Annotated in this window: 54 protein-coding genes and 2 pseudogenes (2 of these 56 running past the window's edge); 27 read left to right on the top strand and 29 right to left on the bottom strand. The window is 66.9% G+C overall.

Features of this window, described 5'->3' with window-relative positions:
- On the bottom strand, window positions 1-1810 hold the 5' portion of the coding sequence (car, locus tag A5740_RS09075; RefSeq protein ID WP_076193305.1) for a carboxylic acid reductase. It extends 1676 nt beyond the left edge of the window; only the first 1810 of its 3486 coding nucleotides appear in the window; it begins with the start codon at window positions 1808-1810; its stop codon lies beyond the left edge, outside the window.
- Between the two features lie 229 nt (window positions 1811-2039).
- Here car and A5740_RS09070 point away from each other — a divergent pair, with 229 nt between their 5' ends.
- The gene (locus tag A5740_RS09070; protein ID WP_076193303.1) at window positions 2040-2663 is read left to right on the top strand and encodes a hypothetical protein; all 624 of its coding nucleotides are present in this window, start codon (window positions 2040-2042) and stop codon (window positions 2661-2663) included.
- A 4-nt stretch (window positions 2664-2667) separates the two neighbouring features.
- Here A5740_RS09070 and gabT read toward each other — a convergent pair whose 3' ends face one another.
- On the bottom strand, window positions 2668-4008 hold the full coding sequence (gene gabT / locus A5740_RS09065) for a 4-aminobutyrate--2-oxoglutarate transaminase (protein WP_076193301.1): 1341 nt from the start codon (window positions 4006-4008) through the stop codon (window positions 2668-2670).
- A 171-nt stretch (window positions 4009-4179) separates the two neighbouring features.
- Here gabT and yajC point away from each other — a divergent pair, with 171 nt between their 5' ends.
- The 6 genes from yajC (at window position 4180) to A5740_RS09035 (ending at window position 12298) form a co-directional block, all read left to right on the top strand.
- Window positions 4180-4521, top strand: coding sequence for a preprotein translocase subunit YajC (gene yajC / locus A5740_RS09060; RefSeq protein WP_076193299.1), 342 nt, complete (start codon window positions 4180-4182; stop codon window positions 4519-4521).
- Between the two features lie 72 nt (window positions 4522-4593).
- Window positions 4594-6378, top strand: coding sequence for a protein translocase subunit SecD (gene secD, locus A5740_RS09055; protein ID WP_076193297.1), 1785 nt, complete (start codon window positions 4594-4596; stop codon window positions 6376-6378).
- A 3-nt stretch (window positions 6379-6381) separates the two neighbouring features.
- Entirely contained in the window at window positions 6382-7686 is a 1305-nt protein-coding gene (gene secF, locus A5740_RS09050) for a protein translocase subunit SecF (RefSeq protein WP_076193296.1), read from the top strand.
- A gap of 5 nt (window positions 7687-7691) precedes the next feature.
- Window positions 7692-9353, top strand: a complete 1662-nt coding sequence (locus A5740_RS09045) for an ABC transporter substrate-binding protein (RefSeq protein ID WP_076193294.1) — start codon at window positions 7692-7694, stop codon at window positions 9351-9353.
- Window positions 9350-9883 carry an adenine phosphoribosyltransferase gene (locus tag A5740_RS09040; protein ID WP_076193292.1) on the top strand — a complete coding sequence of 178 codons (534 nt, stop codon included), beginning with the start codon at window positions 9350-9352 and terminating at the stop codon, window positions 9881-9883. Before A5740_RS09045 ends, A5740_RS09040 begins: the two co-directional genes overlap by 4 nt.
- Window positions 9884-9922: 39 nt before the next feature.
- Window positions 9923-12298: a bifunctional (p)ppGpp synthetase/guanosine-3',5'-bis(diphosphate) 3'-pyrophosphohydrolase gene (locus tag A5740_RS09035; protein WP_076193291.1), complete on the top strand. Its 2376-nt coding sequence runs from the start codon at window positions 9923-9925 to the stop codon at window positions 12296-12298.
- 12 nt (window positions 12299-12310) lie between these two features.
- Here A5740_RS09035 and A5740_RS09030 read toward each other — a convergent pair whose 3' ends face one another.
- The gene (locus A5740_RS09030) at window positions 12311-13195 is read right to left on the bottom strand and encodes a peptidylprolyl isomerase (RefSeq protein ID WP_083653983.1); all 885 of its coding nucleotides are present in this window, start codon (window positions 13193-13195) and stop codon (window positions 12311-12313) included.
- A gap of 66 nt (window positions 13196-13261) precedes the next feature.
- The gene (locus A5740_RS09025; protein ID WP_076193288.1) at window positions 13262-14137 is read right to left on the bottom strand and encodes a peptidylprolyl isomerase; all 876 of its coding nucleotides are present in this window, start codon (window positions 14135-14137) and stop codon (window positions 13262-13264) included.
- Between the two features lie 97 nt (window positions 14138-14234).
- On the opposite strand from A5740_RS09025, the gene A5740_RS09020 reads away from it, so the two are divergent.
- Both A5740_RS09020 and hisS read left to right on the top strand, forming a co-directional pair.
- The gene (locus tag A5740_RS09020) at window positions 14235-14915 is read left to right on the top strand and encodes an MBL fold metallo-hydrolase (protein ID WP_076193286.1); all 681 of its coding nucleotides are present in this window, start codon (window positions 14235-14237) and stop codon (window positions 14913-14915) included.
- The gene (gene hisS, locus A5740_RS09015) at window positions 14912-16177 is read left to right on the top strand and encodes a histidine--tRNA ligase (RefSeq protein ID WP_076193284.1); all 1266 of its coding nucleotides are present in this window, start codon (window positions 14912-14914) and stop codon (window positions 16175-16177) included. Before A5740_RS09020 ends, hisS begins: the two co-directional genes overlap by 4 nt.
- Here the strand turns inward: hisS and A5740_RS09010 are convergent.
- Window positions 16174-17838 (bottom strand): cytosine permease, encoded by a 1665-nt coding sequence (locus A5740_RS09010; protein WP_076193282.1) that lies wholly within the window; start codon window positions 17836-17838, stop codon window positions 16174-16176. The two genes, hisS and A5740_RS09010, sit on opposite strands and share 4 nt — an antisense overlap.
- A 148-nt stretch (window positions 17839-17986) precedes the next feature.
- Here A5740_RS09010 and A5740_RS09005 point away from each other — a divergent pair, with 148 nt between their 5' ends.
- On the top strand, window positions 17987-18421 hold the full coding sequence (locus A5740_RS09005) for a hypothetical protein (RefSeq protein ID WP_076193281.1): 435 nt from the start codon (window positions 17987-17989) through the stop codon (window positions 18419-18421).
- 190 nt (window positions 18422-18611) lie between these two features.
- Here A5740_RS09005 and A5740_RS09000 read toward each other — a convergent pair whose 3' ends face one another.
- The gene (locus A5740_RS09000; RefSeq protein WP_076193279.1) at window positions 18612-19427 is read right to left on the bottom strand and encodes an alpha/beta fold hydrolase; all 816 of its coding nucleotides are present in this window, start codon (window positions 19425-19427) and stop codon (window positions 18612-18614) included.
- 166 nt (window positions 19428-19593) lie between these two features.
- Here A5740_RS09000 and A5740_RS08995 point away from each other — a divergent pair, with 166 nt between their 5' ends.
- The gene (locus A5740_RS08995; protein WP_076193277.1) at window positions 19594-20604 is read left to right on the top strand and encodes an Rv2578c family radical SAM protein; all 1011 of its coding nucleotides are present in this window, start codon (window positions 19594-19596) and stop codon (window positions 20602-20604) included.
- Window positions 20605-20624: 20 nt separating this feature from the next.
- On the opposite strand, the gene A5740_RS08990 is transcribed toward A5740_RS08995, so the two are convergent.
- From A5740_RS08990 to A5740_RS08970, 5 genes are all read right to left on the bottom strand, one after another.
- Window positions 20625-21059 carry an SRPBCC family protein gene (locus tag A5740_RS08990; RefSeq protein ID WP_076193276.1) on the bottom strand — a complete coding sequence of 145 codons (435 nt, stop codon included), beginning with the start codon at window positions 21057-21059 and terminating at the stop codon, window positions 20625-20627.
- 79 nt (window positions 21060-21138) lie between these two features.
- Entirely contained in the window at window positions 21139-22404 is a 1266-nt protein-coding gene (locus A5740_RS08985) for an acyl-CoA dehydrogenase family protein (protein WP_076193274.1), read from the bottom strand.
- A complete protein-coding gene (locus tag A5740_RS08980; RefSeq protein ID WP_076193272.1) occupies window positions 22401-23549 on the bottom strand; it encodes an acyl-CoA dehydrogenase family protein in 1149 nt (382 codons plus the stop codon). The genes A5740_RS08985 and A5740_RS08980 overlap by 4 nt, the downstream gene beginning before the upstream one ends.
- A 37-nt stretch (window positions 23550-23586) precedes the next feature.
- The gene (locus A5740_RS08975; protein WP_076193271.1) at window positions 23587-24816 is read right to left on the bottom strand and encodes an amidohydrolase family protein; all 1230 of its coding nucleotides are present in this window, start codon (window positions 24814-24816) and stop codon (window positions 23587-23589) included.
- Between the two features lie 124 nt (window positions 24817-24940).
- A complete protein-coding gene (locus A5740_RS08970) occupies window positions 24941-25564 on the bottom strand; it encodes a TetR/AcrR family transcriptional regulator (RefSeq protein ID WP_076193332.1) in 624 nt (207 codons plus the stop codon).
- Between the two features lie 93 nt (window positions 25565-25657).
- Here A5740_RS08970 and A5740_RS08965 point away from each other — a divergent pair, with 93 nt between their 5' ends.
- Window positions 25658-26491 (top strand): LLM class flavin-dependent oxidoreductase, encoded by an 834-nt coding sequence (locus A5740_RS08965; RefSeq protein WP_076193269.1) that lies wholly within the window; start codon window positions 25658-25660, stop codon window positions 26489-26491.
- 14 nt (window positions 26492-26505) lie between these two features.
- Window positions 26506-27399, top strand: coding sequence for an acyl-CoA thioesterase II (locus tag A5740_RS08960; protein WP_076193267.1), 894 nt, complete (start codon window positions 26506-26508; stop codon window positions 27397-27399).
- Here A5740_RS08960 and A5740_RS08955 read toward each other — a convergent pair.
- The 4 genes from A5740_RS08955 to A5740_RS08940 all read right to left on the bottom strand — a co-directional run bounded on the left by A5740_RS08955 (window position 27329) and on the right by A5740_RS08940 (window position 31344).
- Complete coding sequence (locus tag A5740_RS08955) at window positions 27329-27841, bottom strand: SRPBCC family protein (RefSeq protein ID WP_076193266.1); 513 nt, start codon at window positions 27839-27841, stop codon at window positions 27329-27331. The two genes, A5740_RS08960 and A5740_RS08955, sit on opposite strands and share 71 nt — an antisense overlap.
- Window positions 27841-28722, bottom strand: a complete 882-nt coding sequence (locus A5740_RS08950; RefSeq protein ID WP_076193264.1) for an RNA polymerase sigma-70 factor — start codon at window positions 28720-28722, stop codon at window positions 27841-27843. The genes A5740_RS08955 and A5740_RS08950 overlap by 1 nt, the downstream gene beginning before the upstream one ends.
- Before the next feature lie 101 nt (window positions 28723-28823).
- Window positions 28824-30458: a DUF885 domain-containing protein gene (locus A5740_RS08945; protein WP_076193262.1), complete on the bottom strand. Its 1635-nt coding sequence runs from the start codon at window positions 30456-30458 to the stop codon at window positions 28824-28826.
- The gene (locus tag A5740_RS08940) at window positions 30451-31344 is read right to left on the bottom strand and encodes a neutral zinc metallopeptidase (protein ID WP_076193261.1); all 894 of its coding nucleotides are present in this window, start codon (window positions 31342-31344) and stop codon (window positions 30451-30453) included. Before A5740_RS08940 ends, A5740_RS08945 begins: the two co-directional genes overlap by 8 nt.
- Before the next feature lie 74 nt (window positions 31345-31418).
- Here A5740_RS08940 and A5740_RS08935 point away from each other — a divergent pair, with 74 nt between their 5' ends.
- Window positions 31419-32894, top strand: a complete 1476-nt coding sequence (locus A5740_RS08935; protein ID WP_076193330.1) for a carboxylesterase/lipase family protein — start codon at window positions 31419-31421, stop codon at window positions 32892-32894.
- Here A5740_RS08935 and A5740_RS08930 read toward each other — a convergent pair.
- A complete protein-coding gene (locus tag A5740_RS08930) occupies window positions 32891-33394 on the bottom strand; it encodes an SRPBCC family protein (RefSeq protein WP_076193259.1) in 504 nt (167 codons plus the stop codon). The genes A5740_RS08935 and A5740_RS08930 overlap by 4 nt on opposite strands.
- A gap of 139 nt (window positions 33395-33533) precedes the next feature.
- On the opposite strand from A5740_RS08930, the gene aspS reads away from it, so the two are divergent.
- The 3 genes from aspS to A5740_RS08915 all read left to right on the top strand — a co-directional run bounded on the left by aspS (window position 33534) and on the right by A5740_RS08915 (window position 37484).
- Window positions 33534-35309 carry an aspartate--tRNA ligase gene (gene aspS, locus A5740_RS08925; protein WP_076193257.1) on the top strand — a complete coding sequence of 592 codons (1776 nt, stop codon included), beginning with the start codon at window positions 33534-33536 and terminating at the stop codon, window positions 35307-35309.
- Window positions 35306-35767, top strand: a complete 462-nt coding sequence (locus A5740_RS08920; protein WP_076193255.1) for a nitroreductase family deazaflavin-dependent oxidoreductase — start codon at window positions 35306-35308, stop codon at window positions 35765-35767. The genes aspS and A5740_RS08920 overlap by 4 nt, the downstream gene beginning before the upstream one ends.
- Window positions 35768-35855: 88 nt before the next feature.
- Window positions 35856-37484, top strand: coding sequence for an HNH endonuclease signature motif containing protein (locus A5740_RS08915; protein WP_076193254.1), 1629 nt, complete (start codon window positions 35856-35858; stop codon window positions 37482-37484).
- Window positions 37485-37547: 63 nt separating this feature from the next.
- Here A5740_RS08915 and A5740_RS08910 read toward each other — a convergent pair whose 3' ends face one another.
- The 10 genes and pseudogenes from A5740_RS08910 to A5740_RS08870 form a co-directional block, all read right to left on the bottom strand.
- Complete coding sequence (locus tag A5740_RS08910) at window positions 37548-38891, bottom strand: esterase family protein (RefSeq protein WP_076193253.1); 1344 nt, start codon at window positions 38889-38891, stop codon at window positions 37548-37550.
- A gap of 89 nt (window positions 38892-38980) precedes the next feature.
- Window positions 38981-40960, bottom strand: coding sequence for a CocE/NonD family hydrolase (locus tag A5740_RS08905; RefSeq protein ID WP_083653980.1), 1980 nt, complete (start codon window positions 40958-40960; stop codon window positions 38981-38983).
- Window positions 40961-41068: 108 nt separating this feature from the next.
- On the bottom strand, window positions 41069-41467 hold the full coding sequence (locus A5740_RS08900; RefSeq protein ID WP_076193327.1) for a heme-binding protein: 399 nt from the start codon (window positions 41465-41467) through the stop codon (window positions 41069-41071).
- A gap of 296 nt (window positions 41468-41763) precedes the next feature.
- Window positions 41764-42201: a DUF4383 domain-containing protein gene (locus tag A5740_RS08895; protein WP_076193252.1), complete on the bottom strand. Its 438-nt coding sequence runs from the start codon at window positions 42199-42201 to the stop codon at window positions 41764-41766.
- A 60-nt stretch (window positions 42202-42261) separates the two neighbouring features.
- Window positions 42262-42711: pseudogene (locus A5740_RS08890) on the bottom strand (carboxyl transferase domain-containing protein); the annotation flags it as partial.
- The gene (locus A5740_RS28260; protein WP_139335019.1) at window positions 42645-42800 is read right to left on the bottom strand and encodes a DUF3379 domain-containing protein; all 156 of its coding nucleotides are present in this window, start codon (window positions 42798-42800) and stop codon (window positions 42645-42647) included. The pseudogene A5740_RS08890 and the gene A5740_RS28260, both read right to left, overlap by 67 nt.
- Window positions 42801-42809: 9 nt before the next feature.
- Entirely contained in the window at window positions 42810-44054 is a 1245-nt protein-coding gene (gene lipE, locus A5740_RS08885; RefSeq protein ID WP_076193249.1) for a lipase LipE, read from the bottom strand.
- Window positions 44051-44536 (bottom strand): peroxynitrite isomerase, encoded by a 486-nt coding sequence (locus A5740_RS08880; protein ID WP_076193248.1) that lies wholly within the window; start codon window positions 44534-44536, stop codon window positions 44051-44053. The genes lipE and A5740_RS08880 overlap by 4 nt, the downstream gene beginning before the upstream one ends.
- Window positions 44537-44563: 27 nt before the next feature.
- Window positions 44564-44791: pseudogene (locus tag A5740_RS08875) on the bottom strand (polyketide cyclase); the annotation flags it as partial.
- Window positions 44719-45426, bottom strand: coding sequence for a class I SAM-dependent methyltransferase (locus tag A5740_RS08870; RefSeq protein ID WP_076193247.1), 708 nt, complete (start codon window positions 45424-45426; stop codon window positions 44719-44721). The pseudogene A5740_RS08875 and the gene A5740_RS08870, both read right to left, overlap by 73 nt.
- Before the next feature lie 34 nt (window positions 45427-45460).
- Here A5740_RS08870 and A5740_RS08865 point away from each other — a divergent pair, with 34 nt between their 5' ends.
- From A5740_RS08865 to A5740_RS08855, 3 genes are all read left to right on the top strand, one after another.
- A complete protein-coding gene (locus A5740_RS08865; RefSeq protein WP_076193246.1) occupies window positions 45461-46000 on the top strand; it encodes a hypothetical protein in 540 nt (179 codons plus the stop codon).
- A gap of 93 nt (window positions 46001-46093) precedes the next feature.
- Window positions 46094-47488, top strand: a complete 1395-nt coding sequence (locus A5740_RS08860; protein ID WP_076193245.1) for a PepSY domain-containing protein — start codon at window positions 46094-46096, stop codon at window positions 47486-47488.
- Window positions 47489-47503: 15 nt separating this feature from the next.
- A complete protein-coding gene (locus A5740_RS08855) occupies window positions 47504-48172 on the top strand; it encodes a GNAT family N-acetyltransferase (RefSeq protein WP_076193244.1) in 669 nt (222 codons plus the stop codon).
- Between the two features lie 6 nt (window positions 48173-48178).
- On the opposite strand, the gene A5740_RS08850 is transcribed toward A5740_RS08855, so the two are convergent.
- Window positions 48179-48772, bottom strand: a complete 594-nt coding sequence (locus A5740_RS08850; protein ID WP_083653979.1) for a TetR/AcrR family transcriptional regulator — start codon at window positions 48770-48772, stop codon at window positions 48179-48181.
- Between the two features lie 112 nt (window positions 48773-48884).
- Here A5740_RS08850 and A5740_RS08845 point away from each other — a divergent pair, with 112 nt between their 5' ends.
- Genes A5740_RS08845 through A5740_RS08820 form a run of 6 tightly spaced genes read left to right on the top strand, consistent with a single transcriptional unit; the run spans window position 48885 to window position 55018 of the window.
- Window positions 48885-49892: an NAD-dependent epimerase/dehydratase family protein gene (locus tag A5740_RS08845; RefSeq protein WP_076193243.1), complete on the top strand. Its 1008-nt coding sequence runs from the start codon at window positions 48885-48887 to the stop codon at window positions 49890-49892.
- Window positions 49889-52129, top strand: a complete 2241-nt coding sequence (locus A5740_RS08840; RefSeq protein WP_076193242.1) for an acyl-CoA dehydrogenase — start codon at window positions 49889-49891, stop codon at window positions 52127-52129. Before A5740_RS08845 ends, A5740_RS08840 begins: the two co-directional genes overlap by 4 nt.
- A gap of 9 nt (window positions 52130-52138) precedes the next feature.
- A complete protein-coding gene (locus A5740_RS08835) occupies window positions 52139-53359 on the top strand; it encodes a thiolase family protein (RefSeq protein ID WP_076193241.1) in 1221 nt (406 codons plus the stop codon).
- A gap of 5 nt (window positions 53360-53364) precedes the next feature.
- Window positions 53365-53787, top strand: a complete 423-nt coding sequence (locus A5740_RS08830) for a Zn-ribbon domain-containing OB-fold protein (RefSeq protein WP_076193240.1) — start codon at window positions 53365-53367, stop codon at window positions 53785-53787.
- A gap of 44 nt (window positions 53788-53831) precedes the next feature.
- The gene (locus tag A5740_RS08825; RefSeq protein ID WP_076193238.1) at window positions 53832-54116 is read left to right on the top strand and encodes a hypothetical protein; all 285 of its coding nucleotides are present in this window, start codon (window positions 53832-53834) and stop codon (window positions 54114-54116) included.
- Window positions 54116-55018, top strand: a complete 903-nt coding sequence (locus tag A5740_RS08820) for an SDR family NAD(P)-dependent oxidoreductase (protein WP_076193237.1) — start codon at window positions 54116-54118, stop codon at window positions 55016-55018. Before A5740_RS08825 ends, A5740_RS08820 begins: the two co-directional genes overlap by 1 nt.
- Here A5740_RS08820 and A5740_RS08815 read toward each other — a convergent pair.
- A complete protein-coding gene (locus A5740_RS08815; protein ID WP_076193235.1) occupies window positions 55015-55689 on the bottom strand; it encodes an enoyl-CoA hydratase/isomerase family protein in 675 nt (224 codons plus the stop codon). The two genes, A5740_RS08820 and A5740_RS08815, sit on opposite strands and share 4 nt — an antisense overlap.
- Window positions 55686-56303, bottom strand: coding sequence for a TetR/AcrR family transcriptional regulator (locus A5740_RS08810; protein ID WP_076193323.1), 618 nt, complete (start codon window positions 56301-56303; stop codon window positions 55686-55688). Before A5740_RS08810 ends, A5740_RS08815 begins: the two co-directional genes overlap by 4 nt.
- Before the next feature lie 102 nt (window positions 56304-56405).
- Here A5740_RS08810 and A5740_RS08805 point away from each other — a divergent pair, with 102 nt between their 5' ends.
- Window positions 56406-56697, top strand: partial view of a TetR family transcriptional regulator gene (locus tag A5740_RS08805; RefSeq protein ID WP_076193233.1) — the 5' end (the start) only. The gene runs 422 nt beyond the window's last position; the window shows 292 of its 714 coding nt (coding positions 1-292); its start codon is at window positions 56406-56408; the stop codon falls past the right edge of the window.

The raw sequence follows: 56697 nt of genomic DNA, 5'->3' as shown, positions 1-56697 counted from the left end.
GTTTGCGGATGCCGGTCAGCAGACCGTTCTCCAGGGTGAAAGGTGTTGTCTCCACGAGGAAATCACGCGGGATCTCATACGACTGCAGATCGGCTTCGCGAGCGACCTGTTGCAGGGACTCGGCGATCGCCTCCTTCGACACGTCTGCGTCGGTCGGCACCACCACGGCCAGCAGGTAGGGCTGTGCGCTGTTGCCGTACACGTAGATCTGTTGCACCAGCGGGCTGTTGCCGAAGACAGCTTCCAGCTTGGCCAGCGTGACGAACTCACCCTGGGCGAGCTTGAGCACGTTGTTGCGCCGGTCGACGTAGCGCAGCTGATCCGGGCCGATCTCCGCGACGACGTCGCCGGTGCGGTAGAAACCGTCTTCGTCGAACACCGACGCGGTGACCTCGGGACGCTTGTAGTAGCCCGGGAACAGGTTCTCGGTCTTGAGCAGCAGCTCGCCGCGCGGGTGCGGCTGGTCGGTGCTGAAGTAGCCGAGGTCTGGGACGTCGACGAGCTTGTAGTCGATCACCGGCGGACGCTGGACCGCACCGTCGAACAGGGCCATTCCGGCCTCGGTGGAGCCGTATCCCTCGAGCAGGTGGATGCCCAGCATTTCCTGGGTCCAGGCCTTGAGCTCGGGGGAGATGGGCGCCGAGCCGGTCATCGCGGCGATGAAGCGGCCGCCGAGAACCTTGTCGCGCACCTCGGCCAGTACCTCGGCTTCGACTGCGTCACGGTCCTGGTCTGCCTCGGCCAGGCGCTGATCGACACGACTCTGGTACTCGCTGTGGATCATTTCCCACACGCGCGGAACGAAATTCAGCTCGGTGGGTCGCACCAGGGCGAGGTCCTCCAACAGCGTCGACAGATCGCTGCGTGCGGCGAAGTAGCAGGTGCCGCCCGCGGCCAACGACGCGTACAGGATGCCGCGGCCCATCACGTGGCTCATCGGCATGAAGCTGAGGTTGATCGACGCGGTGGTCGGGGCCAACCAGGCGCCACTGTTACGCCGCCAGAATTTTGCCACCGCGCTTTGCAGATACATCGCACCCTTGGGTGCGCCGGTGCTGCCGGAGGTGTAGATCAGCAATGCGAGCGGGTCGGTGTCGTCGGCCTCGGGAGCAGGCGCGGCGGGCAGGTCGGCGCCGCGGGCGATCAGGTCGGCCAGGGTTTCAACGGCAGTGCCGGCCGACTTCAGCCGTTCGGCGGCGGACGCCACGGCGTCGCGATGATCGTCGACCTCGACGTGGTGGTCGAAGACGACCACTGTGGTGAGAGCGCGGGCGGTCGACGCCAGTTCGACGGCATCGGAGAGGTGGTCGACGCTCGCGGCGATCACCGTGGGTTCGGTTTCGGCCACGATCGGCGCGAGCGCCTCGGGCGAAGAACTGGTCTGCAATGGAACCGACACCGCACCGATCTGACCCAGGGCGGTGTCGATCACGGTGTAGTCGGCGCTGGTGAACCCGAGGATCGCGACGCGGTCGCCGGCAGCCACGCCGGAGGCGTGCAGGGCGGCGGCCAGGGCACGCACGCGTTCGAAGAGTTCGCCGTAGCTGATGGTGTCGAACCGGGGGAGCAGACGGGCGGTGGTGCGGCCGGTGGCGGGGTCGACGACGAAGTCGAGCGCGCGTTCGCCGAGCGCCGGCCGCTCGGTGTAGCCCTGCAGGAGGGTCTGGACGATCTCGGGCAGCCGCATCCCGGGGACGTCGACGGCAGCGGTAACGGCGTCGCTGGGTATCGCGGCGGCAAACTGGGGGTCATCGGCGGTCAGGCTGGCGATACGGCTCGCCAGGTGCTCATCGTGGGTATCAAATGGCATCAAAAATTCCCTCTTCGCAAATAGCTGAATAATCACCCGCGCGACGTTGCGCTACCGAACTACTACGTTAGTGAAGCTAAACTTATTTCCGAAAAACCAGCTCTGGAGCTGTCAATGTGCTGTGAGTTCGATCGTTCCGGTCCGCGGGCAGCGGCGTGAAGCTAAGCGCCGGCCGATGCGTTACGTCTGCTGTCGGCGGGGTACCCACCGGGGTGTCAAAGGAGGCATCATGACCGAAATCGATACCCGCGGCTCGCGCCTACGGATGCGGCGCAGTCGCGGCGCCGCCAGCGGCCTTTTGCTGGTCCTGCTGGGACTCTGGGGTGCATTGATCCCGTTCATCGGGCCATACTTCGACTTCGCCTTCACCCCGGACCAAGCCTGGGTGTGGACGTCGGCGCGTGGCTGGTTGGAGGTGCTTCCGGGCGCTGTGACGGCGCTGGGTGGCCTGCTCCTGCTGGTTTCGGGTAACCGGGCCACGGCGCATTTCGGCGCATGGCTGGCCGTCTTGGGCGGAGCGTGGTTCGTGATCGGCCGCGCGCTCGCCGGACCGTTGGGCATCGGCGACGCCGGGATGCCGATCGCCGTGACCGACGCCAAGCGGGTGTCGTTGGAACTGGCCTACTTCTCCGGCCTCGGCGCGCTCATCGTGTTGCTGGGTGCCATGGCGGTCGGTCGGTTGTCGGTCCGCAGTCTGCGTGACGTCGAGTACGCGCGTCGCCCCGTCGCCACGACGACGTCGACCGAGCCCGTCGCGGTTGCCGATGCACAGCCGACGGAGGTCGTCCCCGCAGGGCGTGAGCGCCGGCACTGGGGCGGAATGTTCGGCCGTCGGCACACCCACGCGCACTAGCGCTTCACAGGTCGCGCAGGATCAGCTCGAGCACATCGAGCCCCTCGATGAGCAACTCGTCGCTGATCGTCAACGGCGGCAGGAAGCGCAGCACGTTGCCGTACGTGCCGCAGGACAGCACTATCACCCCCGCCTCGTGGGCACCGGCGCACAGTGCTTTGGTCAGCTCCGGGGCGGGGGTGATAGTGCCGGACGTGACCAGTTCGACGGCGATCATCGCGCCTCGGCCCCGTACGTCGCCGATCCGGTCGTCCTCGGCCTGCAGACGGCCCAGGCGATCCTTCATCAACGCTTCGATCTGCCGAGCACGGGAGATCAGACCCTCGGCCTCGATCGTCTCGATGGTGGCCAGCGCCGCCGCGCACGCGATCGGATTGCCGCCGTAGGTCCCGCCGAGGCCCGAGACATGCGGAGCGTCCATGATCTCGGCGCGCCCGGTCACCGCGGACAGCGGCAGGCCGTCGGCGATGCCCTTCGCGGTGACGATCAGATCGGGGTCGATGCCCTCGTGTTCGCACGCGAACATGGCGCCGGTGCGGGCGAACCCGGTCTGCACTTCGTCGGCGATGAACACCACGTTGTTGTCGCGGCACCAGTCCAGCAGGGCGGGTAGAAAGCCCTCGGCCGGCACGATGAACCCGCCCTCGCCCTGGATCGGCTCGATGATGACTGCGGCCAGGTTGTCCGCACCGATCTGTTTCTCCATCACGTCGATGGCCCGCCTGGCGGCCAGCGCACCATCGGTGGCCAGGTCCTTGCCGAACTCGGCGTCACGGAACGGATAGGACAGCGGCGCCCGGTAGATGTCGGGTGCGAACGGGCCGAACCCGTGCTTGTAGGGCATGGCTTTGGCCGTCAGCGCCATCGTGAGGTTCGTGCGGCCGTGATAGGCGTGGTCGAAAGCGACGACTGCGGAGCGGTGGGTGTGGGAGCGGGCGATCTTGACGGCATTCTCGACGGCTTCCGACCCGGAGTTGAACAATGCCGACCGCTTGTCGCCGCGGACCGGGGTCAGCCGGTTGAGGTGTTCGCAGACCGCCACATATCCCTCGTAGGGCGTCACCATGAAGCAGGTGTGGGTGAACTCGGCCGTCTGCGCGGTGACCGCCCCGACCACCCGCGGCGCGGAATTGCCGACGGTGGTGACCGCGATGCCGGAGCCCAGGTCGATGAGTCGGTTGCCGTCGACGTCCTCGACGATGCCGCCGCCGGCCCGGGCGGCATAGACCGGCATGGTGGTGCCCACGCCGCGAGCCACGGCGGTGTTCTTGCGATCGATCAGTGCCTGGGATTTGGGGCCGGGAATCGCTGTCGCGAGGTGGCGGCTCTGCTCGGGGTGGCTCAACTCGGCCTCCTGATACTCATCGGCATACTCATCGACGATGCCGGAAGGAGTGCGGTACGAGCCTAGTCGTCAGGCCTGCCAATCGGCGGCGAATGGGGTGGCGCGGGTCGACGGCGGTATCGTGGCCTCGGTCGCCCTGACTTCTGACCCGACACGAAAGACATTGTTGACATGGATCTCGTCATTTTCCTGCCCCTGCTGATCGTCATGGGCGCATTTATGTTCTTTGCGTCGCGTCGTCAGCGCAAGGCCATGCAGGCGACGATCGACCTGCACAATTCGCTGCAGATCGGGGACCGCATCCACACCACCTCGGGTCTGCAGGGCACGATCACCGGTATCACCGACGACAATGTCGACCTGGAGATCGCCCCCGGTGTCATCACCACCTGGATGAAGCTCGCCGTGCGCGACCGCATCGAGGAGGACACCGAGGATGAAAGCGAATCCGGCGCGACCGAATTGACCGAGAGCACCGGTGTCACCGACACCGACGGTCTCAAGAAAGACTGACAGCTGAGCACCCAGGCCAAGCACGTACCCTTTGCGGTGCTGACGAACTGATCTCGAGGAGACCCTAGCAACGTGGCATCGTCTTCGGCGCCGGTGCATCCTGCCCGCTACCTGACGCTTTTCCTGGTCCTTCTGATCGGCGTTTATCTGCTGGTGTTCCTCACCGGCGACAAGCAGGCCAAGCCCAAACTGGGCATCGACCTGCAGGGCGGTACCCGGGTGACGCTGACAGCGCGCACCCCGGACGGCTCTACGCCCACCAGAGAGGCCCTCAACCAGGCCCAACAGATCATCAGTGCCCGCGTCGACGGTCTCGGCGTTTCGGGCTCCGAGGTCGTCATCGACGGCGACAACCTGGTGATCACCGTGCCCGGCAACGACGGCAACGAGGCCCGCAACCTGGGCCAGACCGCCCGGCTGTACATCCGGCCCGTTGCCCGCGCAATACCCGTCCAGCAGCTCAAGCAGCTCACCGCCCAGGGCGGACCAGCGGCACCCGGAGCGCCGGCAGCACCCGGAGCACCGGGCGCGCTGCCAGGGCTTCCCGGTGCGCCGGCCGGTGAGCCCGTCGCACCGCCAGTCGGAGAGCCTGCTCCCGGTGAGCCTGCTCCCGCACCGCAGCCCCGGCCCTATCCGCAGGAACCGGCACCGACGCCGGGGGAGCCCACCCCAGCTCCGGCTCCGGCGCCCCCGGCTCCCGGCGCCCCGGGTCCCGGCGCCCCGGCACAGCCTGACGAAGCGCAGACCCGCGCTGCGTTGATCACGCTTGCGAAGACGATTCGCCAGAGCACCAACCCCATGATGCAGATCCAGGCGATCATGGAGCGCGCCCAGAACTGCGACAAGGACGACGTGCTGGCCGGCAACGACGATCCGAAGTTGCCTCTCGTGACGTGCTCCACCGACGGGCAGACGGTCTACTTGCTGAGCCCCTCGATCATGAGCGGCGAGGAGATCGCCGACGCCACCTCTGGCCTGAACCAGCAGCAGGGCCAGTACGTCGTCGATGTCACGTTCAAGAGCGGCGGAGCCAAGACCTGGTCGGACTTCACCGCGGCGAACGTGGGCACGCAGACCGCGTTCACGCTCGACTCGCAGGTGGTCAGCGCACCGGAGATCCGCGAGGCCATCCCTGGCGGGAACACCCAGATCACGGGCCAGTTCAATTCGGACACCGCCAAGGAACTGGCCAACGTGCTCAAGTACGGCTCGCTGCCGTTGTCCTTCGAATCGTCGGAGGCCGAGACAGTGTCGGCGACCCTCGGTCTGTCCTCGTTGCGAGCCGGCCTGATCGCCGGTGCCGTCGGTCTGGCCGCGGTCCTGCTGTACTCGCTGCTGTACTACCGCGTGCTGGGCCTGTTGGTGGCGTTGTCGCTGGTTGCCGCCGGCGCAATGGTTTTCGCGATCCTCGTGTTGCTCGGCAGGTATATCGGCTACACGCTTGACCTGGCCGGTATCGCCGGTCTGATCATCGGTATCGGCACCACCGCAGACTCTTTTGTGGTGTTCTTCGAACGCATCAAGGACGAGATTCGTGAAGGCCGGTCCTTCCGGTCGGCGGTGCCCCGAGGCTGGGCACGCGCCCGTAAGACGATCGTGTCCGGCAACGCTGTGACGTTCTTGGCTGCCGCGGTGCTCTACGCGCTGGCCATCGGCCAGGTCAAGGGCTTCGCCTTCACCTTGGGGTTGACCACGATCCTCGACGTCGTGGTGGTGTTCCTGGTGACCTGGCCGCTGGTCTACCTGGCGTCCAAGTCCCCGACGATGGCCAAACCTGCCCTCAACGGTCTCGGCGCGGTCCAGCAGATCGCGCGGGAACGCCGGGCGGCTTCGCATGCGACTGCGGGACGGGGATAACACATGGCTACAGAGAACAAGACCTCCGACGAGAACAAAATCTCCGAGGACACCAAGATCTCCGAAGACACTGCCGCCGAGGACGTCACGACCAGCGCGGTGGAGGCATCCAGCCTCGAATCCACGTCGGCTGCCCTGCCCAAGCACGGGTTCTTCGTCCGGCTCTACACCGGTACCGGGGCCTTCGAGGTCATCGGTCGCCGCAAACTGTGGTACCTGGTCAGCGGCGTCATCGTGGCGATCGCGCTCGCCAGCATGGTGTTGCGCGGATTCACCTTCGGCATCGACTTCGAAGGCGGGACCAAGGTCTCGATGCCGTCGGCCGGTTCCGCGGGAACCGTCACGGTCCAACAGGTCGAAGACGTCTTCAACAAGACCATCAACCGGGCGCCCGAGTCCGTCGTGCTGGTCGGCAGCGGCGACTCGGCGACCGTGCAGATCCGCTCGGAAACGTTGACCAACGACGAGACCGAGAAGCTGCGCACTGCGCTGTTCGAGGCGTTCCACCCCAAGGGCAGTGACGGCCAGCCGAGCAAGCAGGTGATCAGCGACTCGGCAGTGTCGGAGACCTGGGGCGGCCAGATCACCCAGAAGGCCTTGATCGCGCTGGTGATCTTCCTGGTGTTGGCTTCCATCTACATCGCGTGGCGCTATGAGCGGTACATGGCGATGGCCGCGATGGCCACCCTGGTCTTCGACCTCGTCGTGACCGCCGGTGTCTACTCGCTGGTCGGGTTCGAGGTCACCCCGGCCACTGTCATCGGCCTGCTGACGATCCTGGGCTTCTCGCTGTACGACACCGTCATCGTGTTCGACAAGGTCGAGGAGAACACCCACGGCTTCGAGCACACCACCCGGCGGACCTTCGCCGAACAGGCCAACCTCGCGGTGAACCAGACCTTCATGCGCTCGATCAACACCAGCCTCATCTCGGTGCTGCCGATCATCGCGCTGATGGTGGTCGCGGTGTGGCTGCTCGGCGTGGGCACCCTGATGGACCTGGCGCTGGTCCAGCTGGTCGGCGTCATCGTCGGCACGTACTCGTCGATCTACTTCGCCACGCCGCTGCTGGTGTCGTTGCGTGAGCGGACCGAACTGGTGCGCAAGCACACCCAGAAGGTGCTCAACCGTCGGGAAAAGGGCGCCAAGGCGTCGACAGGCAAGGACGCCGCTGATGCGGAGTCCACCGAGACCGAGACCGTATCGGCCTCGGTGGCGGCCGAACCGGCACCGGACAAGCCGGCGCCCGGCGCACGTCCGGCCTCGCGGACCGGCCGTCCGTCGGGTAAGCGGAACACCCGGCGGTAAACCCGATGGTGCAGTGGCGGGTCCGGGCCCGGACGGTCGCGGCGGCGGTGACGCTGGCCCTGGTCGGCGGTTCGGGGCTGGTGGCATGCTCGGGCAGTTCGGCTGACGAGATCGACTACGCCGTCGACGGCACACTGACGACCTACAACACCAACACGGTGGCCGGTGCTGCCTCGGCGGGCCCCCAGGCGTTCGCCCGCGCCCTCACCGGTTTCGCCTATCACGGCCCGGAGGGCCAGGTCGTCGCCGACAACGATTTCGGCGCGGTGTCGGTCGTGGGCCGGGCTCCGCTGGTGCTCGATTACGTGATCAGCGACAAGGCGGTCTATTCCGACGGCAAGCCGATCACCTGTGACGACATGGTGCTGGCCTGGGGCGCGCAATCGGGTCGGTTCCCGGGATTCGACGCCGCCAGCCGAGCGGGCTACCGCGACATCGGGTCGGTGGAATGCGCGCCCGGCCAGAAACGGGCCAGGGTGTCCTTCGCCCAGGACCGCGGCTTCCTCGATTACGGCCACCTGTTCGCGGCGACCTCCCTGATGCCCGCCCACGTCATCGCCGACGAGCTGGGGCTGGGCGACGGGGGAGTGACGAGCGCGCTGCAGACCGGCGACCAGCCCACCATCGCCAAGATCGCCGACGCGTGGAACACCATCTGGGACCTCAAACCCGACCTGGATCTCAAACGGTTCCCGTCCTCGGGGCCCTACCGGATCGACTCGGTCACGCAGGACGGTGCGGTGGTTCTGGTGGCCAACGACAAGTGGTGGGGCACTCCGCCGATCACCAAGCGGATCGAGGTGTGGCCGCGCGGAGCCGACATCCAAGATCGGGTCAACGAAGGCGCCTACGACGTCGTCGACATCGAGTCCGGGTCGTCGGGCCTGCTCAACCTGCCCGACGACTACGTCAGCATGGAGAGTCCCTCGGCCGGGGTCGAACAGTTGATCTTCGCGCCGTCCGGTCCGTTGGCGGGGCCGCCGGCCCGCCGCGCGGTGGCCCTGTGCACGCCCCGTGACGTGATCGCTCGCAACGCCGGTGCCCCGATCATCAACTCGCGCCTGAGCCCGGTCGCCGACGACGCGTTCAGCGCGGCCGAAAACACCGGTGAGGCCGGTCAATTCGCCGTGGCCAATCCCGATGCAGCGCGTGCCGCGCTCAACAACAAGCCGTTGACCGTGCGCATCGGCTACCAGACACCCAACGCCAGGCTGGCGGCCACGGTCGGTGCGATCGCGAAATCGTGCGCCGCGGCCGGCATCAAGGTAGAGGACGCCGCGTCGCCCACGGCCGGCCCGGTGGCCCTGCGCAACAACGAGTTCGATGCGTTGTTGGCCGGCACCGGGGGCGCCGCGGGCAGTGGATCGTCGGGCTCCTCGGCGATCGACGCCTACGCGTTCCACACCGGCAACGGCAACAACCTGCCCAACTACTCCAACGAACGGATCGACGGCATCATCGACGCGCAGGCCGTCACCACCGATCCGAAGGAGTTGGCCCGGCTGGTGGGAGAGGGTGCGCCGATCCTGTGGGGCGACATGCCGACGCTGCCGCTGTACCGCCAGCAGCGCACCGTGCTGACGTCGAACAAGATGTACGCCGTGAGCAACAACCCGACCAGATGGGGCGCAGGCTGGAACATGGACCGCTGGAAACTGTCGACATGACCACGGCCGGCGACATCTCGCAGCTGATCGAGACCCTGATCCGCGAAGTTCCCGACTTCCCGGAACCCGGCGTGCAGTTCAAGGATCTGACCCCGTTGCTGGCCGATGCCGAGGGTCTGGCCGCGGTCACCGATGCGCTGGCGGCCACGGCCGCCGACGCCGATCTGATCGCCGGTTTGGATGCCCGGGGCTTCCTGTTGGGCGCGGCGGTGGCCACCAGGCTGGGCACCGGGGTGCTGGCGGTGCGCAAGGGGGGCAAGTTGCCGCCGCCGGTGCACAGTGCGACGTATCAGCTGGAGTACGGCACGGCGACGCTGGAGATTCCGGCCGACGGAATCGACATCACCGGACGCAACGTTGTGATCATCGACGATGTCCTGGCCACCGGTGGGACCCTGGCTGCGGCGACGCGGCTGTTGTCCGACGGCGGGGCCAACGTCCTGAGCGCGGCCGTAGTGTTGGAACTCACGGCTCTGGACGGCCGGGCGACCGTGGCGCCCCTGCGGGTCAGCAGTCTGCACACGGTGTGAGGGATATCCTCGAATTCTGAATGCTTGCGGGAGGTGACGATGGCCGGCGATACGGGTACGGACGCGGGTACGGGCCAGGCGGTGCAATCGCCTCCTCCTCTGCCGGCGCCCACTGTGCCGGCGCCCGCTGCGCCGGCATCGCCGGAGGCCGCCAAGACCAGCGCCTCGCGTCGAGTGCGGGCGCGCTTGGCCCGCCGCATGACCGCGCAGCGCAGTGCGGTCAACCCGGTCCTCGAGCCGCTCGTCGCGGTCCATCGCGAGATCTACCCCAAAGCCGATCTGCAGTTGCTGCAGCGTGCCTACGACGTCGCCGAGCAGCGTCACTCCGACCAACTGCGCAAGTCCGGTGATCCCTACATCACCCATCCGCTGGCCGTGGCCAACATCTTGGCCGAACTCGGCATGGACACCACCACGCTCGTGGCGGCCCTGCTGCACGACACCGTGGAGGACACCGGATACACCCTGGAGGCTCTGACCGCCGAGTTCGGCGCCGAGGTGGGCCACCTCGTCGACGGCGTCACCAAGCTGGACAAGGTGGTGCTCGGCTCGGCGGCCGAGGGCGAGACGATCCGCAAGATGATCATCGCCATGGCCCGCGACCCCCGGGTGCTGGTGATCAAGGTGGCCGACCGGCTGCACAACATGCGCACCATGCGGTTCCTGCCACCGGAGAAGCAGGCCCGCAAGGCCCGCGAGACATTGGAAGTCATTGCGCCGCTGGCGCATCGGCTCGGTATGGCCACGGTCAAGTGGGAGCTTGAGGACCTGTCGTTCGCGATCCTGCATCCCAAGAAGTACGAAGAGATCGTGCGGCTGGTCGCCGACCGGGCGCCCTCACGCGACACCTATCTGGCCAAGGTGCGCGCCGAGATCGGTGTGGCGCTCAGTGCCATGAAGATCAACGCCGTCGTCGAGGGTAGGCCCAAGCACTATTGGTCGATCTACCAGAAGATGATCGTCAAGGGCCGCGACTTCGACGACATCCACGACCTGGTGGGCGTGCGGATCCTCTGTGACGAGATCCGCGACTGCTATGCCGCCGTCGGCGTCGTGCACTCGCTGTGGCAGCCCATGGCGGGCCGGTTCAAGGACTACATCGCCCAGCCGCGCTACGGCGTGTACCAGTCGCTGCACACCACGGTCGTCGGCCCCGAGGGCAAGCCGCTGGAGGTGCAGATCCGTACCCGCGACATGCACCGCACCGCCGAGTACGGCATCGCCGCGCACTGGCGCTACAAGGAAGCCAAGGGCCGCAACGGGGTTCCACACAGTCACGCCGCCGCCGAGATCGACGACATGGCGTGGATGCGGCAACTGCTCGACTGGCAGCGGGAGGCCGCCGATCCCGGCGAATTCCTCGAGTCCCTGCGGTACGACCTTGCGGTCAAAGAGATTTTCGTGTTCACCCCCAAGGGTGACGTGATAAACCTGCCGACTGGGTCGACGCCGGTCGACTTCGCCTACGCGGTGCACACCGAGGTCGGGCACCGCTGTATCGGGGCCCGGGTCAACGGCCGGTTGGTCGCCCTGGAACGCAAGCTCGAAAACGGTGAAGTCGTCGAGGTTTTCACCTCGAAGGCACCCAATGCCGGACCATCGCGCGACTGGCAGACCTTCGTGGTGTCGCCGCGGGCCAAGACCAAGATCCGCCAGTGGTTCGCCAAGGAGCGCCGTGAGGAGGCGCTGGAATCCGGCAAGGACGCCATCGCCCGCGAGGTTCGCCGGGGTGGACTTCCGTTGCAGCGCTTGATCAATGCCGATTCGGTGGCGGCGCTGGCCCGCGAGCTGCGCTACACCGACGTCTCGGCGCTTTACACCGCGGTCGGTGAGGGGCATGTCTCGGCGCGCCATGTCGTGCAGCGTCTGCTCGCACAGTTCGGTGGCGACGACGCGGCCGAGGACGAACTCGCCGAACGGTCCACCCCGTTGACCATGCCGGTGCGGCAACGCAGCACCGACGACACCGGTGTCGCGGTACCCGGGGCGCCGGGCACCCTGACCAAACTGGCCAAGTGCTGCACGCCGGTACCCGGCGACACCATCATGGGTTTCGTGACCCGCGGCGGCGGCGTCAGCGTGCACCGCACCGACTGCACGAATGCGGCGTCGCTGCAACAACAGTCGGAACGCATCATCGAGGTCAACTGGGCGCCGTCGCCGTCGTCGGTGTTCCTGGTGGCCATCCAGGTCGAGGCCCTGGACCGGCACCGGCTGCTCTCCGACGTGACGCGGGTGCTGGCCGACGAGAAGGTCAACATCCTCTCGGCCTCGGTGACCACCTCCAACGACCGGGTGGCGATCAGCCGGTTCACCTTCGAGATGGGCGACCCCAAACATCTGGGGCATCTGCTGGGCGTGGTGCGCAACGTCGAAGGCGTCTACGACGTCTACCGGATCACGTCGGCGGCCTGATCGGCGCGGGCGTCAGTCCGCGGTCACCGACACCAACTCGACCTCCATGGCAGGCCTACCGTCCGTGCCGCCGCCGGCGACACCCGCCGCCGCGATCTTGTCGAGGGTGGCCAGCCCGGTCCTGTCGACCGTGCCGAACACCGTGTACGTCGGGGGCAACCACGAATCCTGGTACACGAGGAAGAACTGGCTGCCGTTGGTGCCGGACCCGGAGTTCGCCATCGCGACGGTGCCGCGCGGATAGACCACGGGCTGCCGCAACGCGGGATCGGAGAGCCGGTACTGGTTGGTCGGGTACTCGTTGGGGAACCGGTAACCGGGCCCACCGCTACCGTGGCCTGACGGGTCACCACAGTGCAGTGCCGCGAGGTCTCCGGTGGTCAGCCGGTGACACCGGGTGCCGTCGAAGAATCCTTGCGACGCAAGGCTGGCGAAGTTGTTCACCGTGCACGGCGCTTTGCCGTTGGCCAGCTTGAGGCCGATGGTGCCGCGGTCGGTGACGATCCCGGCTTCGACGCTGGCCGGTGCGGTCGGGACGGTGCCGGTGCGTGGCAGCTTGACCGGCGTGGTGGCCGGTTCGGTGGTCGGCGGGTACTGGCAGTTCGCACCGAGGTTCGGCGGCGGTGCGAACGGCGGCAGTTCGGACGCGGCGGAGGCGGTGCTGCGGTCCCGCGTCGACACACTTTCTGCGGTGCGTGCCATGAACGCGGCGAACACCACCAGCAACACCGCCAGCAGGATCGACAGCGCGGTCATCACATAGCCGATCACCAGGCCTGCGATCGCCAGACCACGGCCCTGTTCACCGCTGCGTTTGACCTGCGACAGCGAGATGTGACCGAAGACGATGCCCAGCGGTGCGATCACGAAGGCGCACACCAGTGCCGCGACCGCCATGCCGTTGGTGCGGGCCGGCGGCGGGTAACCGCCGTACGGAGGCAGGACGGTCAACGGCTCGGTGACCTAGTCGAGGGCCACGGACTTCAGCTCAACGTCCAGCGCCGGCTTGCCGTCCGGTCCACCGCCGGCCACACCGGCTGCCGCGATCTTGTCGAGGGTGGCCAGACCGGTCTCGTCGATCTTGCCGAACACGGTGTAGTTCGGGGGCAGCTGCGAGTCCTGATACACCAGGAAGAACTGGCTTCCGTTGGTGTTCGGCCCGGCGTTGGCCATGGCAAGCGTGCCGCGCGGGTAGGTCACCGGCTGCTGCAGCGCCGGGTTGTCCGGCTGGTACTGGTTGGTCGGGTACTCATTGGCGAACTGGTAGCCGGGGCCGCCGGTGCCCTGCCCGGTCGGGTCACCGCACTGCAGCACCGACAGACCACCCGTGGTCAGGCGGTGGCACGGGGTGTCGTTGAAGTAGTTCTGTCCGGCCAAGCTGGCGAAGCTGTTCACCGTGCAGGGCGCCTGGCCGTTGTTGAGCAGCAGGCCGATGTTGCCCTGGGTGGTGACCATGCTGACGCTCACCGTGGCCGGATCGGTGGGAACCTTGCCGGTGCGGGGCGGGGTGTTCGGCTTGCTCGCCGGTGCCGCGGCCGGGTACTGGCAGTTGGCGCCGAGGTCCGCGGGTGCGACGAAGGCCGGTAGCTGGCCATCGGCGGCCGGTTGGGCGGGAGCGCCCGACGTCGCGGTGGTGGTGTCCGCCGAGGCGGTGGTACTGCCGGAATCCTTACCGGTGAACACGAACGTCGCCACGACGGCACCGATCACGACGATGGCTGCCACCACGGACCCCGCGATGGTCACGATGCGTCGTTTGCGTTCCTGGGCGGCATGGCGCTCCAGCTGTTGCTCCAGCTTGCGCTTGGCCGTCGCACGCCGTTCTTCGTTGGTCGGCACCGCGGCAGTCCTCCTTGTGTGCGGTTGGGTCGTCACGAGTCTGCCAGGCGTTCGGCGGTCCGGGCTTCTCGACCCGCGGCCATGGGAAACTGGCAACGTGTTCATCACCGGATTTCCGGCCGGAATGCTGGCTTGCAACTGCTACGTCCTGGCGCAGCGGCCAGGATCCGACGCGATCGTCGTCGACCCGGGCCAGCGGGCCATGGACCGGCTGCGCCGCATCCTGGACGAGAACCGTCTCACCCCGGCCGCGGTCCTGCTCACGCACGGTCACGTCGATCACGTCTGGTCGGCGCAAAAGGTGGCCGATACCTACGGCTGCCCCGCTTACATCCACCCCGAGGACCGGTTCATGTTGACCGATCCGATCAAAGGGTTCGGGCCCCGATTGGCACAGCTCGCGTTCGGTGCGCTGTTCTCCGAGCCCAAACAGCTCATCGAGTTGGACCGCGACGGCGCAATCCTCGATTTCGGCGGCCTCGCCGTCTCCGTCGACCACACTCCGGGGCACACCCGCGGCTCGGTGGTGTTCCGGGTCTCCGGCGGGCCGGAGCAAGCATCGGCCGCTGGGAACGTGTTCACGGGCGATACGCTGTTCCGGTCCTCGGTGGGCCGCACGGACCTGCCCGGTGGCAGCGGACGTGACCTGCTCACCTCCATCGTGACAAAGCTGTTGGTGCTCGACGACGACACCGTGGTATTACCAGGGCACGGCCCGAGCTCGACCATCGGGCACGAACGCCGCACCAACCCGTTTCTCGAAGGTTTGACTCTGTGACTTCTGCATTCCAGGCGCCCAAGGGCGTGCCCGACTACCTCCCGCCGGAGTCGGCGCAGTTCGTCGCGGTCCGCGACGGTCTGCTGGCCTCGGCGCGTCGAGCCGGCTACGGCGACGTCGAGTTGCCGATCTTCGAGGACACCGCGTTGTTCGCCCGCGGGGTGGGGGAGTCCACCGATGTGGTGTCCAAGGAGATGTACACGTTCGCCGACCGCGGTGATCGCTCGGTGACGCTGCGACCCGAGGGCACCGCCGGCGTCATCCGCGCGGTGATCCAGCATCGCCTGGACCGCGGCGCGCTGCCGGTCAAGCTCTGCTACTCCGGCCCGTTCTTCCGCTACGAACGTCCGCAGGCCGGCCGCTACCGCCAGCTACAGCAGGTCGGGGTGGAGGCGATCGGCGTCGACGATCCCGCGTTGGACGCCGAGGTGATCGCGGTGGCCGACGCCGGTTTCCGGTCGTTGGGGCTGGACGGTTTCCGGCTCGAGATCACCTCGCTGGGCGACGACACCTGCCGCCCGGCCTACCGGGAGCTGCTGCAGGAGTTCCTGTTCAAGCTGGACCTCGACGAAGAGACGCGCCGCCGCGCCGAGATCAATCCGTTGCGGGTGCTCGACGACAAGCGGCCCCAGGTGCGGGAGATGACTGCTCACGCGCCGCTGATGCTCGACCACCTGTCCGACAGTGCCAAGGCCCACTTCGAGGTGGTGCAGGCCCACCTGGACGCGCTCGGTGTGCCGTACGTGATCAATCCGCGCATGGTTCGCGGCTTGGACTACTACACCAAGACAACCTTCGAGTTCGTCCACGATGGTTTGGGCGCCCAGTCCGGTATCGGCGGTGGTGGCCGCTATGACGGGTTGATGGCGCAGCTCGGCGGGCAGGACGTGTCAGGTATCGGTTTCGGGCTCGGGGTGGACCGCACCCTGCTGGCGCTGCAGGCCGAGGGCAAGTCCGTGGCCGGCGTCGGTGGCGTCGAGGTGTTCGGGGTTCCGCTGGGCGACGCAGCCAAGCTGGAGCTGGCGAAGCTGGCCGCACGGCTGCGGGCCGACGGGGTGCGCGTGGACCTGGCCTACGGCGACCGTGGCCTCAAGGGCGCGATGAAGGCGGCCGACCGCTCGGGTGCCAAGTACGCCCTGGTGGCGGGAGACCGCGACATCGAGGCCGGCACGGTCGGGTTGAAGGACCTGGCGACCGGCGAGCAGGTCGATGTCTCCGCCGATTCCGTTGTCGTCGAGGTCCTTTCCCGTCTCGCCCGCTAGCGTCTCCCGGCGGGCAGTACGTGGTCGGCGACCTTGTCTGTGCTGACGCACAGTGAGCACACGAACGCATCGTGCGTCTCGCACTTGAGCATGTCCGGACGCTCGTAATCGTGGTGGCAGACATGGCATTTGAGGTGCGCGCCGGACGGGTTGCCGAATTCGTCGAACATCGGCAGGTCGATACCGTCGTCGGTACGGCGTAGGTAGTACCTGCCCTTGGTCGCGACGGCGATGACCGGCGGCAGCACCATCGCCAGGCCGATGGCGACCAGCGGAGAGTAGGGCCGGATGGCCTCGCCGAGTCCGCCGAAGAACGCGATCACCGACAGCCCGGCCGCGATCAGCATCGAACCGAAACCGACGGGGTTGAACGCGTACAGCATGCCGCGCCGGAATTCGGGCTCCTTCGGTGAGAGCTTGAGCAGGTACTTGTTGAACACGATGTCGCTGGCGACCACGACCACCCACGCCATGCCGCAGTTGGCGTAGAAGCCCAGGATCGTGTTGAGGAAGTCGAACATGTTGGCTTCCATCAGGATCAGCGCGATCAACAGGTTCAGGCCGAGGAACACCAGACGTCCGGGGTAGTGCTTCGTCACGCGGGTGAATGCATTCGTCCAGGCCAGTGAACCGGAGTACGCATTGGTGACATTGATTTTGATCTGGCTGATCACCACGAGAACCACTGCGAGTGTCATCGCGAGCCAGCCGGGCAGGAAGTTCTCGTAGATCTCCAGGAACTGGTGCACGGGCTGGTTGGCGATCCCGGCACTGTCGGCGACGTTGGCGATGAGGTAGACGGCGAGGAAAAGCCCGACGATCTGCTTGACGGCGCCGAAGAGTACCCAGCCCGGCCCGGCCAGGATCATCCAGGTCCACCAGCTGCGCTTGTTCTCCGGTGTCAGCGGCGGCATGAAGCGCAGGTAGTCATTCTGTTCGGCGATCTGTGCGATGAGGGACAGGCACACACCTGCGGCCAGTAGGGTCGAGCCGAGATCGAAGCCCTTGACCCCGTTTTCGCCCTGATAGGCGAAGAATTGACCGACCGATTCCGGATGGCTCACGACGAGATAGACAAACGGGGCCACCATCAGGATCAACCACAGCGGGGTCGTCCAGACCTGGAGTGTGGAAAGCGCTTTCATGCCATAGATGACCAGCGGGAAGATGACCAGGGTGGACACCGCGTAGCCCAGCGACAGCGGGATGTGGAGGCCCAGTTGGAGCCCCTGGGCCATGATCGAGCCTTCGAGCGCGAAGAAGATGAACGTGAACGTCGCGAAGATGACGTTGGTGACAACGGAGCCGTAGTAGCCGAATCCGCTGCCGCGCGTGACGAGATCGAGGTCGATGTTGTAGCGCGCGGAGTAATAGGCAACCGGAAATCCGGTGAGGACGACGACGACCGCGAAGATCAGGATGCCCCACAGCGCGTTGGTGGTGCCGTACGAGATGCCGATGTTGGCCCCGATCGCGAAGTCGGCCAGGTAGGCGATGCCGCCGAGGGCGGAGATCCCCACCACCCCGGTCGACCACTTCCGGTAGCTGCGCGGCGCGAACCGCAAGGTGTAGTCCTCCAGGGTTTCCCTGGTGGCATTCATGGTGTCGAGGCCAGGCTCGACCGTGTCGTCCGCCGGCTTACTGCCGAGGTCTTGTGTCATGCGGGAAAAATTAAGAGCGGCTTGTTACCTCCCGATGACGGTCATGTTCCCAGCGTGAACAGATTTCGGACGTTGTCCGCGCATCGGTGTGCACCACTGGTCCTGTCACACGTGTAACAAGGCGGTAGCGTGCTGGGATATGACGGGTATGACGAATATGCGAAAAGCGACAACCACGGTCGGAGCGGCGCTGGTCCTGGCAGCCGCAGGGATGGCGGTCTCCAACGCAACGTCGTATGCGGAGCCCGACGGCCAGGGGCATCAGGTCAAGTACACGCTCACTTCGGGCGCTCCCTACGAATTCGACCTCTACTACCTGACGACCCAGCCACCGAGTAAAGACGCCTACAACGCCGACGCGTACAAGTACCTGCAGAAGGCGACCGTCAACGTCGGGCCGGACGCCCCATGGGTGTTCGAAACGACCCTGGCCGACCCGCAGTGGGCGATTTTCACCGTCGCCAGCACCACCCACGGTGGCCGGGCTCAGCCCAACGCGCACTGCGAGATTTCCGTCGACGGCCAGGTCGCCGTGCAGAATGATCATCCGTACAGCCCGCGGTGCCAGCTCGGCCAGTGGTGAGCTGAAGCTCCCGGGATTCGCCGGCTCCCACGATCTGAGATCCGCCTTGACGGACATACTCGAACTGGTGTTCGATGATCATGTGCACGACGGACCGGTTCCGCTTCCGGTCTGAACTGCGATTGACTGGGCAAGCGCCCACGGCGCGCGCCGATGCCGTACCCGAAACCGCGGCATCGGCGCACCAGTCTCAGCTCGGCTCAGCGGCATGCACCGCAACCGTGATGGCGCGCGCAAGGGTGGCCGGTGCCTCGACATGTGCCAAGTGGCCTTGCCCTGGCAGTCGGACGAGGTTCGCCTGCGGTAATGCATCCGCGAACGGGGCAAAGGCGCTGCCGTAAGGGATCCGGTCTTGGTTCAGGGCGCCGAGGATGAGGGTGACGGGTATGTCGATGTGTCGGTAGCCACCGAATGCTGGTCGGTGCGAATTGATCGCGGCCAATTCGTCGGCCAGTGGGGTCGCGAGTGTTCGGAGTACCGGCCAAGCCGGACTGCGCCGTAGCTCGGCGACATACTCGTCGGAAAATCCTGAGACCTCGGTATTGACCAGCGTGACCGCCTGGTCGAGGTCGCCGGCGGTGACGGCGTGGCGAAGCTGAGGTACGACGTTCGGGGCGAAGGGCCGGCCGACCGGTTCGTAGGCGATCACCGACCGGATATGAGTGGTGTCGAGCGCAGTCTCCAATGCGACGAGCGCGCCATAGCTCCAGCCGAACAGGTGGACGGGGCCGAATCGACCCAGGGCGTGGCGGAGGTCGGCGATCTCGACACCCACCGAATAATCGGTACCCAGGGCGCCGCTGGGGAAGCGGCCCCGGCGGTTGAGGGTGATCACCGGGTTGGGTAGCTCGATGGCGTCCACCACCGGCTGCCACGTCGCCGCGTCGGCCATGACTCCGGGGACGAGTACCAGGGGAGTGCCGATGCCGGGACGGACCCGATGGCTCAGCGTGGTACCGGCGCGGTTGTACTCGACCGTGCCGGTCAGTGGTGGCGTGAATGTCATTCTGGCCCAGGTCCAATCGTGAGTCGTCGGAATACGTGCAGTGGCCGGTCGTCGGCCGGCTCACTGCTACGAACCCGGCGCACGCGCACGGTGTTCCGCGGACGCGGCCCAATCGACACGTGTGGAATTACCTTGACATCGTGATCGAACTGATGTTCGATGAGGTGTGCGTTGGGACGGGCAGGCGATCGGAGTCGACGATGGCGCACTGCCGGGCCTGCAACGGGTTGGCTTCGTCCGGAGTGTCCGCTCGCCGCAGTTCGAGGGAATGACCTTCCATGAGGTGCTCTGCAAGTCGGCCCTCAACAAGGTGCCGGCAGCTTCGGCACTACCGTTTCGGTTCACGGTCAACGGCTATCGCGGGTGCAGCCATGCCTGTCGGTACTGCTTCGCCCGCCCGACGCATGAATATCTCGACTTCGACAGCGGCGCAGATTTCGACAGCCAGGTGGTGGTGAAGACCAATGTCGCCGAAGTGCTGGGGCGCGAGGTGCGACGCCGGTCCTGGACGCGTGAGACGGTGGCGCTCGGTACGAACACCGATCCTTATCAGCGTGCCGAGGGCAGGTATGCCTTGATGCCGGGAATCATTGCCGCGCTGGCCGATTCGGGTACACCGTTTTCCATCCTCACCAAGGGCACGTTGCTGCGACGGGACCTGCCGTTGATCGCCGAGGCGGCGCATCACGTCGATGTCAGCGTGGCCGTGTCACTGGCGGTCGGCGACGCGGAACTGCACCGTCAGGTCGAGCCGGGAACTCCCTCACCTGATGCCCGGCTCGGCCTGATCGCGGCCATTCGCGAGGCAGGACTGCGCTGTCATGTGATGGTGGCGCCGGTGTTGCCGTATCTCACCGATTCCGCCGAGCAACTCGATGATCTGCTCGGGCGTATCGCCGCGGCCGGGGCCACCGGCGTGACGGTGTTCGGCCTGCATCTGCGGGGGACGACGCGCGGCTGGTTCATGTCCTGGCTGCAGCGCGAACATCCTGAACTGCTCAACGATTACCAGCGGCTGTACCGGCGCGGAGCCTATCTGCCGCCGGACTATCGCGACATGCTTCGTACCCGGGTGGCACCGATGGTGGCCCGGTACGGATTGACCGGGCGAGCGCCCGCGGCGCGCGCCGGTGCCGTACGTGAAGCCGCGGCACCGGCGCACCCGGTCCTGTTCTAGCTCGAGAGCCTGCGCACGGGTCAGGCTTGCAGCGCCTTGGCGCAGTTGGTCAAGATGGCGCGGAAGTTCCACGGCAGCAGCCGTGAACTGAGGGCCTCCAATGCCTTACCGCCGGCGCGCAGGGGATGGGTATAGCTCGTTGTCCAGTCGACATGCGTACCGTCGCCGTCTGGTGTGAAAGTCAGTGTGCCGCCGTCATGATCGAACGGTGGAAAAGAGTCGATGATCAGATACGAGTAACTGTTCGGACGGTCGTAGGCGGTGATCTCCTCGCGAAACCACATGCCGGCTCCGGTCACCGCGCGTACGGCCCCGACTGCGGGTTTTGAAGTCCCGGCCACCCAGCCGGCTCGCAGCACCAAGGGGGCGGTGGTCAGCGCCGACGGGTCGGCCATCCAGTCGAAGACCTGCTCGGGCGGTGCTGCGATCACCCGTTCCAGATGAATGGTGGGCATGGAATCCCCCCTACGTCGGCTGACACCTACCGTACGCGGCACACCTGTCGATGCGTCCGCTTCACGGCCGAGATGACAATCAGCTCTTGTTGCGCTTCACCTGATTGAACGGCACGCCACGGTCGGCGGCGTGCTCGCGCGGGAAGCCCAAGATCCGCTCGCCGATGACGTTGCGGGCCATCTCGGAGCTACCGCCGCCCAACGAGCCGGTCTGGCGGGACAGATAGCGCACCCCGATGTCCAGCAGGCCGGGTACATCCGGCGAGCCCTCGTCGACGACGCCGGCGGTGCCGGCGATGGCCAACGCGGTGTCGACCTCGAGCTCGGTGGTCTCGGCGTGGAACAGCCGGATCAACGTACCCGCATTCGGTGGTAGTGAACCGTTTCCGATCGCCCTGCCGACGTGATCGATGAGCTGCTTCTTGACGATTCGACGCACCAGGGCCCGGCCGGCCAGGTCCTGTACGCGGGCGTCGTCACCCTGCCCGGTGGCCTCGGCCAGCCCGACATGGTCGGGCGGCATCTCGTTGGCGTTTTCTGCGCCGGTCCCGCTGGCGAACTCGGATCCGCCGCCGACGGCACGACGTTCGTGGTGGAGCTGACGCGAGGCGACTGTCCAGCCGTCGTTGACCTCACCCACCACAGCACCCGCGGGGAGTTCCAGGTTGTCGAAGAATTCCTCGCAGAATTCCTCGTTACCGTTCACCTCGGTGATGCGGCGCATGGTGATGCCAGGCGCATTGAGTGGCACCAGGAACATGGTCAGGCCCTCGTGTTTGGGCACCGTCCAATCCGTGCGGGCCAGCATCAGTCCGTAGTCGGCGGCGAAAGCGCTCGTGCTCCAGGTCTTGGCGCCGTTGATGATCCACGTATCGCCGCGGAGCTCGGCCCGGGTGATCACACCGGCCAGATCCGAGCCGCCGCTGGGTTCGGACAACAACTGGCAGAGCACCTCGTCACCGCGGATGGCGGCCGAGATGCGTTCGCGTTTCTGCTCAACGCTACCCATGTCGAGGATCGTCGCGGCGCAGATGGTGAACGAGGGGGTGTTGAGGATCAACGGCATCTCGTAGTTCACGCACTCGTCGTTGAATGCCTTCTGGTACGCGTAGTCCAGGCCGAGGCCGCCGTACTCGCTCGGGAAGCAGATTCCGGCGAACCCGCCCTCATAGAGTCGTTTCTGGAGTTCCTTTGCCCGCTCCCAGGATTCGGTTTCGGCGCGCACGGCGAACGGCGGGTTGTCCGGGTCGATGGAGGGCATGTTCTCGGCCAGCCAGGTCCGGGCGCGCAGCGCGAACTCCTCGACAGATTCTGTGGTGGCGGTGGTGCTCACGGTGTCGGTCATACCCCAACTTCCTCGGCTGCGCGGTTCTTGCGGCTCAGCGCGTACACGGCGCGGTGGTGGTCCTCAGGCGAGCCGTACATCGCCCGGTACAGGGCGACCCGCCGCAGATACAGATGCAGATCGTGTTCCCACGTCACCCCGATGCCGCCGTGTAACTGCACGCAGTCCTGAAGCATCACCGGCGCGCGTTCGGCCACATACGCTTTCGCCACACTCACGAGCTTGGCCGCCTCGGGGGAGCGGCCGGCCACCGCTGCCACGGCCCCTGCGGTGGTGGCGCGGGCGGCTTCGAACCACATCTTCATGTCGGCGGCCCGATGCTTGAGGGCCTGGTAGGAGGCCAGCGGCCGGCCGAAGCTGTGCCGGTCGGTGAGCCACTGGTTGGTCATCGTCAGGACGGCGTCGAGGATTCCGACGATCTCGGCGCACTGCAGCACCAGGGCCACCTGGCGCTGCCGTTCGAGGATGGCCGGTGTCTGCTCGGCGGTGCCCACCGCGGCGTCCTCGCCGACCTCGACTCCGTCGAACTGCACCCTGGCGTAACGCTTGACCAGGTCGACCGAGTTCTGGGTGGTGACGGTGACTCCGGGAGCATCGGTCGGAACCACGAACTGGCGGATCTGACCGTCGCACACCGCAACCACCAACACCGTGTCGCTGCGGTCTCCGGCTTCGACCCGGTCCTTGGCGCCGTCGATGCGGTAGCCCGAATCGGTGCGGGTCGCGGTGGTCTGCGCCAGTGCCGGGGCGAACGGACGGTTGGGCTCGTAGACCGCCCAGGCGGAGACGGTTTCGCCGGACACCAGCGATTCGATCAATTCCTCATGTCCGCCGGGTGCTTCGACCAGGCCGGCCAGCACGGTGCTCACCGGATGCAGCGGCCCGGGAGTGACGGCATGGCCCAGCTGTTCGGCGAGCAGGGCGAGGTCGGTGACACCGTCGCCGGACGGGCTGCCGCCGCCGAGCTCCTCGGGGACCACCAGGCTGGCCCACCCCAACTCTGCTGCGCGGCCCCACCATTGGGTGTCGAAGGAGTTGCCTTCGTCGTGCAACCCACGCACCCGGCTGAGCGGCACCTCCTTTTCCAGGAAGGCTTGCGCGGTGGAGGTGAACAGCATCTGTTCGGGATTTGCCACATCGGTCATGTAGTCGGCCCAGCTTCTTGGTTGAGTGGAGGACGGATCAGGTCAGGACGAGCGCCGGGACATCGGGCCGGTAGACCTTCTTGTTCTCGACCTTGAAAAGGTCGACGAGGTTGCCTCCCATGACCTTTCGCACACCTTCCTCGTCCAGGCCGTGGGCCTGGAGGTCATCGACGAGGTTGATCGGATCGGCCAGGCCCTCGGGGTGCGGCCAGTCGGACCCGAAGATGATGCGGTCGATGCCGCACAGGTCGGCCATCTTCTTGAAGTCGTCCTCCCAGAACGGGGCAACGTAGACGCCACGCTTGAACGCCTGGATCGGGTCCTCGGGGAACTCCTGCGGCATCTTCGAGTACACGTCTTCGAATTGGTAGAACAGATACGGCACCCACGAGGCGCCGTTCTCCACCGACAGGATGCGCAGATCTGGATTGCGGGTCAGCGCCCCGTGGCAGACCAACGCGGCCATGGTGTCTTCGATCGGCCGCTTGCCCATCGCGACCATCCGGAACGATGTCGGCTTGAACGGCAGGAACTCGTCGGCCGGTTCCCAATCGTTGAGGTACTGCGCATATCCGCTGTCGGAGGCGTGCATGCACACCGGGATACCGGCTTTGACGCACGCATCCCAGAACGGGTCGAACTCCTCCAAACCCATGGAACGGGTGCCGCGGTAACCGGGTACCGGCGCCGGGCGGACCAAGACGGTCTTGGCGCCGCGCTCCAGACACCACTCGAGCTCTTCGAGGGCTCGGTCGACGACGCCGAGATTGATGACCGGGGTGGAGAAGATGCGGTCGGCGTAATTGAACTGCCAGGTCTCGTACATCCACTCGTTGAGGGCGTGGATGATGTCGAGGATCAGGTCCGGGTCATCCTTGAGGCGTTCCTCGACGAGGCTCGCCAGCGTCGGGAACATGATCGTGTAATCCAGGCCCAGGCCGTCGAGAACCTCAAGGCGCGCTTCAGGATTGCGGAAGGCGGGGATGGCCTTCATGGGCTTGCCCATCACCTCGCGGTAGCTTTTGCCGCCGCTGCCGTGGCGGAAGTACTCCTCCTGGGCGCCGGGTCGGGCGACCACCTCGAACGTGGGGTTCGGGATGTAGTCGCTGATCTGGTTGCGCACCACGATCTTCGTGCGGCCGCGGACATCGATGTAGTCGATGACGCCTTTGCGGTGCTCGGGCAGGAACTTGGTGAGCGCTTCTTTGGGCTCATAGAAGTGGTTGTCGGCGTCGAACACCGGATAGGGAAGCTCGCGTGAGGGCATGTTCGCCTCCTGGAAGAGTCACGTTTCCAAAACTGGTAATGACGTTACCATGGGAGCGCGGGCAGGGAAGATCGGATTCGGGCGATCGCTCAGCGGCCGGGAAAAGCGCTGGCCACACCGTGGATCAGGGGGTCAGGCCGCGGAGGCAGAACTGCGAGATCTGCGCACCGTCGATGGGTGTGCCGTTGAGCTCCACTCCGAGGGAGCGCAGGCGCATCGCGCCCAACACCGATTGCATGACGAGCGTCGCGGTGGTCTGCACGTCGACGTCCGAGCGGAACCCGCCGGCATTGATTCCGCGTCGCAGAATGTCGCCGATGAGCTGGTGCAATGGCGCCAGCACCCGGGCATATTCCGTCGGCAGCGATTCGGCCAGGTGGTCGTTGTAGAAGGTCAGGCCGCGGTTGATGCTGTCCTGGATACTCGAGGAGGCCGGCGTCGTGATGCGCTCGATGAGGGTCTCCAGCGCCTCGGGGCCGGCCAACCCGTCGGTGTCGGCGCGCCAGCGCTGGGTGGACTCGGCCATGATCTTGTCGATGAGCGCCAGGAGCAGCTCGTCTTTGGTCGAGAAATGCTGGTAGAACGACCGCAACGAGGTCTTTGAGCGCTCGACCACCTCGAGCACGGTGAAGTCGGTCCGTCCGGTCTCGCCCAGGATGGCCAGCGCCGACTTCATGAAGCGTCGGGCCCGGTCCGCCTGCGCCTCGGCGCGTGTCGTCTCCGACGCTCGTTCGGCCGACCTAGCCATTGCGCCCATCACCTCCGTCATGCTGCACTTGCGAGAATGACGTTACCGGTTCGGTAGAAGCAATTAGGCGGCTTGTGATTATGTGTTGCAGCGATGAGTGAGTGGTTCCTTTTCCTGCCGCAGGTGCGGCTGGATGTCGGCGACATCGTCGAACGAGCGAAGGTGGCCGAGGCCGGCGGGTTTGACGGCATCGCGTTCATCGATCATCTGGAGGCGCCCGGCGCCACTCATCAAAGCATCTGGGAGGCAATGACTGTCGGCACCTGGGTGGCGGCATGCACCGAACGCCTGCGGATCGGCCACCTCGTTCTGTGCGACGCGTTCCGGCATCCGGCAGTGCTGGCGAAACAGGCCGTCACGCTGTCGGAGGCCAGTGGCGGCCGGTTCGAGCTCGGCCTCGGTTCGGGTTCCTGGCCCCACGAATTCGAGCGTTTCGGAATCGAGACCGGGGACGCGGCGGCGCGGGTTGGCAGGCTGGGAGAGACCCTACAGCGCCTGCGCCAGTACTGGGGTGATGACGAGCGTGGGCAGGTGCCCGGGCCCAGCCACTCGATTCCGTTGGTACTCGGCGGAACCGGAAAACGCATGATGGAGCTGGTGCGGACGCACGCCGACTGGTGGAACATTCCGTCCCATCAGCTCGATCGCCTGCCCGCGTTGCTGCCGACCGTCGGTGCGGCCCGCGTGTCGCTGCAACAGATGGTCGGTTTCGTGGGCCGCGAGGCCGACCGGGCAGCGGTGACGGAACGCAGCACACGACTGTTCGGGCACCTCGGTGACGGGCTGGTGTGCGGCGACGCCGCAGAACTCACCGAACACTTCGCCGGGTTGAGTGCTCAGGGCGTCGAACGCTTCTACGTCTGGTTCGCGGATTTCGCCGCACCACAGACCATTTCAGAATTCGCCGAGACAGTCATCAACTCGTGACAGAGAGGAAGAACATGACCACAGAACCCGAGGCTGCCGTGGCGCCGACGCAGTGGACGCTGCAGATGCTGCTCGACCTGTTCGACGCAGAACCCGCCGGAGAGAACCGCTTCACCGTGCCGAGCGGCATCGCCGGGGTGGACGAGCGCCAGGTGGTGGAGGGTACGCAGATCCTGGGCGCGGCGATCGTCGCGGCGGCAAAACGCTTCCCGGAGAAGTCGATTCGCACCGCTCATGCGGTGTTCGCCCGGGCCGTCCTGGTGGGCCCTCCGGTAGCTCTCGACATCGACGTAATCAGTGAGGGGCGTTCCACGGCCACCGCTGTGATCACTGCCTCGCAGAACGGCAAGCGCTGCATCACCATCACGGTCTTGGCCGATGTGCCCTCCGGTGACGTCATCCGCCATCACCTGCCACGGCCTCAGGTGGCCGGGCCGGCCGATGCCAACGTCTCGCGCATGCCGATGACCGGACGGGAGCTGCGACTGGTCGACGTCGTCGACGTCAACAGCCCCGACGAGGTCGGGCCGCCGGAGCTCTATGCCTGGCTGCATTACGACCCCGTCCCGGCGCGTGACGATCTGGCCAAGGCGCTGATCGCGTACTTCACCGGGCACCTGGGCATTTCGACCACCATGCGGGCCCACGAGGGCATCGGCACCGCCCAGGCGCATCTCACGGTGTCGACCGCGCCGATGACCGTCACGGTGAGTTTCCACGAGCCGGTCCGCTGGGACGGCTGGTTGCTGTACAGCCACGAGAGCACCCAGGTGGGCGCGGGCATGTCGTATGTGCGCGGCGCGGTGCACACCGAAGAGGGTGAGTTGATCGCATCCTTCAGTCAGGACGGGTTGATCCGCCCGCTGCGTACGACCGATACCAAGATCTCCGAGCACGCGCGGTTGTAGCTGCCGTCAGATCGGTCTCGGCGGCATCCATGACGTCGTTGAACACCTTGCTGAGCGCGGGCCGTCCGATCCAGCGGGTCAGTGCGGCGCCGACGATCGGGAACTTGACCCGGAACGTCGTGGTCCACACCACGTGGGTGCCGCCGTCCACCGGGGTGAAGCTCACCCGGCCGTGCCGGTGTTCCGAGGGCGGGAAACTGCGTTCGACGGTGTAATCGAAGGAATGTGGCGCGTCGTAGTCGGTGACGCGTTCCCGGAACCAACCGATCGCCCAGAGCAGGATGCGCAGCGCCCCTTGGCCGTAGGCCGCGTCATGGCCGGGTTCGGCCAGGCGCTGCCGAAGCACCAGCGGGGAACGGGTGAAATTGGCGGCGTTGCTCATGAAGTCGAACACCGCATCCTGCGGCGCGTAGATGGTGCGTTCCACGGTGACGGTCTGCATCAGTCCTCCTGGCGTCGAGTCAAGGTGCGGGTGGTGGCGGCGGCGCGGAGTTTGTCGGGGTTGCGCATCGCGTAAAGAGCGCTGATGAATCCGTCGGTCACCTCGACGAGCAGCACCGAGTCCAGCGTCCCGCCGCGACAGAACAAGATGGCCGGCAGGCAGTTGTATCCACCGAAGGAGATGTCGAAGCCGGCCATGCTGCCCTGAGCGAGACCGGCCATGAACTGGGCGACCCGTTGCGGCCCGACGATTGGGCGACGTGCAGCGGAGACCTGACCGCCGCCGTCGGACAATGCCACGACGCCGGGGGCCATCACGGCGATGAGACCGTCGATGTCCCCGGTGTGGGCGGCCTGCAGAAACGTCGTGACGGTGGCCCGTGCCAGGTGCGCGTCGGGCGTGAAGCGTCGGCGTCGGGCCTGCACGTGTTCCCGGGCGCGATGGGCGATTTGGCGCACCGTGGCATCGGATTTGCCGACCACGCGGGCAATCTCGGGATGGCTGTAGCCGAACACCTCGTTGAGGACGAAGACGACGCGCTCATCGGGGCTGAGTGTCTCCAGCACCAGGAGCATGGCCATCGACACGGATTCGGCGAGGACGGCGTCCTCGCTGACATCGGGTGCGGTCTGGATCGGCTCGGGAAGCCAATTGCCGATGTAGTCCTCGCGCCGGCGCTTGCTGGTGCGCAGGGCATTGAGGGCTTGGCGGGTGACGATCTGGACGAGGTACGCGTGTGGGTAGGTGACCTCGTCGGCGTTGATCCAGCGCAGATAGCTGTCTTGCACCACATCTTCGGCGTCGGCGGCGCTACCGAGAATCTCGTAGGCCAGCGTGAACAGCAGTGGGCGGTGGTGGGCGAATATCTCGGTCGCGTTCAGGTGATCCCCCTATGCCGTTGTGGTCACCCTCTCGGACACCGCGCACAGGCCTAACCGTGACAGCTTCCGGCTGTGAACCCGATCACATGACAACATGTGGGTCAGACGGCCGACAATGCCGATTTCAGCACATCGAGCGGCAGTCCACCCAGATCGAGCGCGCGGCTGTGGAATTCCCGCAGCGAGGATCCGCGGCGCAGCGCGTCGTCGCGTAGTTCGTGCCAGATTCGTTGTCCGATGGCATACGACGGGGCCTGCCCCGGCCAGCCGAGGTAGCGATCGAGTTCGAAGCGCAGATTGTCTTGGGCCATCGCCGAATGCGAGGTCAGGAAGTTCCAGGCCCGCTCGGCGTCCCACACCTCTCCGTCGGGCGCGGTCATGCCACAGTGCACCCCGATGTCGATGACCACGCGCGCCGCCCGGAAGCGTTGGGCATCAAGCATTCCCATCCGATCGCCCGGATCGTCGAGCCAGCCGAGTTCGGCCATCAACCGCTCGGCGTACAGGGCCCAACCCTCACCGTGGCCCGACACCCAGCAGCCCAGCCGCCGCCACCGGTTGAGCTGGTCGGCCAACGCCACCGCACGGCCGATCTGCAGGTGGTGGCCCGGGACGCCTTCGTGGAACACCGTGGTGGTTTCCTGCCAGGTATGGAACGTCCCGACGCCAGGCGGAACCGACCACCACATGCGCCCCGGTCGCGTCCAATCCTCGGATGGACCGGTGTAGTAGATGCCGCCGGTCTGAGTCGGCGCAATTCGGCACTCCAAAGTGCGAAGCGGCCCGTCGATGTCGAAGTGGGTACCGGCCAGGGAGTCCACCGCGCGATCGGACAACTCCTGCATCCAGGCCTGCAACGCCTCGGTGCCGTCGATGACGTACCGCGCCTCGCCGTCGAGCCGATGCAGGGTCTCGGCCACGGTGGCCCCGGGGTAGAGCTGCTGTGCGATCGATTCTTGTTCGGCCACAACGGCATCGAGCAGGCTCAGGCCCCACTCGTAGGCCTCGTCGAGGTCTACCTCGGTACCGAGGAACTGTCGTGACATCAACCGGTAGGTGTCGCGCCCGCAGGCGTCGGCTTCGCGGGCCAGCGGGGCGACGTCCTCGCGCAGTGCCTCGCCAAGTTGCCGGTACGCGTCGGCTGCTGCGTCTGCCCGCTGTCGCAGTTGGGCCTGCAGGCGCGGATTGTCCAGCGCTGCAACTGTTCCCATCTCGGCGAACAACCGGGCGATCTGCTGAGCCTGGCCGATCCCACGGGTGACTTGGCGTCGGGCCGGGGCGTTACCGGCGCGGGCAGTTTCCCGCAGCGCCTGGGCGTAACCGTCGGCGCGCTCGGGTACCTTGGCCAACCTGGCGGAGATCAGCGCCCAGTCGTCCTCGGTGTCGGTGGCCATCAGGTCGAACACATCGCGCATGGTCTGCAGCGGTGAGGCGATGACGTTGAGCTCGCCGAGGTCGAGCCCGGCGTCGTGGAGGTCGACGATGGCGCCGAGACGTTCACGCAGCGCAGCCACGGTGACCACGTCGACCTCGTCGACCGGTCGGACCCCGTCGAGCTCGGCCAGCGTGACTCGCGCGGCCTCCGCCCGTGCTGCGACTCCCTGCGGGGAGTAGTCGGTCAGGTCGTCGTCGTGGCCGGTGATGCCCAGCTCTGTTGCGGCACAAGGATCCAGGCGCGCGTACGTGTCGAGGTAGCGCTCGGCTACCGCGTCGACGGCGGTGGCGGGCCTAGCCAAGGTTGTTGGTGGCGAAGGTGTCGCACTTGTTCGGGTCACCGGTCTGATAGCCGATGGTGAACCACTTCTGCCGTTGTTCGGAGGAACCGTGGGTCCAGGCTTCGGGGTTGACCCGCCCGGTCGCCGCGGCCTGGATACGGTCATCGCCCACCGAGGAGGCCGCGGACAGCGCATCGGCGATGTCCTTGTCGCTCAGCGGTTCCAGGAACGGCACGTCGGTGCCCTCCTGTCGGGTGATCGACGCGTAGTGTGCCCACACGCCGGCGTAACAGTCGGCCTGCAGTTCGGTGCGGACTCCGCCGCCGGTGGCGCCCTCGGGGTCCTGCTGGGCCCGGCCGAGCACGCCGCGGAGGTTCTGCACGTGGTGGCCGAACTCGTGGGCGACCACGTATTCCTGCGCGAGCGGGCCTCCGCTGGAACCGAACCGGTCGACGAGCACCTGGAAGAAGTCCGTGTCGAAATACGCGGTGCGGTCCACCGGGCAGTAGAACGGCCCGACGTCACTGGTGGCCGGACCGCACCCGGTCTGCACCTGGCCCTTGAACAATCGGACGTGCGGACGGGTGTATCCCTTGAGTAGCTGCTGCCACACGCCGTCCACCGAGTTGCCGGTGGCGACCACGCGGCACTCGACCTTCTCGTTGGCATCGGCGCCGGTCTTGCACTGGCTCAGGTCGAAACCCTCACCCCCGATACCGCTGGTGTCCGTTTGCTGCTGTTGCTGGGGCAGCACCGTTCCCGGATCGACACCCAGGAACATGGCGAGCACGACGATGATCAGGCCGCCGAGACCACCGCCGATCGCGATGCCGCGGCCCGGGCCCCGACCACCACCGGAACTGGAAGTGGTGCTCGTGTCGATCTGCATACCCTCGTTGAAGGTCATCGCATCACTCCATCGCTTTCGGCGGTAGGTCGGTGCTCCACAGCCCGTTCAGCTTCCCACACTACGATTCAGGCGTGTCCGTCGTCGCGGAACATCCGACCCTCGCCCACACCTCGCATGGGCAGCTACGCGGCGCCCGTGAAGGCGGGGTCAGCGTATGGCGGGGCGTGGAGTACGCCCAACAACCCGTCGGTGCGTTGCGCTTCCTCGCACCGCAGCCCGTGGTGCCCTGGACCGGCATACGTGACGCCGTCGAGCACGGACCGTTGCCGCCGCAGGGACGTTCGTTCGTCGGGGGAGGCCGCGACGACCCCAAGGTCCGCGACGAGGCGTGCCTGACCCTCACGGTCTGGTCTCCGGACACCGGTGGATCGCTACCGGTCATGGTGTGGATCCCCGGCGGGGCGTTCGTCTACGGGGCCGGACAACTTCAGCTGTACAACGGTTCGCGGCTGGCCGCCAACGGCAATGTGGTCGTCGTCAATGTCACCTACCGGCTCGGCGTGTTCGGCGGGTTCGAGCTCGGCGACCTGGGGGAGGGGTTCGACGACAATCTGTGTCTGCGCGACCAGATCGCCGCGCTGCGATGGGTGCGCGACAACATCGCGGCATTCGGCGGTGATCCCGCGCAGGTGACGGTGTTCGGTGAATCGGCCGGTGCCACTTCGGTGTTGGCGCTGCTGGCCAGCCCGGCCGCCGACGGACTGTTCACCAGGGCAATCGCGCAGAGCCCGGCGCTGCCGCTGATCGCCGACCGCGAGGACCGGGCCCGTCAATCGCGTCGCTTCATGCAGCTGCTCGGCGTCGGGGCCGAGCAGCTCAAGGTGTTGCCGCAGCGTCAGTTGCGACGGGCCGCCGGTCAGCTGCAATTGGAGAGCGCGCAGCACACTCCGACGTTGGCCTACGGGCTGACCCACGGCGTGGACCTGCTGCCGCTGCACCCGATCGAGGCTGCCCGGGCCGCAGCGGTGACGCCGGTGCCGCTGATCATCGGCACCAACAGCCACGAGGCGTCGATGTTCGCCTGGGGCAAGCCGCCGATGCTGCCGACCACCCTTGCCGGCGTCGAAGATTATTTCCGTCGGCAGCCCCCGCACGTCCGGGAGCGGATCCTGGCCGGCTATCCGGACTTCCCGCGTCGCCGGGCACTGGTGGCATTCGGTTCCGACGTCATGTTCAGCGCCCCGACGTGGGCATTCGCCGACGCTTACAGCGTCCACGCACACACCCACGTCTACCGGTTCGACCACACCACCTGGACGCTCAAGGTGCTGGGGCTCGGAGCCACCCACGGTAGCGAGATCGTGCACATCCAGCACAGCTACGGGTCCTACCTGGGCCGCAAGCTGCATCCGTTGGGCCGGCGGGTCCAACCGTCGGTGGGGCGGCGGATGCAACGCACCTGGCTCGATTTCGCCACCGCCGAGGTGGCCGACTGGCCGCACTACGACGTCGATCAGCGGCTGACGCGGGTGATCCGGTCTGCGCGTGACGAGACCGTCGCCGATCCGGATGCGGTCCGGCGCACGGTGTGGCAGGACCTCGTCTAGGTGTTGTAGCGCTGGTCGGTATAGCGGCGCAGGTTGTGCAGGAAGCGCTGGAACATCCACGCCATCACCGGCCGGCCCACGGTCATGCCGAGCCGTCCGAGGAGCCCGTTGGGTTTCAATGCCATGACCCAGGTGAGGTGGCAACCTTCGGCGGTTTCCACGACGCGGTAGTCCTCGGCGAAGGCAGAGATCGCGTTCGAGGTGCTGGTGTTGAACCGGAAAGCCATGTGGGTGAAAGGTTCCCAGGCCAAGAATTCCTCGTCGCCGACGATGTGTCCGCGCATCGTGACGGTACGGGTGGTGCCCACACCGCGCGGTTCGGGGCTCGTCCACTCCACGTTGGTGATGACGGTGGCCCACTGCGGCCACGAACTCGCATCGCCGAGGACCTCGAACAGTTGCTCGGGGGTGATCGCGAGGTCGACGGTGCTGATGAAGCGGAACGGCGCACGGTCGATGAAGTCCAACTCGACGCGCTCGCACGGGTAGGTCCGGGCCATGGGTAGACAGACTAGGTGAGAGTGTCTACTCGAGTGGCATCCCCGGCCCGGTCCCGATATCGATGAGCAGTGCGCCGGCGGCGCGGGCCGGGTCTCTAGACTGGTCAGTCGTCCCACCAGTCAACATTCAGGAGTATTCGTGCTGCGCAGTCATGCCGCCGGTTCGTTGCGGCCCGCGGATGCCGGTCAAACGGTCACATTGGCGGGGTGGGTGGCACGCCGCCGTGACCACGGCGGCGTGATCTTCATCGACGTGCGCGACGCGTCGGGCGTGTCGCAGGTGGTGTTTCGCGAGGGTGACGTGCTCGCTGCGGCGCATCGGTTGCGCGCCGAGTTCTGTATCGCGGTCACCGGCGTCGTCGAGGTACGGCCCGAGGGCAACGAGAACCCCGACATCCCGACGGGGCAGATCGAGGTCAACTCCACCTCGCTGACCGTGTTGTCCGAGAGTGCCCCGCTGCCGTTCCAGCTCGACGAGACCGCCGGCGAGGAAGCCCGGCTCAAGTACCGCTACCTCGATCTGCGTCGCGAGGGTCCGGGGCAGGCAATCCGGTTGCGTTCCAAGGTGAATGCGGCCGCGCGCGGTGTGCTGGCCGAGCACGATTTCGTCGAGATCGAGACCCCGACGCTCACGCGCTCGACGCCGGAGGGGGCCCGCGACTTCCTGGTGCCCGCGCGCCTGCAGCCCGGCTCGTTCTACGCGCTGCCGCAGAGCCCGCAGCTGTTCAAGCAGCTGCTCATGGTGGCGGGTATGGAGCGCTACTACCAGATTGCCCGGTGCTACCGGGATGAGGATTTCCGCGCCGACCGCCAGCCGGAGTTCACCCAGCTCGACATGGAGATGAGCTTCGTCGACGCCGACGATGTGATGGGGATCGCCGAAGAGGTGCTGCGCGCGGTGTGGTCGACCATCGGTTACGACCTGCCGCTGCCGTTGCCGCGGATCAGTTACGAAGAGGCGATGCGCCGATTCGGCTCCGACAAGCCCGACCTGCGGTTCGCGGTGGAACTCGTCGAGTGCACCGAGTACTTCAAGGACACCCCGTTCCGGGTGTTCCAGGCGCCCTACGTCGGCGCCGTCGTCATGCCCGGCGGGGCGTCGCAGCCGCGCCGCACTCTCGACGGTTGGCAGGAGTTCGCCAAGCAACGCGGGCACAAGGGCCTGGCTTATGTGCTGATCGGCGAAGACGGCAGCCTGGGCGGGCCGGTGGCCAAGAACCTCACCGACGCCGAGCGCGAGGGCTTGGCGGCCCACGTCGGCGCCAAGCCGGGGGACTGCGTGTTCTTCGCCGCCGGGCCGGCGCGGGGCGCACGAGCCCTGCTGGGCGCGACGCGTATCGAGATCGCCAAGCGCCTCGACCTGATCGACCCGGCAGTGTGGGCGTTCACCTGGGTGGTGGATTTCCCGATGTTCGAGACCGCCGACGAGGCGACGGCCTCGGGCGACGTGGCGGTGGGATCGGGTGCCTGGACGGCCGTCCACCACGCCTTCACCGCGCCGAAGCCCGAATCGGAGGGCACGTTCGACACCGATCCCGGCAGGGCGCTGTCGGATGCCTACGACATCGTCTGCAACGGCAACGAGATCGGCGGCGGCTCGATCCGTATCCACCGGCGCGACCTGCAGGAGCGGGTGTTCGCCATGATGGGCATCGACCACGACGAAGCGCAGGACAAATTCGGATTCCTGTTGGACGCCTTCGCCTTTGGTGCACCCCCACACGGCGGCATCGCCTTCGGCTGGGACCGCATCACCGCGCTGCTGGCCGGGGTGGACTCGATCCGTGAGGTCATCGCGTTCCCCAAGTCCGGTGGCGGGGTCGACCCGCTGACCGATGCGCCGGCGCCGATCACCCCGCAGCAGCGTAAGGAATCGGGAATAGACGCCAAGCCGGGGGAGCTCAAGAAGTCATGAGCGAGATCGATTCGGACTTCGACAAGAGTGAGCTGGTCGCCGACGTGGCGGCCCTCGACGACTTCAACCGCAACGTGGTCGAGGAGTTTCGTGCCAACGGCGGCAAGGTGGGTGGCCCCTTCGAGGGTGGCACGCTGTTGCTCCTGCACACCAAGGGAGCCAAGTCGGGTCAATCCCGGCTGTCACCGCTGGCCTACCTGGATGTCGACGGCAAGGTCCTGATAGTCGGCTCCTATGCCGGCGGCCCCAAGGACCCGGCGTGGGTGCACAACCTGCGGGCCCATCCGCAGGCCCGCATCGAGGTCGGCACCGACGCCTACGACGTCACGGCCCGTGAATTGCCGGCCGACGAGCGCGACGCCACCTACCCGAAGATCGTCGAGCGTGCCCCGGTCTTCGCGGAATACCAATCGAAGACCACGCGGGCGATCCCACTGTTCGAACTCCAACGGCTGTAGATCAGAATTTGCCCGCCTGGCGAGCGACAATTCAGCGACCACAAGAAAATGGTTGCTGACCTGCAAGTAACGGCCTATTATCGAACGTATGTTCGAGTTGCTCGATCCGGCGTCGCTCACCGACGCGGCGCTGATCGGCGCGCTGGAGCACCGAACCCGGGCTGAGGCGGTCGCCGCCGCGCAGCGGTTGGCCTTGATCGGAGAAGTCGTGGCCCGCCACTGCGACGACGAAGACGACGTGTCGGCGTATTCGGCGATCGACGGGTGGGAGATCGCGGCCGCGGCGGTCAGCGCGGCGTGCAATGTGAGCCGGCACCAGGCCTCGGGGCAGATGCGGATCGCCCAAGCGTTGCGGCAACGGTTACCGAAAGTGGCGGCGGTCTTCGCCCGGGGTGAAGTCTCGGCGAAAGTGATCGCCGCCATCACCTGGCACACCCAAAACATCCTCGATCCCGAGGCGTTGGAACTGGTCGATACCGCATTGGCCGGCACCGCCCACAGTTACGGTGCGTTGTCGGTGGACAAGGCTGAACAGGCCATCGACGTGTGGGTGGAAAAGTTTGAGCCCGCCGCGCTGCGTCGTGGCCGTACCGCCGCGCGGAGTCGTGAGGTCAACTTCGGTGACGTCGACGACCCGCATGGCACCGTGTCGATCTGGGGCCGATTGCTGGCCACCGATGCCGCCCTGTTGAAAAAAGCGCTGACCGAGATGGCCCGGACAGTGTGTGAGGCCGATCCGCGGACCATGGCCCAGCGTCGCGCCGATGCGTTGGGGGCGTTGGCCGTCGGAGCGGGGCGGTTGACCTGCCAGTGCGGAAGCCCCCAATGCCCCGCCACCGGTGCTGACCCCCGCTCGACCAACGTGATGATCCACCTGCTGACCGATCAGCTGCCCCACCACGCACCCGCCTCACAGGACAACGACGGCCAGGCCGGGCCCGCCCACGACACCACCGGGCCCGCCCACGACACCGGGCCCGCGGAGAAGGTGATGGCCGAGGCGCCGCGGGATGCCCGCTTGCACGGCGACTCGACGAACTTCATTGCCGATGACATCCCGGCCGTCGCCGGCAGTCCCGCAGTCATCGTCGGCGGCGGGATCGTGCCGGCCCCGGTGCTGGCCGAGTTGATCGCCACCGGCGCCACCGTCAAACCCCTCACCGACGCCGCGGACTTGGGTGCCCAAAACCATTACCGGCCCTCAGCGAAACTGGCCGCGTTCGTGCGATTGCGCGACATGCGGTGCATGTTCCCCGGCTGCGGCGTGGCTGCCCCACATTGCGACCTCGACCACTGCGTCGCCTGGCCGCAAGGGCCCACGCATCCAGGCAACCTCGGTGCCAAATGCCGAACCCATCACCTACTCAAGACCTTCCCGGCCGCAGACGGTGGCTGGACCGACCTGCAACACCCCGACGGCAGCCACACCTGGACTGCACCCACCGGACAGACCTACCGCACCACCCCGTTCAGCCAGATCCTCTTCCCGCACTGGCACACCCAAACACCACCACCAACACCACCACCACCAACAACACCACCACCAACACCACCAACACCAACACCGCCACAGACTGGGCCGGTGCCCACACCACCGGCCCAGCGCGACCTCAAAATGCCCACCCGCACCCGCACCCGCCAACAAACCCGCACCCAACGCATCAACGCCGAACGCAGACTCAACACCGAAGACGGCGGCGATGACCCACCCTTCTAGACCCTCACACGATTGCGGAGCGGTCTGGCGGCTGCTTGCGCGAGAGTTGCTTGCGCCGTTGAACTATCGCGGCGCTACGACAGGTCGGGTCACTGGCGGCAGGCTCAGACCAGGCGCCAGCGCGGTAGGTGCGTTCGCTGCCGGAATTGCCGCGGGGACTCTCGCGACGGGCACTCTCGCAGCCGGCACGGTCGCAGCCGGCACGGTCGCAGCTGGCAGGGCGCCCGCCGGAAGGGGAGCACTCGGCAAACCGGCCGCCGGAGCCGGGGCGGCAGCCACTCCCGGAGCCCCGGCGACTCCCGGTACCCCGGCCGCTCCCGGTACCCCGGCCGCTCCCGGAACGACCGGTGCGCCTGGCACCCCAGCGACACCTGGCACCCCAGCGGCACCTGGCACCGCGGGCGCTGCCGGCGCCGGATTCGCTGCAGCGGCAGCCGCGGCCGCGTTCTGGTTGAGCACCCGCAGGAGGTCGGGCTTCATCTGTTGCAACTGCGAACCCCAGTAGTTCCAGTTGTGCGTTCCGTTCGGCGGGAAGTTGAACACCGCGTTGCGACCGCCCGCGGCGACATACTTCTGCTGGAACTCCTTGTTGGTGTTGATGGTGATGTTCTCCAGGAACTGCGCGCTGTACAACGTGCCGAAGTTGCCGCCGGGCCCGTCGAGCTCCGAGGGGACACCGTTACCGCAATACACCCAGATCGCGGTGTTGTTGGCCACGAGGCGGTTGACGTTGACCATCGGGTCGTTGCGTCGCCAGGCGGGATCGTTGGAGGTGCCCCACATGTCGGTGGCGTTGTAGCCGCCGGCGTCCTTCATGGCGAAGCCGATCATCGTGGGCCACAAGCCTTGTGAGGGATTCAGGAAGCCGGACAGCGCTCCGGCGAAGATGAACTGGGTGGGATGCCAGATCGCCAGGGTCAGCGCCGCACCACCGGACATCGACAATCCGACCACAGCGTTGCCGGTCGGCGCCACGTCGCGCTTGGCGGCCAGGTAGGCCGGCAGCTCCTGGGTCAGGAAGGTCTCCCACTTGTAGGTGGTGGTGCCGGCGCTGCCGGCGGCCGGGCGGTACCAGTCGCTGTAGAAGCTGGACTGCCCGCCGACGGGCATGACTACCGAGATGCCGGACTGGTAGAACCACTCGAACGCCGCGGTGTTGATGTCCCAGCCGTTGGCGTCGTCCTGTGCGCGCAACCCGTCGAGTAGGTACAGCGCGTGCGGCCCGCCGCCCTGGAACTGCACCGTGATGTCACGGCCCATCGCCGCCGAGGGCACTTGTAACCGTTCCACGGGCAGGCCGTCGCGCGAATACGCCGCTGCGGTCGGCGTCGACCCGGTGATCCCGACGATACCGAGCCCGGCAATCACCGAACCCGCCGTCACCATTGCCGCTGCGCGGCGCGCCATCCGACCGAACAATCTCAGTCTCACACCGGCACGCTAACAACGCCCGGGCACCCGACACCAGGGCCGCGCCCGGCGTAACCCCTCCGTTATCAAGGTGATTCGGTTCCGAAGCCGCGGGACTCGTCCGGGCTGAACGCCGCCGGGTCGGCGACGGGGATGAGCAGGCTCGATGGTGACGGGCCTCCCTGATGGAGCAGGTAGGTGCCACCGGCGAGGGCCTGGCGGGCCGGCCGCGTGGGCACCAGATGCGGAAAGTCGTAGGTGGTCAGCGTCAACCGCAGCCGATGGCCCGGCGCGATCAGCGCTGCGGTGGGGAAGATTTCCAGGTCGTAGCGCGTCAGCTCACCGGGGACCACAGCCTGTGCGGCGTCGCGAGTACTGATGTGGTGCGGCCGCAGCACCTGCCCATCGCGACCGGCAAGACTGTCGGGACCGGCGGCCGAGTACCACGTCGTCTCGGGATCCAACGCGCGATGCGAGCCCAGCAAGGCGCCCTGGGTCAGCGGTCGGCTGGCTCCGTCGGGTGCGACGTCATCGAGGTGGGCCACCCACAGCGTCTCGGTGGTGTCGGCCGTCGCGTGAACGGTCAAAGTGACCGGGCCGGCGATGAGTCGGGCTTCGGCGAATTCACTTGTGGTGTAGGTCAGTGCTTCTCGCTGCAGTCGCCGGTTGTCCAGGTCGTAGCTGATCCGGCGACCGGTCTGGGAGGCCATGAAGCTGCCCATACCCAGGCTCCACTGCTCCAGGCTGCGACCGGAGATCGGACCGCGCACCGTATAACGCAAGGTGGCTTCGGTCGGCTCGGCCGCCGGTTCGGTGGTGAGGTGGCCCCCTTCGGCCAAAAAGAGCCGCGTCGGTGTGGCTTCAGGAAACGGATAGTCCTCGGCCTGGAACCAATCCGAGCTGCCGATGGCCTGGAAGCGGATCGGCGCACCGGTCACCGCGGCAGACGCATCGTCCTTGAGCCAACGGTCGAACCACCGCAATTGCAACGCATGCAGATGCAGGCCGTCGAGATCCGACACGTGATACCAGGGGCCCATGATCAACTGCACGCGCTCGGACAGCGGCTGGCCCGGCTGCATCGGGACGTGCGATGGACGCCCCGCGTAGGCGTTCTGCAGCGCGACATAGTTCAGCGGGGCGCCACGCTGGAAAGCGTCGTGCCAGCCGCCGACCAGGAAGACGGCAACCTGGTTGCGCGCAATGTCGGGTAGCACGTCCGATGCCCGCATGGAGTCCCAGAACGGGCCGTCGAAAGCGGTGTCGCCGCCGGCTGCGGCATCGGCGATCATCGTGCGGAAATACTGGCGTTGGTCGCGCCCGCGCTGACGGACCGCGGCCAGGCCACCGACCCGGGGACGCTCATGGGCGCCGCGCTTGGCGAACTCCAGGACCGGGTTGACGACGTTGAGCAGTGAATAGACCGCACCATAGGCCCGCACCGTACGCATGTGCGGCACCCCGCCCATCGTGACCACGTCGCGATAGAAATCGTTGGCGGCCATCACCGGGAAGATCGCCTTCAGCGGCGAATCGGGGCCGACTGCCGCAGCGGTGAGCAGTTGGTTGGCCGCGAGATAGGAGATTCCGAACATGCCGACCCGGCCATTCGAATTCGGCAGCCGTGCAGCCCAATTCACCAGGTCGACACCATCGGAAACCTGTACGGCACCCAGCATCTCGAACGATCCGCCGGAGGCGCCGGTGCCGCGCACATCGGCCATCACCTCGATGTAGCCACGCCGGATCAGGTAGGGCGTCGCCCCGCCGCCGATCTGGGCGGCCGGCGGTGGAGCCTTCTTCCCGTAAGGGGTGATGGACAGCAGGACCGGGAAGGGGCCCGGCGCCGGTGCACCGGTCTCCGGGATCGTCGGATAGTGGATGTCGACGCGGAGCACGGTGCCGTCCGAGGTGCGGACCGCGACGTTGTGGTGGATCCCGACGCCGTAGCGGGCCGGTCCGGGCGTCCATTCCGGTTGCAGCGGCGACGGAGTGCGTTTACGGACGCGGGTCGTGGTCCGCCCGGCCACCTTCTTGCTCCTCCGAAGCTGCCACCGGTTTGCCATCCCGTCCTCCTCGACGTGTTGACCCTGGCTCCACGTTAATGAGTCCAGACAAGCCAGCGGCCCGCCGCCACGACGTCCAGTCGCAGCGACGGGCCGAGGCCCAGCGGTTTAGCCCGCCATGAACTCGTTATAAGCCGAGGACAGTTCCGGCGACAGCGCGGTCACGTTGCACGCACGCTGGGTGTCCCCGATGGGCGCCAGGATTCCACGCAGGTCGTTGTACTCCTGCGGGTTGGCGGTGAAGTAACCGCGCAGCGTCGCCGCGGCCTGCGGGCGAGGCTGGCTGAACGCGGTGGTCACGGCCTGGTTGGCGCCGGGGTGGCTGTCGAGATATGCGCGCGCGGCGCCGGTGGTGCTGCTGACGGTGCCGGCCACCCCGCTGGCGCTGCAGTCGGGTGCGGCCGCTGCCGTCGGAGCGCCGATCATCGCCGCAGCCACACCGCCGAGCAGGCCGGCGGCACACGTACCGACAATTCCACGACGCGCGGTGGTACCAGTGAATTTCATGATCATTTCCTTTGGCATTAGTGATGGGTCGCGATTGGTGATCGCGGTGATCCCCGCCCGAAATCGAAAGTAGCCGCAATGCCGACGAGCAAAACATCTGCCGATTGAAACCAATGTGACGGAAGTTGTTTCGTTACGCCCTATCAGGGTGAATTGCGCCTCAATACCGAAGAATTGCCGCCGATGATCTTGAATAGTCTCAGAGACCGCCCGGCATTCTTAATTGATCGTGATCTGGCGCCGGAAGCGTGGTAACCAAATCGTTATATGGGTACCCGTCCAGCTAACTTGTCGGGTCACCGCTTGAGTGTTAGCTCGGCCAGGGAGTTGCGGAGCCCGCCATCGTGGTGGATCTGCACTCCTGCCACCGTAAGCATCACAGCGGCAGTTGCCAGATGGACGATCGCATCGGTGGTGTTGTTGGGGAAGGCGAAGACGTACGCCACCTGATTGGAGAAGAAAGCCCAGAGTCCGGGAAGCGCTCCGGCCATCGCGGCGAGCAGCAGATAGAGCACGGCCCACGATTTTCGCCGGCAGAGAATCAGGCCCGGACCGAACAGCGTCAACCCGGCCACGGCGTGCCAGCCGTTGTAGTCCATGCCCAGAATCGGTGTTGTCGGCGCGTCCGGACCGATGGCGAAACTCGGTTCTGCAATGAAACCGACGATTGCCTGCACCACATGAAACAGCGAGATGATCAGCAATCCCCATTGTGCGAAACTCCACCGCCGCATGCCGGGGACGTTACGTCTACTACAGCGTGTAGTCAATGGTGCGAAAGCCGGCTGCAGCGGCTACCAGGTGTCGATGAACCGCGAACGGGGCGCGGGCGTTTCGTGCTGCGCGGCCGCGGCCAACGTGGCAGCGATCAGCTCCCGCGTATCGGCCGGATCGACGACGTCGTCGAGCTCGAACATGGAGGCCGAGTTGAGCGCCCGCGCGTTCTCCTCGGCCGCCGCGGTGGCTGCGCGCACCGCCTGCTCGCGCTCGTCGGGGTCGGCGATGGCCTCCAGTTCCTTGCGCATCCCCAGCCGGACGGCGCCCTCCAGGCCCATCGGGCCGAGGTGAGCGCCCGGCCACGCCACCGTCAGCAGCGGTTCGTGGAGACTACCTCCGCACATCGCCTGTGCGCCCAGGCCGTAGCCACGTCGCAAGATCACCGCGACGAGCGGCACGGTCAGCGCAGCACCGGCCACCAGCAGCCGGGAGCCACGCCGTACCAGGGCCTCGGCCTCGGCCGCCGGGCGACCGCGTCGGGCCGGCCGGCGTCCTCCGTCAGCGCCCGGCGGCGTAGCAGTTCGGCGAGATCGTCGGGCACGGGAACGTCGGGCACGGACGACTCCTAGCTGACCGGGATCTCGGCGGCGATCCGGTCCAGCACCGCGGGATAGCGATTCGCCTCGCGGTGCGCGCCGGGCTTACCGCTGCTGACGACGGCTGCCGACAAGTGTCGCGCCGGATCGGCCCACACCGCGATGTCGACCAGGCCGGTGTGCCCGAATGCCGAAGGCGTGTTGCGGCCGAACGGTCCGAAGCGTTTTCCGCCGAGCATGTACCCGGTGCCCCAGCGCATGGGCTTGAGTCCGGTCGCCACATCCGGGCGCATCCGCCGACACGGCGCCGTCGCAGCCTGCAGTGTCTCCGGCTTCATGATCCGCACCCCGTCGAGTTCGCCTCCGCGGCGCAGGATTTCGGCGAACCGTGACAGCTCGTCGGCATTCGAGACCGTGGTCGACGACGGGATGACACTGGTGAGGAACAGCGGCGTATTGCTCAGCGGGATGATGCGATCCGGCGTCCCGCCGACCGCGGCCCGGAACGCCGCGGCGATCGGTGCCGGCAGCGGCTTGCCGGTGACGTGGCTGGGCGCCACCAGCGGAACCTCGTCGGGCTTGACGCCGTAGTTGGTCCAGCGGAATCCCAGCGGGTCGAGAATCTCCTCGGCGAGGATGTCGCGGATGTTGCGGCCGGTGGCGGCCGAGACGATTTCGCGGACCAGCGGGCCCCAGGTCAGTCCGTGATAGATGTGCACCAGGCCCGGCCGGTACACAGGTTTGAGCAGCGCCAGTTGCTCGCGGGTGTATTCGCTGTCGTCGACGCGGGTGACGTCGGGACGCGGCCCGGTATGGATGGGGACCCCGGCGCTGTGGGTGATGACGTGCCGGATCGTGGTGCGGTCTTTGCCGTGGCTGGTGTAGGTCGGAAGGTAATCGCAGACCCGGTCGTCGAGGGAGAAGTGCCCCTGCTCGACGAGCATGTGGACCACGGTGGTGCTGATGGCCTTGGCCGCCGAGTACACGCAGAACGGGGTCTGTGTGCTGACCGGGATCTTCTCGACATCCGGCCCGTCGTCGGGTCCATTGCCCCAGCCGTGCCCGATCGCGCGGTTGAGGATTACTTTTCCGTTGCGCCGCAGGCACACCTGGATGGCCGGGTGCAGCCCCGCGCCATACCAGTACCGGACCGATTCCCAGATCCGTTCGATGGCCCGGGGATCGATCTCCGAATGATCCTCGTCGCCGATGTCGGTGACAGCGTCCAGGTCGGAAGGGAGGTCGATCTTGCCGGTCGGGGCTGGTTGGCTCATACGGTTTTCCTGGTCAGCGTGGCGGAAAGGTGATGTTGTAGCGGCAGGCCGACCGCACCCATCTGCAGGTCATAGCTCAGCTGATCGCCCTCGACATGGACGGAGCGGGACAGTGCCGCAACGTTTTTGGCTGATGCGGTGAGGCCGATGGTGGACGCGGCCAGCTCCAGGTCGATGCGTCCGTCGGCGACGTGCACGGTGCCTTCCTGAATTTCGGTGATGCCGGTCGGGTGGGCCAGTACCCATTCGACGCGACCGGGCTCGGGCACCCGCAGGTATCCGGTCTCGGCGTGTAGTGGACGACCGTCGTCGCGGGCCTTGGTGCGCTGGCTGTAAGTCAGGAACGGCTTGCCGACGTGGCCGAAGGTGATCTCCTCGAGGTATTCGAACGATTCGATCGTCGGGTATTCACCGGCTCCGGGCCCGGCCCAGGTGCCGAGCAAGGGAGCCAGCACGGTCAGGTTCGGGTGGAGGTCAGGCACAACGACAGGGTACGGCCCGGCTCAGGTGGCTGCCCAGGCCGCGCTCCCCTCCGGCGTGATGCGGTCGCCGCCGCTGCGATATCCGGCGAGGCCCAGAAGCGCGGAGTCCCAACCGACTCCGACCGCCCCGGGACCGAACTGCAGCCAGAACTCGTCGTCGTCGGCCGCGTGCATGATGTGGTTTAGCGTGAAGGTGGCCCAATCCTCACCGGCATCGGTGATGGTGACCTCGATCCAGCTGGTGGCGCCCATGGCCGGCGAGTATGCGCGATGACCACGGCCTGAGCCGTCGGCTCATTCAGGTGTGCTTGTCGCGCTCGCTTGGTCGTGGCGTACACGGTGAACCCGGAGGCCGCCAATGCAGCGCAGACGGTGGCGGTGTCGTGGCGCAGGAATGTCAGCGCCACGTCCCGGCCGAAAGCCTGCTCGTAGATACCCGGTTCCCCGTCGGTCTGGAATGCGAGCAGCAGCCAGCCCGGGTCGGTGAGGATCCGTCGGAATCCGGTGAACAGCTCGGGTAGGGCGTCGGCGGGGGTGTGGATGATCGAGTACCAGGCGCACACTGCGTCGAAGCTTCCCGGGGCGTGTGCGAGGCCGAACATGTCGGCGGTCTGAAACCTCAGCTGAGGCCATCGTCGGCTCGCCAGGGAAACCATCGCCGCAGAACCGTCGACGCCCTCGGCGCACAGGCCACAGTCGGCAAGTTCGGCGGTGGCCTCGCCGGGCCCGCAACCGGCGTCGAGCACCGAGCGGCCGCCGGACTGTGTCACCAGATCGGCGAAAGACCTCAAGACGGCGCGATCGAACGGCCGCTCGTCGAACTGGCCCGCGAACGTCTCGGCGTACTGATCGGCGATCAACTCGTACTGCTCATACACCCGGCCGCCCACCGCGCCAACTCTAGGCAACCGTAAGATTTCGCAGGTGAGCACGCCCGTCAAGCAGGCCGCGCGGTTGCGTGGCGGCCTGGTCGGTGCGTGTTCGGCGCTCACCGCGACAGTCGCCCATACCGCAGCCGGGGGACTGCCTCCGGCGAGTAGCCCGCTGATCGTGCTGTTGCTGCTGTGTGCGGCACTCGGTGCCGCCGTCGGCGGACTGAACCCGGAAACCCGCGCCGCCAGGAGCGGTCTGTTGATCGCCGGGCTGGGTGTGGGCCAGCTGCTCGGCCACCTCGCGCTGGCCACGGCCGGCGGGCATCACCACGGCGGGTCGCTGTTCACTGCCCCGATGGTGGGCATGCACGTCGGCGCCGCGGTGGCCCTCGGTCTGCTGATCGGTGCGGCCGAGTACCTCTACGTGATCTGCGCGTCGGTGCTGTGCTGGCTGCGCATCTTTGCCACCCTCCGGATCCCTGCGTCGGGGCGTCAACCCCGATGGCGCTCGAATGTGGTTGCGGCGCGCCCTGTTCTGTTGCGCGCCGGTCTGGGAATGCGGGCACCACCGTCGGTGTCCGGCATGGGCTGACAGCCCGCACCTTCATCTGAGTCCGTCGGTTTGACGGGCTGTTATCGGTTGCGCGCGTGCGCTTCTCACATTCCTTTCACCTGAAGGCCTTCCATGACCACCACCCCCGACGATCAACTGCGCGAAGAATTCCCTCCGCCCGTCACCACCCATTCCCTCCGCCCGCTGCTGGTGCGGTTGCACTTCTATGCCGGCGTGTTCGTCGGACCGTTCATCCTGATCGCAGCGGTCACCGGGCTGCTCTATGCGCTGATCCCACAGATCGACACCGTCGTCCACCGCGACGAGCTCACGGTCGAGCACGTCGGCACCCAACGTCTGCCGTTGGCCGACCAGATCGCCGCGGCCCGTCGCGTTCACCCGGAAGGCACGGTCGAGAGCATCCGGCCGCCCGTCGAGCCCGACGAGACCACCCAGATTCGGTTGGTGCTGGACCCGGCGCTCAACGATGTTCCACCGGAGTACTCGCGCACGGTCTTCGTCGACCCCTATACGGGTGAGGTGCAAGGCGCGCTGACCACCTACGGGCAGTGGATGCCGGTGCGGGCCTGGTTCGACGAGTTGCACCGCAACCTGCATCTGGGTGCGCTCGGCCGCAACTACTCCGAGCTGGCCGCGAGCTGGATGTGGGTGATCGCCTTGGCCGGGCTGGCCTTGTGGGTCATGCGGCGCCGCGAGAACCGCACGGTGCGCAATCTGGTGGTGCCGGACCGGGCTGCCTCGGGACGACGCCGCACGCTGTCCTGGCACGGTGCGGTAGGGGTGTGGATCGTGGCGGTCCTGCTGGCGTTGTCGGTGTCGGGTATCACCTGGTCCCGTCACGGCGGCGAGACGGTCAACGCCATTCAGGCGAAGTTAAACACCACCGCACCTGCGATCCACACGGGCTTGCCCACAGGTGCGACAGCGGCGCATCACGGCCACCACGGTGGCCCGGCGGACCTGCGCGGTGCCGACACAGTGCTGCAGACCGCCGAGCAGGCCGGCCTACGTGGGCCGATGTGGATGTACCCGCCTTCCGAAGCGGGGCAGGGCTGGAAAGTGGCTGAACGCAAACGTGATTGGCCCACCCGCTACGACGAGATCGCCGTCGACCCGGAAACCGGTGCGGTGACCGACCGGGTGAACTTCGCGCAGTGGCCGCTGCTGGCCAAGCTCACCGAGTGGACCATCGAGGCCCACATGGGCCTGCTGTTCGGCGTCGCCAATCAGATCGTGTTGGCGTTGACCATGATCGGTCTGATCACCGTGATCGTTCGTGGATATCGGATGTGGTGGCAACGCCGGCCCACCCGCGGTTCGGACTGGGCCGTGGGCCGGCCACCGCTGCGCGGAGCGATCCGTCGCCTGCCGGTCTGGGGAATTGCCGCCGTCCTGGCGGTCGCGGTTGCGCTCGGCTGGGCTCTGCCGCTGTTCGGGCTGAGCCTGCTGGCCTTCCTGGTCGTGGACGTGCTGGTAGCCAGGATCGCACGCACTTCACGTTGCTGATCTACGCTCGCGGGTATGACCGATCACGATAAAGCCGCGGCCCGGCGCGAAATCGCCGACGCTCTGCTCAATGCCCTCAACCGGCGGCACGAGGTCCTCGACGTGATCGTTGAAGCCGACGATCGCCCGGCCGCCGTCAACGCAGTTGCCGACCTGCTCGGCACCTCACATCTGGCGGCCGAGGCCGTGGTGGGGTTGTCGTTCTCCCAGATCACCAAGGACTCCCGGCGTGGCATCGCCGCCGAACTCGACGACTTGAACAGCCAGCTGAGCTTCACCGTCGCCGAGCGGCCGGCCGCCTCGGGCGAGTCGTTGGAGCTGCGGGCATTCCAGGCCCCCGACGACCGCGACATCTTCGAGGCCAGGACCGCCGACGTGAAATCGTCCGGGGACGGCAGCGGGGCTCCCGCGGCCGATGTGGACGACGAGATCAAGGCGGCGCTGGACCGGGTGTACGCCGAGGAGGCGGCCTGGTTCGTCGCGCTGGAGGGCGACCAGAAGGTCGGCATGGTGTTCGGCGAGCTGACCCACGGCGAGGTCAACGTCCGGATCTGGGTCCGGCCGGAGTTCCGCAAGCGCGGGTACGGAACGGCGGCCCTGCGTAAGTGCCGCTCGGAGATGGCGACGTATTTCCCGGCCGTGCCGATGGTGGTGCGGGCGCCGGGCGCCGAACCCCCGGCCTGAGCCGTCTCAGCCGCCGGACTGCAGGCTCACGACGATGGCGCGGGCCATGGTCTCGGCACGCTGTCGGGAGTAGTCGCGTCCCTCGGACAGGACGGGATAGACCACGCCGCCGAGCAGGGCGTCGGCCGCCGCTGACGCCAGGTCGGCATCGACGTGTTCGGCCAGCAGTCGGGTGCGCACGGAATCGAGCAGCGGTCGGCTGAAACCCGCCCGTAGTCGGGCTGCGGTGTCCTCGTGCTCCAGCGATGCCGCGGTGAGGATGCGCAGCATGGCGTTGCCGCGTTTGGTGGTCAGTGCCGCGGCCAGCGTGCCGGCCCACGACACCAGGTCTGCGGTGACGTCGTCTGTGCGCGGCATGGCGGCCAGGATCTTGTCGGCGTCCTCCAACAGGACGTCGGCGACCAGGGCCGGCCGGCTCGGCCACCAGCGGTAGATGGTCTGCTTGCCAACTCCGGCCCGCGCTGCGACGGCCTCGATGCTCAACCCGTCGAAACCCCGCTCCAGCAGCAATGCGCGGGTGGCGTCGATGATCGCCCCCCGCGACTTCTCGCTGCGCCGCCGCGGTGGCGAAACCTCGTTCGCAGAGCGCGTCATCGGCATGTCCTCGTCGGTCCGTCGCTGGGATCTTTACACGGAAAGCTACCCGCCGTAGTCTCCCACAAGACGAGACGGAGCGTCTCGTAAACGAGTGGGACGACGAACGCAAGGGCGCATGGCAACAAAGAAACTGGTCATGGGGGCCAGCGGGTTCCTCGGTTCGCATGTCGCCCGGCGGCTCGTCGAACGCGGTGAGAACGTGCGAGTGCTCATCCGCAGTACCAGCTCCACCCGGGCGATCGACGATCTCGACGTGGAGCGGGTGTACGGCGATATCTTCGACCCCGAGTCGGTGCGCGCCGCGATGGACGACTGCGACGTGGTGTACTACTGCGTGGTCGACGCCAGGGCCTGGCTGCATGATCCGGCTCCGCTGTGGCACACCAATATCGAAGGGCTCCAAGAGGTTCTGGATGTTGCGGTAGAGGCAGGGCTGAGCAAGTTCGTCTTCACCAGCTCGATCGCCACGATCGGTGTCGCCGAAACCGGTTTGGCCACTGAGGATCTGCCGAACAACTGGCTCGACGTCGGCGGCGACTATGTCCACACCAGGGTGCTGGCCGAGCAGATGGTGCTGCGGTACGCCCGCGAGCACGGGCTGCCCGCGGTGGCCATGTGCGTCTCCAACACCTACGGCCCGGGTGATTGGTTGCCGACGCCGCACGGACGGTTGGTGGCCGCCGCGGTTCGCGGAAAGATGCCATTTTATGTGAGGGGCGCGGCGGCCGAGACCGTCGGTATCGCCGACGCCGCCGAGGCACTGATCCTGGCCGGTGACAAGGGCCGGGTCGGGGAACGCTACATCGTGTCCGAACGCTTCATGACGGCCCAGGAGATCTACCGGACCGCCTGTGCGGCCGTCGATGTCGAACCGCGCGGGCGCGGGGTGCCGATCGGACTGCTGGCGGCGGCCGGCGCGGTGGTCGATCCATTGGCGCGCCTGCGAAAGAAAGAAAACCAGCTCAGCCCCCTGACCGTGCGGTTGATGCACATCATGTCGCCGATGGATCACGGCAAGGCGGTACGTGAACTCGGTTGGCAACCGCGGCCCGTGGCTGAATCCATCGCCGAGGGTGCACGGTTCTTCGCCTCCGGCCGATATGCATCGAGGCGGCGCGCATGAGCCACGCCTCCAGCCACGTCTCCATTGCCGTCACACCCGAGCAACAGCAACTGGGTGAGGCCGTCACACGGTTCGCGGCCCGGCACGCCCCGGTCGAGGGGACCCGTTCCTCGTTGGCCGACCTGGCGGAGGGAAACCTGCCGTCCTGGTGGAAGGACTTGGTGGACGGCGGTTTCCATGCCGTACACCTACCGGAATCGGTGGGCGGGCAAGGCGGTGGGCTCGAAGACATGGCCTGCGTGCTGGAGGCCGCCGGAGCCGCTCTGTTGCCCGGACCGCTGCTCACCACGGCGATCGCCGGGGCCGTCCTGGATGCCGAGCAGGGCACCGCGGCCGAGACGTTGCTCAAGGAGATCGCCGCGGGAACCCCGGCGGTTGTGGTGTCCGACCATTGGTCCGACATCCGGGGCCGGCCAGACGGAGAAGGCTGGCGGCTCACCGGGTCGTCCGGACTGGCCCTGGGTGTCTGCTCGGCGCAGCGTGTGGTGGTGCCTTTCCGCGATGAGACTGGTGTTCTCCGGTGGGCGGCGCTGGAACCCCTTGCCGGACAGGTGGAATCACGCCGCGGAACCGATCTGACGACGGATCTGGGCGTCCTGCATCTTCAGGACCAGTCCGTGTCCGCCTCGGCGGTGCTGACCGGGATGGACGCCGATCGGGTGACGGCGGTGACGGTCGCGTTCACCGCGTCGGTGGCCGCCGGCATCACGCAGTGGTGTGTGCACACCGTCACCGAGCACCTGCGCACCCGGGAACAATTCGGCAAACCGATCGGTACGTTCCAGGCTCTGCAGCACAAGGCGGCAATGCTTTTGGTGAACAGTGCCCTGGCCACGGCAGCGGCCTGGGACGCGGTGCGGTCTCTGAGCGGATCCGACGATGCCGACCAGCACCGCCTCACCGCCTGCTCGGCCGCGGTGATGGCGGTCATGCCGGGTCCGGGTCTGGTGCTCGAGGCGCTCACCATGCTGGGCGCCATCGGCTTCACGTGGGAGCACGACCTGCACTTGTACTGGCGGCGGGCCACGAGTCTGGCCGCCTCGATCGGCCCGGTATCACGGTGGACCCGGGCACTCGGTGAGCTGTCGGGTACCGCGACGCGCGACGTGACGGTGAATCTCGGCGACGCTGACGCGGATTTCCGGGCTCGGGTCGCCGAGGTCTTGGACCGTGCACTTGAGTTGTCCGACAACGGTTTCGGAAAACAGGGTGATTATCCCGAGTTCACCGTCGGCGCCCGACGCGAGTTGCTGGCCGGCGCCGGACTGATCGCCCCGCAGTGGCCCGCGCCGTGGGGGCTCGACGCCGGTGTGCGCCGGCAGCTGATCGTGGCCGAGGAGTTCGCACGGCGCGCCGAGTTGGTGCGGCCGTCGGTGAGCATCGCCGAGTGGATTCTGCCGAGCGTCATCGCGGCCGGATCGGCCGAACTGCAACAACGTTTCGTACCCGCCACCCTGCGCGGCGAACTGGCGTGGTGCCAACTGTTCAGCGAACCCGGTGCCGGCTCCGACTTGGCATCCTTGAGCACCCGGGCCGAGCGGGTCGAGGGCGGCTGGCGCATCAACGGACACAAGATCTGGACGTCGCTGGCGCATCGAGCTGATTTCGGCGCGCTGCTGGCCCGCACCGATCCGGACGCCGCCAAGCACCGTGGCATCGGTTACTTCATTCTCGACATGCGCTCGCCGGGCGTGGAATTCCGGCCGATCACCCAATCCAGTGGGCGGGCCGAGTTCAACGAGGTGTTCCTCACCGACGTCTTCATCCCCGACGAGATGCTGCTCGGCGACCCAGGGTCGGGCTGGCAGTTGGCGATCAGCACCATGGCGCATGAGCGGGTGGCGATCAGCGGTTACGTCAACATCGATCGGATGGGTGCGCTGCGCGAACTCGTCGCGGGTAGCCCCGATCCCGACCCGATCCGGCACGCCATCGGCGAGATCGACGCATACACGAACGCGCTCAAGGCTTTGGGCGTGCGCGAGACCCTGCGGTTGCTCGACGGTCAGCCACCGGGGCCGGCGTCGAGCATCGCCAAGGTGGCCACCAATGTGATGCTGCGCCGGGCCGCCGAGCTCACCCTCGGCCTCACCGGGCCGCTCGCGCTGGAACAGGACAGCAGCCCCGCGGTGGTGTCGCCCTATCTGGACCTGCCGGCCGAGCTGATCGGCGGTGGCACCACCGAGATCCAACTCAACATCATCGCCCAGATGATCCTGGGTCTGCCCCGTAAGTGAGGAGCGAGTATGGGAGCGCATAGGGGACTGCAGGGCGGAGCCGCGATCGTCGGCTACGTCGAGCTGCCGCCGGAGCGGATGAACAAAGCGGCGCCGGCCCCGTTCACCTTGGAGCAGTGGGCGTTGTTGTCGGCGGCCGCGCTGGAGGATGCCGGTCTGTCGGCCGAGCAGGTCGACGGCATCGTCACCTCGCATCTCGGCGAATCCGAGATCTTCGTGCCGTCCACCGTGGCCGAGTATCTGGGCGTGCGAGCCAATTTCGCCGAACTGGTCGACCTGGGTGGAGCCAGCGCCGCGGGCATGGTGTGGCGGGCCGCAGCCGCGATCGAGCTGGGCCTGTGCGACGTGGTGCTGTGCGCGCTGCCGGCGCGCTACATCACCCACAGCTCGGAGCACAAACCGCCGACCCTGAGCGACGCGGTGTTCTTCGGTTCGTCCAGCAACCAATTCGGCTCTCCGCAGGCCGAATTCGAGATCCCCTACGGCAATCTGGGCCAGAACGGCCCGTACGGGCAGGTGGCGCAGCGCTATGCCTACGAGTACGGCTACGACGAGCGGGCGATGGCCAAGATCGTGGTGGACCAACGCGTCAACGCCAACCACACCGAAGGCGCCATCTGGAAAGACACCCCGCTGAGCATCGAGGACGTGCTGAACAGTCCGGTGATCGCCGACCCGCTGCACATGCTGGAGATCGTCATGCCGTGTGTCGGCGGGGCCGCGGTCGTCGTGGCCGGCGCCGAGGTGGCCGCCCGCGCCCGCAACCGGCCGGTGTGGGTCAAGGGTTTTGGCGAGCACGTGCCGTTCAAGACCCCCACGTACGCCGAGAACCTCCTGGACACCCCGATCCGCAAGGCGGCCGACACCGCGTTCGGGATGACCGGGCTGACCCGCAGCCAGATGGACATGGTGTCGATCTACGACTGCTACACCATCACGGTCCTGCTCAGCCTGGAGGACGCCGGGTTCTGTGAGAAGGGCAAGGGCATGTCGTTCGTCTCCGATCACGACCTGACCTTCCGGGGCGACTTCCCACTCAACACCGCCGGCGGCCAACTCGGTTTCGGCCAGGCCGGATTGGCTGGCGGCATGCACCACGTATGCGATGCGACCCGTCAGATCATGGGGCGGGCCGGTGCGGCTCAGGTGGCCCACTGTGATCGCGCGTTCGTCTCCGGCAATGGCGGCATCCTGTCGGAGCAAACCACCCTGATCCTGGAAGGCGACTGACACCGATGAACGGATTCGCCCGGCCCCTGCCGGTGAAAACCCCTACCAGTGCGCCGTTCTGGGATGCGTTGGCGCAGCACCGCATCGTCATCCAGTACTCGCCGTCGACGCAGGCCTACGTGTTCTACCCACGGGTGCTCGCCCCGCGGACCCTGGCCGATGACCTCGAGTGGCGCGAGATCTCCGGGATGGGAACGCTGTACTCCTACACCGTGGCCCGGCGCCCGGTCGGTCCGCACTTCGCCGACGCGGTTCCGCAAATGCTGGCGATCGTGGAATGGGATGAGGGACCGCGGTTCTCCACCGAGATGGTGGACATCGAGCCGGACAACCTCAGCGTCGGGATGCGGGTCAAACCCGTCTTCTGCGACCAGCCGGAAGCGTTTGCCGGAGCGGGTGTCACGATGCTGCGCTACACGCGGGCTTGATCACATCACTTGGCAGGAGGCTCACAGCGTAGGAGTATGGAGTCATGCTAACCATACGAAAACTCATGGGGCCAGTGTTCGTAGCGGGAGCCGCAGCGGCGATTGCAGCAGGACCGACAGCCGCACTTCTTTCCGATGCGCCTGCCTCGACCGCCACGATCAGCGCTCAACCCAGCGGTAGTGGCGACGCCGGCGGCGGCGGTGGCTGCGACAGCGGCCCCGGCTGGCAGGGCTGTGGTGGCTGGAACCCCGCGCAGGGCGGTTGGGGTCACGGCTGCATCAACGGCATCTGCGGTGGCTGGGACGGCCAACGCGGCTGGGGTAACTGATAGCCCGGCCCGGCGCAGGCTCGTGGACGCCTGCCCGCCTCGGTGATCTCACCAACAGGCGGATTGTGGTGACCGGCGCCACCAACGGCGTCGGACTCGGTACCGCGAGGGCTCTGACGCGCGCCGGTGCGCACGTCATCCTCGCGGTGCGCAACACCGAGCTGGGTGCGCAGCGTGCTGCCGAGATCGGCGGATCGACCGAGGTGATCGAACTCGACCTGGCCGACTTGTCCTCGGTGCGTGCGTTTCCCGGGAAGCTGGACGGTGACGTCGACGTCCTGGTGAACAACGCCGGGGCGCTCAGTCAGCACCGCACCGATACCGTCGACGGTTTCGAGATGACCATCGGGACAAACCTGTTGGGGCCATTCGCGTTGACGAATCTGCTGTTCGACCGGATCCGGACGCAGATCGTCAACGTCGGCTCCGACGCCCACAAATCGGCGACGCTACGACTCGACGATCTGCACCTGCGCCACCATAAATGGACGGTGATGGGCGCGTACGCCGCCTCCAAGCTCGCGGTGATGCTGTGGGGCCTGGAGCTCGACCGTCGGCTGAGGGCCGCGAAATCACCTGTGTTCACCCAACTTACGCATCCCGGTTGGGTGTCCTCCAACCTGCCGAACGTGTCCGACAAACCGCTGATGTCGATGGTGCAGCGCGGTGTCAAGCCGGTGGCCGACGTGTTCGCCAACGACATCGACGAGGGAGCCGCTCCGACGCTGTACTGCCTGAGCGAACCGATTCCGCCCGGCAGCTACGTCGGGGTCGAGGGCAGGTTCGGCCTACGCGGCGGGCCGGTGCTGATCGGGCGCTCGGCGCTGGCGTGTGATTACGAGACCGCGGCCCGTGTCGTCGAATTCGCCGAACAGGAAACCGGCACGACCATTCCGGTCTAGCCGGAGGCCTCCGGCGCCGCGGCGGTGAGGGCCTGCGCCGCCGAGCCGAACATGACCTGCTTGATCGCGCCGAGGGTGCCGGAGTCCTTGCCACCCAACGGCCGCAGCAGTTCGGTGGCGGTGGTGGTGACCGACCCTTCGGGTGCGGTGTCGTCGACCAGACCGTGGGCGTGGGCGTCGGTGCCGCCGAACCGGCGGCCGGTGGTCATCGAGGCGACGGCCGCCTGCGGCGTGAGTTTGGCCTGGATCAGCGCGGCCATTCCCGGGGTGAACGGGATCCGGATGTCGACCTCGGGGAAGCAGAAGAACCCGCGGTCCGCACGCATCACCCGGAAATCGTGGGCCATGGCGAGCATGGCGCCGGCGCCGAAGGCGTGGCCGACCACCGCGGCCGCCGTCGGGATCGGCAGGGTCAGTACGCGAGCCAGCAGACCCTGTACCCGGCCGACGTACCAGGCGCCCTGATCGCTGTGGGCGCCGAGCCAATCCAGATCCAGGCCGTTGGAATAGAACTTGCTGTCGGCGGTGGTCACCAGGGCGTGCGCACCCTTGGCCAGCACGGTGTCGAGGTGGGTGTGGATGTCTTCGAGAAATTCGGGGGAGAACCGGTTCTCGTCGTCGCCGAGGTCCAGCACGGCGATGTCGCCGTCGTAATCCAGGGTGGCGGTCATGAGCGTCCTTTCGGTTGAGGGAGGGGAGCGGGGCCGACCGTCAGCACGGCCGTCACGGCCGCATTGAGATGGTGGCGGGCAGTCGGGTCGGCAAGACGATTGCGCTGCAACAGGATTGCCGTCGGCAGGTCGACGATGCACGTCGTCACGGTGTCGACGGCGGCCCGGTCGCACCGGTCCCACGCAGCCGTCGCAAGCTCGATCATCAAATCGACCAATTGGGTTTCCAGGGCCTGCAATTGCTCGGCGAGGTCCCCGGGCACGTCGGGGCCGAGGATCTGTTCACGGCGCACCTGCAGCAGCAACCGGGCCGAGGCCGGGTGACGCTCGGCGAAGACCACCGGCGCGTAGGCCGCGGCGGCGATGGCGTCGGTGCCGGGTCGAGCGGCGTCGACCAGCTCGCGTTGCAACGCCAGGAATCGACGCCCGGCCCGCAGCCAGGCCTGCCCCAGCAAGCCGGCGCGGGATCCGAACGAGTGATACAGCGCGCCGTTGGACAACCCGACCGCCTCACTGATGGCGCGGATGGTCACTGCTGCCGGTCCGGCCTGTGCAGCCAGGGTTTCGGCAGCATCGAGAACCGCATCGGGGTCATAGCGTCGGGGCCGGGGCACCTCGACACGGTAACAGAGCACTTGCTCTGTTAAAAAGAAAGTAGTTGACGATGACTAAGGTGACCCTTAGTTTGTGGGGGTAACTTTCCCACGGAGGTAGTCGTGACCGGATCTGGTGTCGCCGCGCGAGTGGGCGGCCGGCCGCCGCTCATCGCGCTGTCCGACATCGTCACCGCCGGGCGCGACCTCGGTATGCGCAACCTGAGCATCAACGGGGTGGCGGCCAAACTCGGAGTGTCGGCAACCGCCCTGTACCGCCACCTCAGCGGCCGCTGGGAACTGGAACGGCTGGTCGGGGAAAGTCTGCTCGCCGAACTGGTGCTGGTCGACGATCCCGCCCGGTCCGTCGAAGAACACCTGCTCGCCTTCGGGGTGAGCCTGCACGGATACGCGC

This window comes from Mycobacterium sp. GA-1841 (assembly GCF_001954135.1).
In the GTDB taxonomy this organism is placed as follows: Bacteria; Actinomycetota; Actinomycetes; order Mycobacteriales; family Mycobacteriaceae; genus Mycobacterium.
Note: the sequence above shows the minus strand (reverse complement) of the source record. Positions and strands in the feature narration are given on the sequence as shown.

Excerpts from the sequence above, each read along its gene's own strand:
- A5740_RS09070 (WP_076193303.1), top strand. The coding sequence starts at position 2,040 with ATGACCGAAATCGATACCCGCGGCTCGCGCCTACGGATGCGGCGCAGT.
- yajC (WP_076193299.1), top strand. The coding sequence starts at position 4,180 with ATGGATCTCGTCATTTTCCTGCCCCTGCTGATCGTCATGGGCGCATTT.
- secF (WP_076193296.1), top strand. The coding sequence starts at position 6,382 with ATGGCTACAGAGAACAAGACCTCCGACGAGAACAAAATCTCCGAGGAC.
- A5740_RS09045 (WP_076193294.1), top strand. The coding sequence starts at position 7,692 with ATGGTGCAGTGGCGGGTCCGGGCCCGGACGGTCGCGGCGGCGGTGACG.
- A5740_RS09040 (WP_076193292.1), top strand. The coding sequence starts at position 9,350 with ATGACCACGGCCGGCGACATCTCGCAGCTGATCGAGACCCTGATCCGC.
- A5740_RS09035 (WP_076193291.1), top strand. The coding sequence starts at position 9,923 with ATGGCCGGCGATACGGGTACGGACGCGGGTACGGGCCAGGCGGTGCAA.
- A5740_RS09030 (WP_083653983.1), bottom strand. The coding sequence starts at position 13,195 with ATGGCGGTCGCGGCACTGGTGTGCGCCTTCGTGATCGCACCGCTGGGC.
- A5740_RS09010 (WP_076193282.1), bottom strand. The coding sequence starts at position 17,838 with ATGACACAAGACCTCGGCAGTAAGCCGGCGGACGACACGGTCGAGCCT.
- A5740_RS09005 (WP_076193281.1), top strand. The coding sequence starts at position 17,987 with ATGACGAATATGCGAAAAGCGACAACCACGGTCGGAGCGGCGCTGGTC.
- A5740_RS09000 (WP_076193279.1), bottom strand. The coding sequence starts at position 19,427 with ATGACATTCACGCCACCACTGACCGGCACGGTCGAGTACAACCGCGCC.
- A5740_RS08990 (WP_076193276.1), bottom strand. The coding sequence starts at position 21,059 with ATGCCCACCATTCATCTGGAACGGGTGATCGCAGCACCGCCCGAGCAG.
- A5740_RS08985 (WP_076193274.1), bottom strand. The coding sequence starts at position 22,404 with ATGACCGACACCGTGAGCACCACCGCCACCACAGAATCTGTCGAGGAG.
- A5740_RS08980 (WP_076193272.1), bottom strand. The coding sequence starts at position 23,549 with ATGACCGATGTGGCAAATCCCGAACAGATGCTGTTCACCTCCACCGCG.
- A5740_RS08975 (WP_076193271.1), bottom strand. The coding sequence starts at position 24,816 with ATGCCCTCACGCGAGCTTCCCTATCCGGTGTTCGACGCCGACAACCAC.
- A5740_RS08970 (WP_076193332.1), bottom strand. The coding sequence starts at position 25,564 with ATGGCTAGGTCGGCCGAACGAGCGTCGGAGACGACACGCGCCGAGGCG.
- A5740_RS08965 (WP_076193269.1), top strand. The coding sequence starts at position 25,658 with ATGAGTGAGTGGTTCCTTTTCCTGCCGCAGGTGCGGCTGGATGTCGGC.
- A5740_RS08960 (WP_076193267.1), top strand. The coding sequence starts at position 26,506 with ATGACCACAGAACCCGAGGCTGCCGTGGCGCCGACGCAGTGGACGCTG.
- A5740_RS08955 (WP_076193266.1), bottom strand. The coding sequence starts at position 27,841 with ATGCAGACCGTCACCGTGGAACGCACCATCTACGCGCCGCAGGATGCG.
- A5740_RS08940 (WP_076193261.1), bottom strand. The coding sequence starts at position 31,344 with ATGACCTTCAACGAGGGTATGCAGATCGACACGAGCACCACTTCCAGT.
- A5740_RS08930 (WP_076193259.1), bottom strand. The coding sequence starts at position 33,394 with ATGGCCCGGACCTACCCGTGCGAGCGCGTCGAGTTGGACTTCATCGAC.
- A5740_RS08920 (WP_076193255.1), top strand. The coding sequence starts at position 35,306 with ATGAGCGAGATCGATTCGGACTTCGACAAGAGTGAGCTGGTCGCCGAC.
- A5740_RS08915 (WP_076193254.1), top strand. The coding sequence starts at position 35,856 with ATGTTCGAGTTGCTCGATCCGGCGTCGCTCACCGACGCGGCGCTGATC.
- A5740_RS08910 (WP_076193253.1), bottom strand. The coding sequence starts at position 38,891 with ATGGCGCGCCGCGCAGCGGCAATGGTGACGGCGGGTTCGGTGATTGCC.
- A5740_RS08905 (WP_083653980.1), bottom strand. The coding sequence starts at position 40,960 with ATGGCAAACCGGTGGCAGCTTCGGAGGAGCAAGAAGGTGGCCGGGCGG.
- A5740_RS08900 (WP_076193327.1), bottom strand. The coding sequence starts at position 41,467 with ATGAAATTCACTGGTACCACCGCGCGTCGTGGAATTGTCGGTACGTGT.
- A5740_RS08895 (WP_076193252.1), bottom strand. The coding sequence starts at position 42,201 with ATGCGGCGGTGGAGTTTCGCACAATGGGGATTGCTGATCATCTCGCTG.
- lipE (WP_076193249.1), bottom strand. The coding sequence starts at position 44,054 with ATGAGCCAACCAGCCCCGACCGGCAAGATCGACCTCCCTTCCGACCTG.
- A5740_RS08860 (WP_076193245.1), top strand. The coding sequence starts at position 46,094 with ATGACCACCACCCCCGACGATCAACTGCGCGAAGAATTCCCTCCGCCC.
- A5740_RS08855 (WP_076193244.1), top strand. The coding sequence starts at position 47,504 with ATGACCGATCACGATAAAGCCGCGGCCCGGCGCGAAATCGCCGACGCT.
- A5740_RS08850 (WP_083653979.1), bottom strand. The coding sequence starts at position 48,772 with ATGCCGATGACGCGCTCTGCGAACGAGGTTTCGCCACCGCGGCGGCGC.
- A5740_RS08845 (WP_076193243.1), top strand. The coding sequence starts at position 48,885 with ATGGCAACAAAGAAACTGGTCATGGGGGCCAGCGGGTTCCTCGGTTCG.
- A5740_RS08840 (WP_076193242.1), top strand. The coding sequence starts at position 49,889 with ATGAGCCACGCCTCCAGCCACGTCTCCATTGCCGTCACACCCGAGCAA.
- A5740_RS08835 (WP_076193241.1), top strand. The coding sequence starts at position 52,139 with ATGGGAGCGCATAGGGGACTGCAGGGCGGAGCCGCGATCGTCGGCTAC.
- A5740_RS08830 (WP_076193240.1), top strand. The coding sequence starts at position 53,365 with ATGAACGGATTCGCCCGGCCCCTGCCGGTGAAAACCCCTACCAGTGCG.
- A5740_RS08825 (WP_076193238.1), top strand. The coding sequence starts at position 53,832 with ATGCTAACCATACGAAAACTCATGGGGCCAGTGTTCGTAGCGGGAGCC.
- A5740_RS08815 (WP_076193235.1), bottom strand. The coding sequence starts at position 55,689 with ATGACCGCCACCCTGGATTACGACGGCGACATCGCCGTGCTGGACCTC.